This is a genomic window from Levilactobacillus zymae DSM 19395, assembly GCF_001434115.1.
Classification (GTDB): Bacteria; Bacillota; Bacilli; order Lactobacillales; family Lactobacillaceae; genus Levilactobacillus; species Levilactobacillus zymae.
The window spans coordinates 66,679-124,349 of sequence record NZ_AZDW01000050.1; the positions used below are offsets into that span (position 1 = coordinate 66,679).

At 53.6% G+C, this 57,671-nt stretch carries 45 protein-coding genes; 25 read left to right on the plus strand and 20 right to left on the minus strand.

Annotated features, from left to right (window positions below):
- The coding region (locus FD38_RS12880; RefSeq protein ID WP_225430773.1) for a DUF5776 domain-containing protein at window positions 1-1,441 on the plus strand (1,441 nt) is incomplete at its 5' end.
- Between the two features lie 269 nt (window positions 1,442-1,710).
- Here the strand turns inward: FD38_RS12880 and FD38_RS10620 are convergent.
- The 7 genes from FD38_RS10620 to secA2 are packed head-to-tail and all read right to left on the minus strand — an operon-like array spanning window position 1,711 to window position 11,528.
- The gene (locus FD38_RS10620) at window positions 1,711-2,577 is read right to left on the minus strand and encodes a hypothetical protein (RefSeq protein WP_057734029.1); all 867 of its coding nucleotides are present in this window, start codon (window positions 2,575-2,577) and stop codon (window positions 1,711-1,713) included.
- Entirely contained in the window at window positions 2,567-4,015 is a 1,449-nt protein-coding gene (locus tag FD38_RS10625; RefSeq protein WP_057734031.1) for a glycosyltransferase, read from the minus strand. Before FD38_RS10625 ends, FD38_RS10620 begins: the two co-directional genes overlap by 11 nt.
- Window positions 4,012-4,764 (minus strand): accessory Sec system protein Asp3, encoded by a 753-nt coding sequence (gene asp3 / locus FD38_RS10630; RefSeq protein WP_057734033.1) that lies wholly within the window; start codon window positions 4,762-4,764, stop codon window positions 4,012-4,014. Before asp3 ends, FD38_RS10625 begins: the two co-directional genes overlap by 4 nt.
- Window positions 4,761-6,344 carry an accessory Sec system protein Asp2 gene (asp2, locus tag FD38_RS10635; protein WP_057734035.1) on the minus strand — a complete coding sequence of 528 codons (1,584 nt, stop codon included), beginning with the start codon at window positions 6,342-6,344 and terminating at the stop codon, window positions 4,761-4,763. Before asp2 ends, asp3 begins: the two co-directional genes overlap by 4 nt.
- Window positions 6,328-7,869, minus strand: a complete 1,542-nt coding sequence (gene asp1, locus FD38_RS10640) for an accessory Sec system protein Asp1 (protein ID WP_057734037.1) — start codon at window positions 7,867-7,869, stop codon at window positions 6,328-6,330. The genes asp2 and asp1 overlap by 17 nt, the downstream gene beginning before the upstream one ends.
- 12 nt (window positions 7,870-7,881) lie before the next feature.
- Entirely contained in the window at window positions 7,882-9,117 is a 1,236-nt protein-coding gene (locus FD38_RS10645; RefSeq protein ID WP_057734038.1) for a hypothetical protein, read from the minus strand.
- A 14-nt stretch (window positions 9,118-9,131) separates the two neighbouring features.
- Window positions 9,132-11,528 (minus strand): accessory Sec system translocase SecA2, encoded by a 2,397-nt coding sequence (gene secA2, locus FD38_RS10650; RefSeq protein ID WP_147007822.1) that lies wholly within the window; start codon window positions 11,526-11,528, stop codon window positions 9,132-9,134.
- A gap of 73 nt (window positions 11,529-11,601) precedes the next feature.
- On the opposite strand from secA2, the gene FD38_RS12825 reads away from it, so the two are divergent.
- The 3 genes from FD38_RS12825 (at window position 11,602) to FD38_RS10660 (ending at window position 13,890) form a co-directional block, all read left to right on the plus strand.
- The gene (locus FD38_RS12825) at window positions 11,602-11,793 is read left to right on the plus strand and encodes a hypothetical protein (RefSeq protein WP_147007821.1); all 192 of its coding nucleotides are present in this window, start codon (window positions 11,602-11,604) and stop codon (window positions 11,791-11,793) included.
- Window positions 11,794-12,156: 363 nt separating this feature from the next.
- Window positions 12,157-13,215 (plus strand): glycosyltransferase, encoded by a 1,059-nt coding sequence (locus tag FD38_RS10655; RefSeq protein ID WP_057734040.1) that lies wholly within the window; start codon window positions 12,157-12,159, stop codon window positions 13,213-13,215.
- Window positions 13,216-13,461: 246 nt separating this feature from the next.
- Complete coding sequence (locus FD38_RS10660) at window positions 13,462-13,890, plus strand: Hsp20/alpha crystallin family protein (RefSeq protein ID WP_057734042.1); 429 nt, start codon at window positions 13,462-13,464, stop codon at window positions 13,888-13,890.
- A gap of 74 nt (window positions 13,891-13,964) precedes the next feature.
- Here FD38_RS10660 and FD38_RS10665 read toward each other — a convergent pair whose 3' ends face one another.
- Both FD38_RS10665 and FD38_RS12950 read right to left on the minus strand, forming a co-directional pair.
- Window positions 13,965-14,813, minus strand: a complete 849-nt coding sequence (locus FD38_RS10665; RefSeq protein ID WP_057734044.1) for an aldo/keto reductase — start codon at window positions 14,811-14,813, stop codon at window positions 13,965-13,967.
- A 112-nt stretch (window positions 14,814-14,925) separates the two neighbouring features.
- Entirely contained in the window at window positions 14,926-15,084 is a 159-nt protein-coding gene (locus tag FD38_RS12950; RefSeq protein WP_170218393.1) for a hypothetical protein, read from the minus strand.
- A 176-nt stretch (window positions 15,085-15,260) separates the two neighbouring features.
- On the opposite strand from FD38_RS12950, the gene FD38_RS10670 reads away from it, so the two are divergent.
- The 5 genes from FD38_RS10670 (at window position 15,261) to FD38_RS10690 (ending at window position 20,482) form a co-directional block, all read left to right on the plus strand.
- Complete coding sequence (locus tag FD38_RS10670; RefSeq protein ID WP_057734045.1) at window positions 15,261-17,615, plus strand: cation-translocating P-type ATPase; 2,355 nt, start codon at window positions 15,261-15,263, stop codon at window positions 17,613-17,615.
- Window positions 17,616-17,705: 90 nt separating this feature from the next.
- Window positions 17,706-18,233: a DUF1836 domain-containing protein gene (locus FD38_RS10675; protein WP_057734047.1), complete on the plus strand. Its 528-nt coding sequence runs from the start codon at window positions 17,706-17,708 to the stop codon at window positions 18,231-18,233.
- A gap of 122 nt (window positions 18,234-18,355) precedes the next feature.
- Complete coding sequence (locus FD38_RS10680) at window positions 18,356-18,781, plus strand: MarR family winged helix-turn-helix transcriptional regulator (RefSeq protein ID WP_057734049.1); 426 nt, start codon at window positions 18,356-18,358, stop codon at window positions 18,779-18,781.
- Window positions 18,782-18,925: 144 nt separating this feature from the next.
- The gene (locus FD38_RS10685) at window positions 18,926-19,819 is read left to right on the plus strand and encodes an SDR family NAD(P)-dependent oxidoreductase (RefSeq protein ID WP_057734051.1); all 894 of its coding nucleotides are present in this window, start codon (window positions 18,926-18,928) and stop codon (window positions 19,817-19,819) included.
- A gap of 15 nt (window positions 19,820-19,834) precedes the next feature.
- Window positions 19,835-20,482, plus strand: a complete 648-nt coding sequence (locus FD38_RS10690) for a nitroreductase family protein (protein WP_371862765.1) — start codon at window positions 19,835-19,837, stop codon at window positions 20,480-20,482.
- A 123-nt stretch (window positions 20,483-20,605) separates the two neighbouring features.
- Here FD38_RS10690 and FD38_RS10695 read toward each other — a convergent pair whose 3' ends face one another.
- Window positions 20,606-22,399, minus strand: a complete 1,794-nt coding sequence (locus FD38_RS10695) for a glycerophosphoryl diester phosphodiesterase membrane domain-containing protein (RefSeq protein ID WP_057734056.1) — start codon at window positions 22,397-22,399, stop codon at window positions 20,606-20,608.
- A 406-nt stretch (window positions 22,400-22,805) separates the two neighbouring features.
- On the opposite strand from FD38_RS10695, the gene adhE reads away from it, so the two are divergent.
- The 7 genes from adhE (at window position 22,806) to FD38_RS10730 (ending at window position 30,738) form a co-directional block, all read left to right on the plus strand.
- Entirely contained in the window at window positions 22,806-25,421 is a 2,616-nt protein-coding gene (gene adhE / locus FD38_RS10700; protein ID WP_057734058.1) for a bifunctional acetaldehyde-CoA/alcohol dehydrogenase, read from the plus strand.
- A gap of 574 nt (window positions 25,422-25,995) precedes the next feature.
- Window positions 25,996-26,616 carry an aggregation-promoting factor gene (apf, locus tag FD38_RS10705; protein ID WP_057734060.1) on the plus strand — a complete coding sequence of 207 codons (621 nt, stop codon included), beginning with the start codon at window positions 25,996-25,998 and terminating at the stop codon, window positions 26,614-26,616.
- 217 nt (window positions 26,617-26,833) lie between these two features.
- Entirely contained in the window at window positions 26,834-27,076 is a 243-nt protein-coding gene (locus FD38_RS10710; RefSeq protein ID WP_057734063.1) for a hypothetical protein, read from the plus strand.
- A 326-nt stretch (window positions 27,077-27,402) separates the two neighbouring features.
- Window positions 27,403-28,086 carry an aggregation-promoting factor gene (gene apf, locus FD38_RS10715; RefSeq protein ID WP_057734065.1) on the plus strand — a complete coding sequence of 228 codons (684 nt, stop codon included), beginning with the start codon at window positions 27,403-27,405 and terminating at the stop codon, window positions 28,084-28,086.
- A 262-nt stretch (window positions 28,087-28,348) separates the two neighbouring features.
- Window positions 28,349-28,684, plus strand: a complete 336-nt coding sequence (locus FD38_RS10720; protein WP_371862764.1) for an aggregation-promoting factor C-terminal-like domain-containing protein — start codon at window positions 28,349-28,351, stop codon at window positions 28,682-28,684.
- A 182-nt stretch (window positions 28,685-28,866) separates the two neighbouring features.
- Complete coding sequence (locus FD38_RS10725; protein ID WP_057734070.1) at window positions 28,867-30,057, plus strand: acetate/propionate family kinase; 1,191 nt, start codon at window positions 28,867-28,869, stop codon at window positions 30,055-30,057.
- 162 nt (window positions 30,058-30,219) lie between these two features.
- Window positions 30,220-30,738: a hypothetical protein gene (locus FD38_RS10730; protein ID WP_057734071.1), complete on the plus strand. Its 519-nt coding sequence runs from the start codon at window positions 30,220-30,222 to the stop codon at window positions 30,736-30,738.
- 84 nt (window positions 30,739-30,822) lie between these two features.
- On the opposite strand, the gene FD38_RS10735 is transcribed toward FD38_RS10730, so the two are convergent.
- Together FD38_RS10735 and FD38_RS10740 are read right to left on the minus strand one after the other, a co-directional pair.
- Window positions 30,823-32,055: an MFS transporter gene (locus tag FD38_RS10735; RefSeq protein ID WP_057734073.1), complete on the minus strand. Its 1,233-nt coding sequence runs from the start codon at window positions 32,053-32,055 to the stop codon at window positions 30,823-30,825.
- Window position 32,056: 1 nt separating this feature from the next.
- Window positions 32,057-33,739: a glycoside hydrolase family 43 protein gene (locus FD38_RS10740; protein WP_057734075.1), complete on the minus strand. Its 1,683-nt coding sequence runs from the start codon at window positions 33,737-33,739 to the stop codon at window positions 32,057-32,059.
- Window positions 33,740-33,920: 181 nt separating this feature from the next.
- On the opposite strand from FD38_RS10740, the gene FD38_RS10745 reads away from it, so the two are divergent.
- Window positions 33,921-34,751, plus strand: coding sequence for a helix-turn-helix domain-containing protein (locus FD38_RS10745; RefSeq protein WP_057734077.1), 831 nt, complete (start codon window positions 33,921-33,923; stop codon window positions 34,749-34,751).
- 146 nt (window positions 34,752-34,897) lie between these two features.
- Here FD38_RS10745 and FD38_RS12830 read toward each other — a convergent pair whose 3' ends face one another.
- The 3 genes from FD38_RS12830 to FD38_RS10760 form a co-directional block, all read right to left on the minus strand.
- A complete protein-coding gene (locus FD38_RS12830) occupies window positions 34,898-35,698 on the minus strand; it encodes a hypothetical protein (RefSeq protein WP_057734079.1) in 801 nt (266 codons plus the stop codon).
- A gap of 182 nt (window positions 35,699-35,880) precedes the next feature.
- Window positions 35,881-37,509, minus strand: coding sequence for an ABC transporter permease (locus tag FD38_RS10755; protein ID WP_057734133.1), 1,629 nt, complete (start codon window positions 37,507-37,509; stop codon window positions 35,881-35,883).
- Window positions 37,510-37,514: 5 nt separating this feature from the next.
- Window positions 37,515-38,405 carry an ABC transporter ATP-binding protein gene (locus FD38_RS10760; protein ID WP_057734081.1) on the minus strand — a complete coding sequence of 297 codons (891 nt, stop codon included), beginning with the start codon at window positions 38,403-38,405 and terminating at the stop codon, window positions 37,515-37,517.
- 227 nt (window positions 38,406-38,632) lie between these two features.
- Between FD38_RS10760 and FD38_RS10765 the strand changes: the two genes are divergently transcribed.
- The 3 genes from FD38_RS10765 (at window position 38,633) to FD38_RS10775 (ending at window position 41,494) form a co-directional block, all read left to right on the plus strand.
- Window positions 38,633-39,283 (plus strand): TetR/AcrR family transcriptional regulator, encoded by a 651-nt coding sequence (locus tag FD38_RS10765; RefSeq protein ID WP_057734083.1) that lies wholly within the window; start codon window positions 38,633-38,635, stop codon window positions 39,281-39,283.
- Complete coding sequence (locus FD38_RS10770) at window positions 39,276-39,932, plus strand: HD domain-containing protein (RefSeq protein WP_057734085.1); 657 nt, start codon at window positions 39,276-39,278, stop codon at window positions 39,930-39,932. The genes FD38_RS10765 and FD38_RS10770 overlap by 8 nt, the downstream gene beginning before the upstream one ends.
- Before the next feature lie 158 nt (window positions 39,933-40,090).
- Window positions 40,091-41,494 (plus strand): MFS transporter, encoded by a 1,404-nt coding sequence (locus FD38_RS10775; protein WP_057734087.1) that lies wholly within the window; start codon window positions 40,091-40,093, stop codon window positions 41,492-41,494.
- A 342-nt stretch (window positions 41,495-41,836) separates the two neighbouring features.
- Here the strand turns inward: FD38_RS10775 and FD38_RS10780 are convergent, their stop codons facing one another.
- The 5 genes from FD38_RS10780 to FD38_RS10800 all read right to left on the minus strand — a co-directional run bounded on the left by FD38_RS10780 (window position 41,837) and on the right by FD38_RS10800 (window position 48,426).
- Window positions 41,837-42,685, minus strand: a complete 849-nt coding sequence (locus tag FD38_RS10780; RefSeq protein WP_057734089.1) for a GRP family sugar transporter — start codon at window positions 42,683-42,685, stop codon at window positions 41,837-41,839.
- Between the two features lie 15 nt (window positions 42,686-42,700).
- Window positions 42,701-43,930 (minus strand): glycoside hydrolase family 28 protein, encoded by a 1,230-nt coding sequence (locus FD38_RS10785; RefSeq protein WP_057734091.1) that lies wholly within the window; start codon window positions 43,928-43,930, stop codon window positions 42,701-42,703.
- 171 nt (window positions 43,931-44,101) lie between these two features.
- Window positions 44,102-45,298, minus strand: a complete 1,197-nt coding sequence (locus FD38_RS10790; protein WP_057734094.1) for an MFS transporter — start codon at window positions 45,296-45,298, stop codon at window positions 44,102-44,104.
- Window positions 45,299-45,496: 198 nt separating this feature from the next.
- A complete protein-coding gene (gene uxaC / locus FD38_RS10795) occupies window positions 45,497-46,918 on the minus strand; it encodes a glucuronate isomerase (RefSeq protein ID WP_057734096.1) in 1,422 nt (473 codons plus the stop codon).
- Window positions 46,919-46,992: 74 nt separating this feature from the next.
- A complete protein-coding gene (locus FD38_RS10800; protein WP_057734098.1) occupies window positions 46,993-48,426 on the minus strand; it encodes an MFS transporter in 1,434 nt (477 codons plus the stop codon).
- A 535-nt stretch (window positions 48,427-48,961) separates the two neighbouring features.
- Here FD38_RS10800 and FD38_RS10805 point away from each other — a divergent pair.
- The 5 genes from FD38_RS10805 to FD38_RS10825 all read left to right on the plus strand — a co-directional run bounded on the left by FD38_RS10805 (window position 48,962) and on the right by FD38_RS10825 (window position 57,519).
- Entirely contained in the window at window positions 48,962-51,457 is a 2,496-nt protein-coding gene (locus tag FD38_RS10805) for a glycoside hydrolase family 31 protein (protein ID WP_057734100.1), read from the plus strand.
- A gap of 410 nt (window positions 51,458-51,867) precedes the next feature.
- Window positions 51,868-53,220: an MATE family efflux transporter gene (locus FD38_RS10810; RefSeq protein ID WP_057734102.1), complete on the plus strand. Its 1,353-nt coding sequence runs from the start codon at window positions 51,868-51,870 to the stop codon at window positions 53,218-53,220.
- Between the two features lie 504 nt (window positions 53,221-53,724).
- Window positions 53,725-55,362, plus strand: a complete 1,638-nt coding sequence (locus FD38_RS10815) for a mannitol dehydrogenase family protein (protein WP_057734104.1) — start codon at window positions 53,725-53,727, stop codon at window positions 55,360-55,362.
- Between the two features lie 31 nt (window positions 55,363-55,393).
- A complete protein-coding gene (locus FD38_RS10820) occupies window positions 55,394-56,272 on the plus strand; it encodes an aldose 1-epimerase family protein (protein ID WP_057734106.1) in 879 nt (292 codons plus the stop codon).
- Window positions 56,273-56,526: 254 nt separating this feature from the next.
- The gene (locus tag FD38_RS10825; protein WP_057734108.1) at window positions 56,527-57,519 is read left to right on the plus strand and encodes a D-isomer specific 2-hydroxyacid dehydrogenase family protein; all 993 of its coding nucleotides are present in this window, start codon (window positions 56,527-56,529) and stop codon (window positions 57,517-57,519) included.
- Window positions 57,520-57,671: the final 152 nt, after the last annotated feature.

Here is a 57,671-nt window from a genome sequence, read left to right on the forward strand (position 1 = left end):
TGAATCGGCAGATACGTCAATGAGTGTCGCCAGTCAGGAAGCTTCCGAATCTGCGGACGCCTCAATGAGTGTTGCGAGTCAGGAAGCTTCTGAATCAGCGGACACTTCCATGAGTGTTGCGAGTCAGGAGGCTTCTGAATCGGCCGACACCTCCATGAGTTTAGCTAGTCAGAGTGCTTCTGCTAGTGAAGCAAGTCAGAATACGCAAACCGGTGGCACCGGTGATAACGGGAATTCGTCCACTGGGACGTCAACCGGGACCACTACGACTACCACGACGCCAACCACCAGTCCTTCCGATGTCGTTTCGAATGGTAACGGTGGCCTGCAAACGGGTGAAGCGGGTGCAACGGTTAAGAAGACCAGCACCAAGATCAAGAGTGTTTCGGCTATCAAGAAGATTGGCCTGTACAAGTCACCAACCTTCTCCACCAAGGGTCGGATCACCTGGTACGCTAAGGAACCACGGACCAAGCAACCACAATTTGTTGTGATTGGTGAAGCCCGGTCCAAGAATGGCACGTTACGGTACAAGGTTCGCGACGTTAACCATGGGTCTAAGACTTATGGGTTGGTTGGGTACATTACCGCCAACAAGAAGTACGTCCGGAACACGTACTACCAGACGTTGACCACAGCAACCAAGAAGAAGACCAAGACGATTACGATCATCAATCCGAAGGGCGTGAATGCTTACAAGACGGCTTCACGGTCCGGTAAGGTGGCCCATTACCGTCAAGGTCAACAACTGAAGGTTAAGCGCATCGTGCACTACCACCTGACGACGCGGATCGAATTGACCAACGGCCGGTACATCACGGCTAACCGTCAATGGGTCAAGACCGGGAAGGTAACGTTGAAGCACACCAGTACTCAACGGCACATCAAGTCGGTCAAGCACGTTCAGGTCAGAGTAGCCGTTAAGGGCCGGTACACGCCAGTCGTTCACCGGTTGTCGCCAAGTCTGAGTTACTTGTCAGTAAGTCGGCAAACGTTGCGGCCACAAAATGGGCCAGCGGTTATCGCTCAGATCATGAGTCGGCCGGTAACACCAACGGCTCTGCGGACGGGTTACGTTCAGTTGTACAGCGTGCCCGTACAAAAGATGGGGCTGTACACGACGCCAAACTTCTCAGCAAAGACGCGGATTACTTGGTACGAGAATTTGCCACAGGCTCAGCAGCCAGTGTTCCTAATTCTGGGAACGGCCGTCTCAGCTAATGGGACGTTGCGGTTCAAGGTGCTCGACATTAATCCGGCATCCCCAACGTACGGTCAGGAAGGGTACATCACCGCTGACCAGAAGTACATGCGGATTATTCCAAGTGCTAGCACCCAACTAATAACTTACCGGATTCCGGCAAGAACGTTGGCTAGTCTAGGCTGGATGTACGACAGCAACCAAGTTCTTCGGTACGTGGTCACACCGGTTGACCGGTAACCACGAGTCATCGTTAGTCTGACGGTCACGCGTTAATGACCACAGGCTACGTCAAAAACACGGTCATTCGTTCCTCAACAGGAGCGGATGACCGTGTTTTTTGGTTCTATATAAGAAGGGGACGCTGCCGGCGACTGAGACGATACGCTTAATCGGCAAAAATACCAACCCTCAGCGAACTTGTGACGTCCAGGAATAACTTCATGTAACTCAAAAAGAGACCCGTTAGAGCGCAATTCTCAGCGTTCTAACGGGTCTCTGCGTTTTACTTAAGCTTCGTCTGGAATAATTTGAGCCTTATCTAGTTTGATGTTGCGTAAAGCCAGCGCGTTGTACGCGGCCTGCGTCATCTGAACTTCTTGGATGTAGGTAATATCGTTGTTGAGAATTCCCAATAAGTTCCCTCGAACTTCGCCTTGTTCGTCAATCGGGTCTTCGGAGAGGCGCAGAATATTGTGGGATTTGGCGTAGCGTAGCGCCATCATTTCCATCCCCATGTAGCAGACGATGACTTGATCTTGGACCGTCAAGAGCTTAGCGACCTGCCGGCAAATGAACTCGTTTAGGTTATCGTAGTGCTCCAGGACCTCCTGGGTCTCGGGGTTTTCGATGGTAATGTAGTTCAGCACGTCTTCGTAGTAATAATACCGAATGACCGGTTGTCCCTTCAGGTTTAAAAAGTCGAATTCCTGGGGATGCCCTTCGTCGTAGAAGAGTTGGGTGTATTGCCGACCGTCCGTGGCGTATTCTTCGATGAGGTCGTTACTGCCATCCGGGTTGAAGTAGTCGATTTCCTTTACGGCCCGGTTGGTGTTGGGGTACAGCTTCAATTGACCAATGGGGGCACCATCGTATTCCAACGCACAGAAACCGTCGGCGTTCATCAGGATATTCGTCCCTGTCGGCACCGGGGCGCGGTTGAAGAAAAGGTAATCGTCCGGATTGTAAGTGGTCCGCTTGGTGATGAAGTCGTAAAGGTTCACGCTGTGCTTGATGCCTTGTTGGCGCATGGTCCCGGCAAAGTTTGGCGCGGAGCCAATCGACAATAGGTGCAGTTTATCCGTTTCAAGCACCCGTTTTTCCTGTTTCCAGATTTCAAAATTGGTATGAACACCATTAACTAATTCATAGCGCATCGACTAACTTCCTCCAATCTTCTGCAATCACGTGGTCCTGGTACCGTTGAACCAACTTGACGGTGTTGGCGCGCAACTGACCGTAATCCGCGGCCATCAACCGTTGGAGAGCTTGGTACAGTTGGTCAACACTGTAATCGGCGTCTTCGCGGTTGAAATCGGCTAAGAAGCCGTTTTGACCATCCGTCACGAGTTCCTGAGCCCCGAAACGAGCGTTGAACGTCACGATAGGGAGTCCGGCGTTGAGTGCTTCGATGTAGGTCAGGCCGAAACCTTCGGAATAGGACCCGGAGAGGTAGGCATCGTACTTAGGATATTCTTGATCCAGGTTCGCCGACTGGCCCTTAAGGGTGATGTAGTCGCTGGCGTGACCGTCTTCGATGGCCTGCTTGATTCGCTTCTGTTCTTCTCCGGCCCCGAAGATGTCGAGGGTCAGGTTAACGCCGTCTTCATCGTGTAATTTAACGACGGCCTTGACGATGAAGTCCACGTGCTTTTCAACGGCTAACCGGGAAGCGGTAACGAATTTGATGGGATCACCCGGCCGCTTGTTGAGGTCGATGGTGGGGTTGTCCCGCACACCCCCGACAGGGATGGTGACGATTTGGTCGTCGTGACCCGGGAAATCGATCAGCATGTCCTGCCGTTGCCGTTCGGTGGCGACGATGACCTTGTCGACCTGGTCCATGTGGGTCAGGAGATACTCGTTGTAGTTGTTAAAGAGTGGGTAACGGGGGTCCTTCCGGTTGTTCAACTGGTCGGCGTGAATCACGTCGATCACCTTGGTGGTTGTGGAATGCATGTTGAAGAGGGCCACCTCGGGGTCGATACCCCGGTCGATCATGTAGATGTTCTTTTCGTTATAGGCCAGGTTCAACCGTTCGAAGAAGTAACGAATCAATTGCATCCCGTTTGAGAAGAAAAGGTGTTCGCCACCGGCTTGGTGGTATAAGTGAATGTTACGGATGATGACCTTCCGGTGCTGATCATCATAAAACTGGAAGTCAGCCATTTTAAGACCGGTATTCATATTAAAGAGTTCCACGTGGTTGGAACCAACTAGTAGGATATTGGTCTTCTTATGCTTGTCCGGGTGCTTGACCATGTGATCGACGACGTGCAGACCGCTGGTCGTGTAGGTGTCACGCTTACGGTGGGTGTTGGTCGAATCAATCACCAGTTTGGTGTCTTGGGGGTAAAAGGTCTGGACGCCGTGCTTTAGGTAGTCCTCACCCAAAACGAAGTACTCCCACATGTTGATGACTTGGTCGTTCGCCAGGCCCCAGCGCTTCATGGGTGCTTGGAGGTCCCGGTTCAAGCGATAAAAGAGATAGCGGAAAGGTAGGCCGGCTTGGGTCAGGACCTTTCCTCGGTAGAATTCGGCGTGTTCGACCCCGGAATTGCCCATCCCGATGGTTCCGTTAACAAAAAATATCATTTTGGTTCCTCCCGAAGCATAAGTGTTTGCCAGTGCGCCAGCTTGGCTTGCCAGGCGGCCAGTCCCGAGTCTTCCCGGGACGTGGCGGGGTAGTTGGCCAAGAAGGTCATTAGCTCTTGGTTGATTTTATCGATCCAGTGGATGTTGCCCAACTGGTAGGGGGTGACATAGACCACTAAATTATCCCGGTTGGGCATTAGTAGCAGGGGCTTGGTCGCCCCCTGACGGACCACTAACGCGACGTGGGGTTGGGTGGCCCCCTTAGCCGTCGCGGTGACGCTCCCAGCGAATGAATCGACGGTGAATTGATAGGCCGCTTCCGTGGCGGCATCCATCAGCAGGAGATTGTGGAAGATGACCTGTTCGTGATGGGTGTTGACCAGTTCAATCGCGTAATCGATTGCCTCCGGGGGCATGGTAAAGTGGCCCTCGGTCCCGTCGAGAATCGTGTTACCGATGGTGTGGCCGTCCTCGTCCAGAAATTGGATACGCAGGTAGACCCCGCCGCCGGTGACGCTGATATGGCCGTGCAGAAAGTAGGTCGTATCCGGCCGAATCACCGGTAAATCGTTGGTCAGATGTTGGGCGGCAAAGTTCCGCTTGGAGCGCCACTGGTGAATCACCTCGCCGGGTGGCATTAACGGTGCCCGGTAGGTGACCACGCGCTCAGGCGAGACCGTGACCTGACAACCGTATTCGTAGGTATTGCGCAGGTGGGTCGGCCAGAGCAGTAAGTAAGCGAGACTCATGAAGACACCTCCTCAGTGACGAACTTGCGGTCGAATTCGGACGCCAGAATCATCTGGTATTGCTTGAAGAACCAGGCGTTCACGGCCGGCGTATCGTCGTTGTGCCGTCCCAGAATTCCCTTATGGAGGAAACGCATGTGGGGGAAGTGGGTGGTGGTCCACTCGAACAGCTGGTCAAAGGACGTATTGTCGAAGTCGTCCTGGTACATGTGCGCGATGGCGAAGGTGGTGTGGCTGAAGTCAGCCTGCCGGATTTTCTCCCAGACGCGGTCGTTTAGCTGCTGGGCGGTGGCTGGTGTGTCGTCACCGGTGTGGTAGAGCAGAAAGTCGAACGACGGTTGGAAGTCCTGGGTCCGCTTGATGCGCCCGTTGGTGGCGGTGGTCCCCAGGTTGATGAGGGGTTTACCGGCCACGATGGCTCGGGGACTTAGCTGGGCACCGTAGTACAGGCACGCGGTGGTTCCTTCGGAGATCCCCGAAAGAATCAGGTCGTCGGGGGCGAACCCCAGTTGCTTGAGCGTCGAATCGATGATCTGACGCATACCGGTCTCAAACTCGGGGGATCCCAGGTAGAAGCCACCCCCGTTGAGCCGCGGGTCGCTGACCAGTAGGAAGGGTGCCCCCAGCCGTTCCATCATGAAGTTTCCTTCAAAGTGGTCGGCCATGTTGAACCCACTGAAGTAGACGTTCAGGGGTGGTTTCATATCGCCAGCGTCGAAATAATAGTAAAAGTTGTCGTTAAAACTTTCCGGCGCGTGAAACAGGTGACCGCCCGGGAAAAGTTTGCCGAAATCTTCCCGGGAACGAGCGATGTGGACCAGGCCGATGTCGAGGTCGCCCTGCCCCTTTGCCAGAACGCTCAGGGTGTAGTAGAAGTCGGTGTCCCCTAAGTGCAGAGTCTTTCCCTCCGGATAGTCCGTTGGGTCGAAAACGATGGTGTGCAGGGGCTGGGGCGATTGCTGATTGATCAGGGTCAACTGGTAACGGACAGAAACGTCAGCCGAAGTCGCGCATTCGGCTTGAAAAGTCAGGTCGCGGTTACGCCCGGCGTATCCCTGAGTCTCCCAGATGGCGACGGGTTGAAAATCAAGGCCGAAGTTACCGGACAGATGCATCCGGTAACGGCCGTATCGTTTCAGTTGACCGTCAAAGCTGGAAAGAATCCGAAGACTTCCGTGGTCGAGCTTAAAGGCGTCTTGGCCGGGGAACCAGTCCCGGTTGATGGTGGTGGTCAGTTCCGTAGCGTCCGTCATGTCGATGGGAAAGGCCCCCTTGAGCGCGAACAGCTTTTGGGTGTCGGCGTCGAGGTCGACTTGGCGGTCATAGAGAATGTGATTGGCTGGTAAGGCGGCCAGGGTGGCGTAGTCGTTCCAGGTCGGGTCGTCAGTCGGCAACAGGAACAGGGCGTTGCGCCATTCCGGCGTGATGGCCCCGGTCTGGGTCAGCGCCAGTTGGGGCGCTTGATCGTCTTGCTGGTGGTCCGGATGGTAGACCCACTGATAGACGTCATCGAGCGTGTTGGGGTCGATGACCGGCCGACCGCCGAGTTGCACGACCGGCATTTTACGCATGTTCGCCATGGGTGATCACCCCTTTCCAATAAGCCAAAAGTTTCGGTTCCGCGAGGTTTTCGAGGTAGTTGATGCTCTTGACCAGGCTTTCGTTCCAGTGAATCAGGGTCGCCAGGTAGAAGTCGAGGGCGGCCGGTAGATCGGTTAAATGACTGACGATGAGGCCGTTCTCGTGGTCCGCAACGTACCCGGTCGCGACCCGGTTGATCTGGGGAATCCCGGCACTGATGGCCGCAATTTGGAGCTGTAAGTTGGGAATCTCGCCCAAGTCGATCAGCAGGCGGGCCCCACCAAGAATCTCCTGCCGATCGCTCTCAACCAAACGGTGACGCACGTGAATCCGCTGCAGATTATTGAGCGTGGTTTGAATGACCGCGGGAAGCTGATCGATTTGCGTCAGGGATTGGTGGTTCGCCAATTGAATCAAGAGGCTTTGGAGCAAGAGATACTCGGGCGAGCCCTCCGCAATGCCAGTGGCGGCGATGATGTGCTGCTGGAATTGTTGCGTGAGTCGGTCGGCGGAAACTTTGGAGGTGGCAATCACGGTGACAGCGTGGCGTTCGTCCTTGACCAACCAATCGGTCAGTTGTTGGGTCACAATCGCCTGCTCATAGATGGGCTGGTAATTGACGGCCCAGACGATAGTGGTTTCCGGTAATTCGGTACTGTTTCCCAGGGACAACGTGGTGGCGTAGGGCGAGACCACGTCGACAGGCACGTCCAAATTGGCGTTGACCTGGCGGAATTTTTTAGCCATTTGTTGCGTCGGGGCGATGACCCGTTCTAGTGCGGCGAAGAGGTTGTCGGGCAATGTCGGGGCGACCCGGGTGGCCAGGAGATAGGCGACCCGGTGTTTCTGGGCGATGGCCGTCAAGATGGAAGCAGTGACCGGGTCAGCGGCACTGATGATCAAGTCGTCGCGGTCCGCCAGATGAGCCTGGACCCGTTCAATGATTAGCTCTTCTAGCGACGCATAGGTCCGGGTGACCCGCCCATCGGCCGCGAGGAGGTCGACGTGATTGTCGGTGGTTCGGCGCATGACCGGCTGAGTGGCGGGGTTGAACCAGAGGGTCTCCAGGCGAGTATTGCGGTGATCGTAGGTCGTTTGCGTGGAGCAGAAGCCCCGGTCGTCATAGGTCCGAATGATTCGGGTCCGGTCGGGGTTGGTCAGGGTGACCTGGCTAACGAAACCGGCCGCGTGGAAGGTGACCTCACCTTGGATACGTTGATTGCGCACCAGCAGAACTTTGTCGGCCAGATAGACGAACTGGGTGCCCCGCGGTAAGTCGAGATCTTCGAGTCCCAGGGGTAACCCCTCAGCTTGATGGACCTGTTGCAGGTCGTCGAAGACGTTCCACCAGGGCAACGTGGTCAGATGATTGGCCTGCAACTGGTAGCGGAGCCAGGGCAGGGGTTGGAGTAAGAGCAGTTCGGTGCCCAATTGGTTGTGCATGAACAGCTGGGCTAACTTCACGATGGGATTATCGGTCAGTCGTAGCGCACTGCGGGACCATGCTGGAATAATGACGGTCATTGGGACACCTCCTTAGTCAAAAATCTGATACCGGTTTTTCGTAATCAGGCCGTGAATCTGGTCGGCGACCCCGATCGTCATCCCCGCCAAAATCATCAAGGACCCTAAGTATAGGGAGTAGTTCGCGGCGACGGGCCAGAAAAGTCCCACCAATAGGGGACCGACCCCGATGATCAGGGTGATGATACTGGAAATAAAGGTCAGCCGGTTGAAGTGTTGCATGATGGCGGCTTCCGTGGCGTCACCGGGATAGGTGCCTAGCAGGTAGTCATCACTTTCCTTGAGCGACTTGGCCTGGCGGGTCGGTTGTAGGTTGATGTAGCCGAACGCGTAGTTCAGAAGTAACAGAACGATGGTGTACATCAGCACCCCCTGAGGCGTCCGGTAGGAAAACCAGGTGGTAATGAAATGCTGTGCGGGGGTCGTCGGACCGACCGTCTGGTTGACGAAATACCGCGGTAGCATGAACAGCGAACTGGAGAACATGAACGGCATCCCCGCCGAGGTCAGAACTTTGATGGGCAGGTAGGAATTCGAGTGTTCCCGGTCGAGCATCGGTCGTTCGATGGGTAGCCGAAGTTCGGCGGCGTTGGTGATGACACTAAATAGAAGGAAGATGGCCCCGACGACGATAGCGACGGTCAGGGTGGTGGCGTTGATCTTGAGGGTCACGGTCTCGGCGTCCCCGAACCCGTGGATCAGGTTGTTGGGGATGCCCCGAACGATACCGGGGATGATCAGCGCGACACTACTCCCAATCCCAATGGCGGCGTTCATGTTGGCCAGCCAGGCCACGAACAGCGCCCCGGCAATCAGAATCAGCATGGTGCCGACGAAGGTGATGTCGATATCGGTCCCGGCCAGGTAAAACGTTTGCAATGAGCCGCGGGTCAGATAGACCAGCTGAAAGGACTGGGCGATGGCCAGCAACAGCGTGATGCCGTACTTACCGAAGCTGACCTGGCGGGGACTCAGGTTACTGATGGCCTCATCGCCAATCGCCTGGACGGCCTGCCAGATGATCATGGCACTCATGAAGGGCCCCATCCCGACCGAGAAGAGCGTTTGGTTGGAGAAGTCACTCCCGGTCACCTTGCCGAAGAGTCGCAAAAAAGTCACGTGTTTAAGGGCGGCCTCGGCAGTCGTTAGATCCACGTTCGGGAGGGGAATCGTTTGGCCAGTGACGAAGACCGCTAAAATCAGGGCGGTCCAGCCCAGGCTGGTTAGAAATTCACGATAACGATGCACAACAAATCACCTTTCTAAGGATAGGTCACATCAATGCTCCCGTCCGCTTTAAATTGAAATTCCGATAAGAGGAGATTTTTGACGGCCTGGTGGGCAAAGGATTGTTTCATCTCGGCAAAGGCCTTGCGACCGTCCTTCAAGTATTCCAACAGGGGGTCGTGTTGGGCCGTACTCCGGCTGGTGGCAATTTGACGCAACTGTTGGAGCATGTCGACCTGGTCGATCCAGGCGTTGTCGAGCGACTTCAAAAGGCACATCCGCTCGAAGTATACCTGTTGGTCTTGGTTAATATTTTCGAATTTTTTCTGGAGTTGGTCAACCATTAGTTTCTGTAAAAATGGGACCGTTTGTTTTGGCCGGTCGGGTTGCCAATCGTGGTCGATCACGTTGGCGACGACCAGGTGGTTATCGATGGTGTTCAACACGTAGTCGGCCATGTCGCTACGGGTCGGTTGGGGATGCTGCTGCATGAACGACCGGGCGGCCATTTTAAAGATGCTGGCCAGCTGGTCGTCGAGGGTCGGCACCGTCATGATCTGTTGGCGCGTGGCGTAAATGGTGTCTCGCTGGACCCGCATGATTTCGGCGTACTGGAGGGTCTGCGTCCGCGATTGTCGGTCGCTCTTTTCGGCGTTGTGCTGCGCTTGCGTGATGAGGTGATGGAACCGGTGCTTACCCCAGAAGGGCATTCGAATGCGGGGATTCCCCGCGCCCGGATGATCGCGCTTGTAGGCGGCTGCTCGGCGGCGGTACCGCCGCAGCCAGTTAGGCCCGTGTTCCAACAGAATCGAGTCCTCGATGGAGACCAGAAAGACGGCCTCGCCGGGGGCCCCTTGGCGGCCACTACGGCCCCGCAGCTGGTTGTCGACCCGCGCACTGTTCATCCGCTCGGTCCCGATGACCAGCAGACCACCCAATTCCTTGACGCCCTTTCCCAGCTTGATGTCGGTTCCCCGACCAGCCATGGAGGTGGCGACGGTCACGGCACCGAGTTGTCCGGCTTCCTTGACGATGAGGGCTTCCTTGGCGGCACTCCGTGCGTTTAGGAGGTTATGCGGAATCTCTTCACGCAGTAAGATCCGGGAGAAGAGGTTCGACAGGGAAACGGATCCGGTTTCGATTAGCACCGGACGTCCCTGATGATACGCTTGTTTGACCAGGTCCACGGCGTGCTCGAGTTTTTCCGACGTCGAATTGTAGAGCCGGTCGGGCAGGTCGATCCGCTGGGAGGGTTTGTTGGTCGGGATGGAGATGACTGACAGACGGTAGGTTTCCTGAAGCTCAGCTGCGTCGGTCATGGCCGTCCCGGTCATCCCACTCAGGTGACTGAACATGCGGAAGAGGTTCTGGAAAGTGATCGACGCCATGGTCCGGGTCTGGTTGCTGACCGGAACGGCTTCTTTGGCCTCCAGGGCCTGATGCAGACCGGCTTCCAGCTTCATGCCGGCCAGCTTCCGACCGTTGGAGAGGTCCAATAACGACACGCCATCTTCATCGACCACGTAATCGCGATCGCGGGTCAGCGTCTGGTGGGCTTTGAGGGCCAAAACCAGGTGCCGGTAAAGGGTCCGGTGGTGTTCGCCCAAGAGGTTTTCGAGCCCCAGGTACTCTTCCATGTGGTCGATTCCGCGGGGAGTGAACCAGACCTTTTTGTGGTCGTTGCTGCGTTCGAAGTCGATGTCTTCACGCAACAGGCAGATGACCTGGTCGGCGATTTCAAAGAGGTTGGACCGCACCCGCGGCGCCCCGGATATGACCAAGGGCATTTGGGCCGAGTCGAGGAGGACGGCGTCAATCTCGTCGAGAAGGGCAAAGTGGAACCCTTGCAAGAAGCGTTCGTCGGCACTTCCCGAGAGGTTGTCCATCAGGTAATCGAAGCCCAGGGTGGAGTTGGTGGTGTAGACGATGTCGGCCTGGTAGATCTTATGTAGGTTCCGGTCGTGCGGGTCTTCGCCGGTCGCGGGAACCCCCGCCACGGCGGTCAGGCCCAACCAACGGTAGACTTTCCCCATTTCCTGGGCGTCCCGGTAGGCCAGATATTCGTTGGCGGTGACCAGAAAGTTACCACTCCCGGTTAGGCCGTTAAGGTACATTGGCAGGGTGGCCGTCAGCGTCTTCCCTTCCCCGGTCTGCATCTCGGCGACGTTGCCGTCTTGCATGACCAAGGCCCCCAGAACCTGGACGTCGAAGGGAAACATCCCTAGGACCCGTCGATCGGCTTCCCGGGCGACCGCAAAGGCCTGGATTTTCAGTGAATCCAGGGATTTACCGGCAGCGAGCTGCTCGCGGAAGAGTTCAGTTTGTGATTTTAACTCCTTATCGGACATGTCCCGATACTTGGAAGCTAAGGCGGCTACGGCGCGCATTTGGCGGACGTATCTCTCAGGAGTGCGGTGATGTGTGAACGGCATCCTCATCATTTCTTTCCTTAAAAGTTGACCCAATTCATTGCTTTCAATTCTGTTTGATGGTTATAATTATAGCATGACCAGTAAAACAAATAAGGAAATGTTGAAAAGCGACATCTCCTCAAGAATGAAGCAGGAAGAGCACTACGTCAAGGTTCCGCCGGCCGAGAAGAAGTCGTCCGGGAAGACCTTGAACATCGTAATTTCGGTGGCCATTGCCATTATCGTGTTAGCGGGGATCTTGTACCCGTTGGTAAATCTGTTTTAGGGGGAAAACGGCGTCAAATGGGCCATCTTACAAGGCCCCTGTGAACTGGTTCTTGAGGGGTAGCGACGGACGCTAGCAAAACTAGTCGTCTATACCGATTATACTTGTTCTAAATGGTAAAGTGAAAGAAACCAGCAATTAAATGTTAAATATTATCGACTGTTTTAATCAGGAATCGAATCGGCGGTGTGAACACGCGGTCGGGGCGGTTCCTTTTGCTTGAGTTGATGATTGCTTTTCGGGGGTCAAAGTCGCTATAATTAAGCTATTAATGTGGTAAGTTCACGAGAAAAACCAGTCGTTTTGGGAACGGTTCCGCGCGGGCAGGTTCTGCGGCGCGAAACGGGATGGGAGATTGTGTTTATGCAAAAATGGATTACGGATATTGTGCAGGGGCGCACGTTTGATGCGACCCGCCAGGCCAAGCAGGATATTGCCAACATTGGGGCGTCCATGGGCTATCGAGTGGCCAACATTTTTCGCTACAATGACGTCGGCGAAGACGACGACGCCATGATGGCCCGCATTGACGGTATCACGGCCGCGGTGGGCCGAGGTGACATGCTGGTCTACCAGTTTCCTTCTTTAAATAGTGGACGGTTTGACAACCTGTTCGTCGACCAGATGCATCGGCGGGGCGTGCGGGTAGTCTGCTTGGTTCATGACGTGGGGACCCTGCGTGACCAACAGGCACCGACCTGGATCGACGAGATCGGTTACTTCAATAAATGTGACGTGCTGATCGTCCATAATCGGTTGATGGCCGACCGCTTGCGCGAACTCGGTGTGACGGCACCGATGGTCAACCAATATTTGCTGGACTATCTCGACGATAACCACGACGAGGACCGCTACGAGACCAAGCCGGAAGACTTCCAGCGCGGTGTGGTCTTAGCCGGAAACATCCTTAAATCCCGTTACCTGGCCGACTGGAACAATGAGACCCCGATTACCGTGTTCGGAGTGACCGACGACGACTTGGATAAGAAACTCGACGCTAATCCAAAGATCGATTTTCGGGGTCAACGGTGGCGTTGGGACCTGATTCAGGAGATGCCACGTGAATTTGGCTTGGCCTGGGACAGCGATACGTCGAGTTACAAGTACAACGACTACACGCGGTATAACCATCCGCACAAGGTGTCGATGTATCTGGGCCACGGGTTGCCGGTGATCATCTGGCGGCAGGCCGCGGTGGCCGACATCATCGTGAACAACGGTCTGGGTATCGCCATCGACAGCCTGGATCAAGTCGATGATGCCATCCATAGCATCTCGGATCAAGACCTGGCACAGATGCTCCATAACGTTGGGGAGTTCGGCAAACTAATTCGGGATGGTTGGTTCACCCGGCAGGCACTCCAGGAAGCAGAAATGAAGCTACTGTCGCCGCAATTTGAGATTCCAGCAAAATTAAAATAATAATGGTGGGGAGTCACGGCATTCGCCGTGACTCCTTTTTTGATATAGTTTGACCTTTTTGACGGAATAGTTGCTTTTCCCCCGACCGGTGTTAAGATGATGGACAATTGTTGCTTATACAGCAGGGTAATCAGCACAAAATTAGCACTCTATAAAACGAGTGCTAATTATTTGCTTTTCTGACCAATGCTGACTATTATAGAAAATGTAAAGAGAAACAAAGAACTTTGAAAGGGGTTATTGAGTATGACCAACGAAATGATGAACCGGAACGATGATTTGTTTAATCCAATGAATTTCTTTAATGAAGTGGGTAATTTGGGCCGCGATTTGTTTAACGGAACCGATAACCCAATGAAGACTGACGTGGTCGAACACGATAAGGACTACCAAGTTACGGCGGAAATGCCGGGCTTCAAGAAGGACGATATCCACGTCGATTATCGGGACGACACGTTACGGATTTCCGGGACGTCTAACGTCGATGAATCAACCAAGGATGACAAGGGCCGCGTTTTACGGCAAGAACGTTCTAGTCAAAACGTTTCCCGGGCCTTCTACCTGCCAAACATTGACCTGAAGCACGTTAACGCCAAGTACGATAATGGTATCTTAACGTTGACCTTGCCGAAGGAAACCGAAGCGGAAGATCACCACAAGATTAGCATCGATTAATCGAATGACGACTAAAAAAATGGCGTTGCCGCCCAGTCTGTGAGCTGGGGGCAACGCCATTTTTGGGTTTAACTTTAATATTGTTTCCCGGTTTCGTACACGATTTCCGGTTCGTTTCCGGTCCGTTGGTTCTTGTTCAACAGGTCGATCATCGACAGTTCGTCGTCGCTCAACTCGAAGTCAAAGACCTGGGCGTTTTCCACGATGCGTTCGGCGTGCTGGGACTTCGGAATCGGTAAGATACCGTGTTGGAGTTCCCAGCGTAAGATGACCTGGGCCACGGACTTGTGGTGGTGGTCACCGATCTTCTTGATCATCGGGTCGCCTAAAACGGCACGGCGCCCCAGGGGACTCCACGCCTCGGTGACGATGTGGTTTTCGGTGTCGTAGTCTAATAAGGCTTGTTGATTCAGGTAGGGGTGGTATTCGACTTGGTTGACCACCGGCATTTCCTTGGCCTGGGTGGCTAAGAGTTCGAGGTGGGCAACGGTGTAGTTGGACACCCCAATCGACCGCACTTTACCGTCGGCCTTGAGCTGTTCCATGGCCTGCCAGGTGTCGAAGAAGTGTTCGCGCACCGGCCAGTGGATCAGCAAAAGGTCCAGGTAGTCGGTTTGGAGACGTTTGAGGGACCCTTCCACGGCCTTGAGGGTCTCGTCGTAACCCTGGACGGCTTCGGCGACCTTACTGGTCAAGTACAGGTCGGGCCGCGGTAGGGCCAACGTTTTGAGGGTGTTTCCCAGGATGTCTTCGTTGCGGTAGAGCATCGCGGTGTCAAATAAACGGTAGCCGGCGTCCCACGCGGTCTGAATGGTGGTATCCATGGTGGCTTGATCACTGAGTAGGTAGGTCCCGAAGCCGAACTTGGGAATCTGGTGACCGTCGGCGAGGGGCCGGGTTTCGGTAATGCTGGATAATGTCATAAATGTGTCCTCCTTAGCGGGCAAGCCCGTTGTTTCTGTTGGGCGTCGAGGCGCCTAATAAACTAATTTTAGGTGATAATCGTTTAAATGACAACGCTTACTTTTACGCAACTCAGTGGCGACGAAACTGGTCGTAGAGGTTCACACTGGCCTCGAAGAGCATACCCGCGGTCATCAGCCACATGGCCAGCATGTTTTGGTGCGCCAACATACAGCCCAACAAGATCAGATACAAGACAAACAAAATCAGGGACGTTGATTTATGTGCCATGAAAAATTCCTCCTTCGTTAATTGTTTCCGCCTTCATTTAACCACTCTCCAGCCGGTCTGTTAAACTGCTAGCGATTCGTTTAAGAAGCGAAAAAATTAAACAGATAACGGGTGAGTGGTCAAATAATCTTGTACAATATGGGTAAAAGCGGTACCAATTTAAGGAGGTCTGGGCCATGGCGACAGTTGAACAAGATGCACAAACGCCACCGTTGACGCGCGGGTTAACGGCTGCCGAGGTGACCACGCGGATCGAGCAGGGCCTAAAGAATGACCCGGTCCCGCCGCTCACGCGGAGTGTCAAACAGATTTTTCGGGATAACTTACTCACGCTCTTTAACTTAATTAATTTAGTTTTGGCCGGCCTGGTCCTCATGACCGGCAGCTATAAAAACCTCCTGTTCATCGGGGTGGTGGTGGTCAACACCGGAATCGGCATCTTTCAAGAAATCCGGTCCAAACGCCAGGTCGACCACTTGGCGTTGCTGTCGGAAGGTCTGATTCGGGTTCGCCGCGACGGAGAAACCACGGCGCGGCACCAAGACGAAATCGTCCAGGACGACTTGCTAGAGGTCGGTCGGGGGGACCAGCTACCGGTCGACGGTCTGATCCGTGAAACCACGGGCCTGGAGGTCGACGAGTCCCAGATCACCGGGGAGTCGACGCCGATTACCAAGCGCACCGGCGATACCCTGATTTCCGGCAGTGTTTTACTGGGCGGTAAGGCGGTGGTGCAGGCCACGCAGGTCGGGCAAAGCAGCTTCGTCGAACAGTTGGCCCACTCGGTCAAGCAACAGCATCGCACCGCCAGTCAATTACTGGATACCATTAATCGAATTATTAAAATCTTGACCATCGTCATTATTCCGTTGGGCATCCTGTTGTTCATCGCGTCGCTGGTCAAGGGCCAAGACACCAACCGGGCCATTCTGGGCACGGTCGCCGCGATGGGTGGGATGATCCCGCAGGGGCTGGTCCTGTTAACGTCGGTAGCCTTAGCGGCGGGGGCCTTTACCCTGGGCCGTAAAAACGTGTTGGTTCGTGAATTACCCGCTATCGAGGCACTGGCCCGAGCGGATGTTTTATGTCTGGATAAGACCGGGACCATTACCAGTGGCAAGCTGAAACTAGAACGATTGGATCCGGTGGGGGCCACGGAGCTGACGACCGTTCAGACAATCCTGGCGCAACTGGTCGCGGCCACCGGCGACGATAATGAGACCGCCCAGGCCGTGCAAACCGCGCTGGGGACCCCAACGGTCACCACCGCGGGGGAAGTTCTCCCGTTCTCCTCGGGACGGAAATGGAGCGGGGCCCAGTTGGCCGGCCAAGTCTACGTGATGGGCGCACCCGAGTTTATTTATGACCAGGTGCCCACCGCCGTGCAGAAGCGGATTCAGGCCTTGGCCGCCCAGGGGTACCGGGTCCTGTTACTGGCGCAAGTCGACCAACTGACCACGCCCCGGCCGGTAAATCCCCAGGCGCTAGCGTTAATTTTGATCACCGACGAATTGCGGCCCCACGCCGCGGACACCTTTGATTTCTTCGTGACCCAGGACGTGGCCCTAAAGGTCATCTCGGGGGATAATCCCGTGACCGTGGCCAGCATTGCCCAACGTGCCGGGATTCCGGGCGCCCAGGCACTAGTGGATATGAGTCAGGTGGGCGAACAGCCCGACTACGACCGACTGGTGGCGACCTATAACGTCTTTGGTCGGGTCACGCCCCAGCAAAAGGAGGGCTTGATCAAGGCCTACCAGGCGGCCGGCCATACGGTGGCCATGACCGGGGACGGGGTCAACGACCTGTTGGCCTTGCGGCAGGCCGACTGTAGTATCGCCATGGCGTCGGGAAGTGAGGCCACCAAGAGTCTGGCCGATTTCGTTTTGATCAATTCGAACTTCGACGCCATGATCAACGTGTTAAACGAAGGCCGTCGGGTCATCAACAACATCGAGCGGGTGGCCTCGCTCTTCCTGATCAAGACCATGTATTCGGTGGTCCTGACGCTGATTTTCATCTTCATGAGTCGCAGCTACCCGTTCGAGCCAATCCAATTGACGCCCATCTCGTCACTAATGGTCGGGATTCCCACGTTCTTCTTGGCCTTACAGCCGAACTACACGCGCATTGCCGACCGGTTCATGAAGCAGGTCATGGAGATTGCGGCTCCGGCTGCGGTCTGTGTGGTGGGCTACATCCTGGTGATCATGGCCATCGGCACCCAGTTCCACCTGAGCTTCGCGACGACCTCGACGTTAAGCGTCCTAATGACCGGGCTGGTCAGCTTAAACGCGTTACTGATGGTTGCCCGGCCGTTGAACCGGTTCAAGATTGCGTTGGTGCTGGTGATGGCGGCGCTGTTTGCGGTCATCTTCCTCTTCTTCGGCAAGCTGTTCTCGCTGGTCGACCTCTTGAATTGGCAGTTGGCGTTGTTGTACCTCCCGTTGATGATCAGTGTGCAACCCGTCTTTTTACTGGTTCAGGCGGTGCTGGGCAAACGCATCCTAAGCCGAATTCGGTGGCGTTAGCTGAAAATGATAAAGTTAGTGATTAGCTAGTCACAAAGACTAGGTAACGTGTTATAATGACACCAAACAACCGAAGGGCAGGGAACGACGATGGCAGATTTTAATCAATACACCCGCTGGGAAACGCAGATGCACGGGGTTAAGCTCCCCCGGTGGGACGACTTACCCAAGTTTGATTTGTACATGGATCAGGTCACCGCGCTAGTCAACGAGGTGTTGGGACCGTTGGGCGTGGATACCATCACACCGGCGATGATCAACAACTACGTGAAGCACAAGGTGATTTTAGCGCCGGTCAAGAAGAAGTATCAGACCATGCAACTGACGGATATTTTGATGATTAGTCTGCTCAAGCCGATGTTCCAGACGGACACGGTCCGCACGGGGATCGACCAGATCACGGCGGGCGATTACCCGAAGCAGGCCTACGACAACTTTATTGGGAGCCTGGAGGACCGGTTACACCACTTGGGTGAAGACCAGGTTCAACCGGCTGCCAAAAACTTAAACGAAAAGCTGATGCAGGTTGCGGTGGACGCCGTGGTCGCACGCTTGCAATCGGAGAAGCTGTTGACCATGATCAAGCGGCCGTTACGTAAGGTTGAAAAAACGAAATAATGACTAAACGGGCGACCAGGGGGTGGCCCGTTTTTAGTGGCTAGTGGGTGTGACTTTACTTTGAAAAATGGTGAGCGTATTCTTAAGAAGACGACTCACCGTCGAGCGAGGAGGGGCGACCCATGACCATTACCGAATTAGTGGATTTGTTGTATCAATTGAAACTGGCCGATTTGAACGTGACCAGTCTCTTTAAAAATCAGACGGGCTTTAACCTGACCCGCTACGTCATCCTCCTGTTCTTAAAGAAAAATGGACGGACCACGCAAGGGAGTCTGCAACGGAAACTCCAGATTGATAATGCCGCGGTAACCCGACATTTGAAAGAACTTGAAGAGCAGGGACACGTGACGCGTGAGCGAAATCCACAAAACAACCGTGAAGTGTTGGTGACCTTGACGGCTGCCGCTCAACAGGAATTGAAACATTGTGGAGAGACGCCGGCGGATAAGATTTTATTGGCATTCTTTGGGGAACAGTTCACCCCGGCGGAAATCGCCCAACTGGCCGGACTATTACAGCGTTTAAGCAACTTGAATTTATCGTAGATCACGGTAACGGGGTCTATTTTTTTAGATTTATTTTGTGAATACGTTTACATAAAAACGCTTTCATGTTATATTTGACTTGTCAATAGTTGACGTGTCAATCGTACGATTTCAACTTAATTTGAATGAAGAGGCGAACTGGACATGAAAGATTTTAAAGACAAAGTGATGTTTATTACCGGCGCCGCTCACGGCTTTGGCGAGGTTTTAGCCAAAGAAGGGGCACGACGGGGCATGAAAATTGCCATGGCCGATATTGATGAGCCAGCGTTAACTAAGGTCTATCAGGATATCCAAACGGTCACTCCGGACGTGTTGATGGTTGTAACCGATGTCACAAAGGAGAATGAGGTCGACGCTGCCATTGCGCAGACCATGACTAAGTTTGGACGCATCGATTTGTTGATCAACGATGCCGGCGTTGCGGTGCCCGGAATGGTCTGGGACCTTCCGAGTCGCGATTGGGAATGGATTATCCATACCAACCTGATGAGTCAGGTCTACACCATGCAAAAAGTGATTCCGATTATGCGGCAACAACAAACGCATGGGGCCATCATTAACGTTTCATCGTATGCCGGACTGGTCTCAACACCGCTGATGCCAGCCTATTACGCCACGAAATTTGCTAGTGTCGGAATGACCGAAGGTATTGCTTACGACCTGCAACAACATCAGATTGATATTGAGATGCACGTCTTTTGCCCGGCCTTTGTTCAAACTGATTTATACCACTGCGAACAGCACCGCCCGGCCCAATATACCGATGCCACGGACCCTTACTATCAAAGTCAAGCTTACCGCGATGGTCAGAAGTTTGCGAAGCACGATATTACGACGGGGATGCCCATCGATAACATTGCAAACATCGTCTTTACGGCCCTGGAAAAGAACCAATTTTACATTCTCAGCCACCCGTCCTTGAATCCGATGATTACCAAGCGGACGGAACGGATCGTTGAAGGGCAGGGCCCGGACATTAACTTTGTCGGCCAGTTCATGCAATCATTAAGTCAAGCCAACCAAACGGATCAATAAAAGGAGATCATGATGATGGATACCACTAAATCGATGACTAACGATAGTTATACTGAAGTGATGTTGAAACGCCAGTCAGTTCGGAAGTTTCAGCCCGACGTTAAAATTCCACGGACTGAATTAACGGAATTGCTCAAGGAAGCCACCACGGCCCCTTCAGCCTGCAACCTGCAGTCCTGGCACTTTGTGGTTTGTGACGACGAAGCGGGGAAGCAAAAGGCCCATTCACTGGTCATGCCGTTTAACTTTCCCCAGACGGATACCTGCTCGGCCATCGTCTTTGTCTTAGGGGATACCCAATCTCACGAAAAATACCGGGACGTGTGGAACAAGATGTGTGACGAAGGCCGGATTACGCCGGAAAAGCGTGATGAGGTCTTCCAGACGTTCTTGCCGCTGTACGAACACGCCGACCGTGATTTCTTGGTGAAGGATAGTACGATCGATGCCAGCATGGTTTCGATGCAACTTTTGTTGGCTGCTCGGGCGCACGGCTACGAGGCCAATCCGTTGGCCGGGTACAATGCCGCTAAGATTGCCCCGACTTTTGGCTTAGACGCGGAACGTTACGTGCCCGTCATGGCGATTGCGATTGGTAAGCCAGCGGAAAAGCCGATTGAATCCATCCGCTATGACGTGACGGATTTAACGGATTTTGCTTAAGCCTAAACACAATTAACGAATCTGAAAAAACGGTGAACTTACGTCGCGACGTGAGTTCACCGTTTTTAGATTGGTTCATGATGTTTGATAGGATAAACGTGGTCAGTGAACGGGGTTAAACGCTTATTGCGTCTGAGTTTCTAGGCTCAACTCGTTCATGAAGGCCAGTAACAGGTTGGCGTAACTCGGGTGGTCCGTGTTGTTGCGGATTTCGCCCTGCATCTCGTGGAGGTTATCCGTGATGATGCCGTTGACGCCCAGAAACATCATCTGGTCCAACTGGGTGATGTCGTCAATATCCCAGGCGTAGACCTTCTGGTGGTGCTTGGCCGCCTGGTCGATGAAGTTATCGTTTAACGTCGTGGCTTCCATGGTGTAGGCGTTCGCATCGGTGTACGGGAAGGTCAGGTTGTACGGCAGGATATAGCTGACGAACAACTTCGGGTCTTCGCGCCGCAGCGCCGTCATGATCCGGTAACTTAACGTGTGGACCTGGTCGTGGTTTGCCAGGAGGGTGGCCCCGTAGCGGTCAACGAAGCGTTGGGCCACGTCCGGCGTGGTGGCCGAATTGGTCTTGATCTCCACCAGTAACTTCTGGTGGTGGGCAATCGCGGCCTTGAGGTAGGCGTCGAAGCTCGGAATCTTGGCCTGGTAGCCGTTTTCGGAGACCGTGATGTTGGTCAGTTGTTTGAGGGTTAGCTTCGCGACCCGGCGGTTAACGTTGGCCAGCGCCTTCAGGTTGGTGTCGTGCATCACCACGAATTGGTGGTCCTTGGTCTGCTGGATATCCATTTCCACGTAGTCCGGTCGTTCCTTGCTGGTCTTGACCAGCGCCGGAATCGTGTTTTGGACGCCGTTACCGTTGTCGACACCGCGGTGGGCGATCGTTAACGGCTTACTGATGGCAAGGCCGTTGAGGTAAACCAGGTTGAACGTGACCAACATGGCGGAGATGATGACTAACCCGGTGATGATCAGCACGCGGGTCCGCCGTTTGGTCCGGGCCGGTTCGTGGAAACTTAGCAGCATCATCGGCGTGGGTTCGTGGTCGGCGTGACTGCTGAGGATGATGGACATGAACAGGATGGTCGCGTAGCAGACGATAAATTCCGTCAGGACTTCCATCAAGAAGAGGTTGGTCGTGGCGGCGAATAGCGCGACTTTAGTGGTATCGAAGTAGAGTTGCCCCAGGTAGATCAGGGCGTAGGCCACGGCCACGAACAGGCTGACCATGGCCAGGGTGACCAGCATCCGGCTGACGTAGCGCCAGAAGTTAAAGCGGGTGGCCCGCCAGCTTTCGCGGATGGCCGCACGGCTATGGTACTGGTCCAACATCATTAAGGGTAAGACCGCAATCAAGCGAATCCCCAGATAAATGGCGGCGGCGTAGAACAGGATTAGCGCCGTGGCCCAAACGGGGTTGGCCATTAAGTAAGTAGTAATGAAACTCGGAATTTTAGCCTTGTTCAACAGGGGCGTGGAGAACAGGATGCTGCCAAACGGCATGATGATCAGGAAGTAACCGATGAAGAACAGGAAGGTGCTGGGGGAGGCGTCCGTCAGGCTGGTCACGGTCGTCCGCAATAACTCGCGGGTGGTTCGTGGTCGGCCTAAACGAATGTTGCGAATCCCTAACAGTAGAAAGGCAAATTGCCAGTAGACCAGTAACATGATAGCTAACAGAATCGCTAACAGGCCAATCACGGCGATCGGATGCTTCAAGATGATACTTCCCAGGTTGGTATACGACACGTAAGGAATCCGTTGCCAACGTAAGAGCGTGGCGGTCAGCCAACTAAAAACGGGGATGGCACAGTAACTGATGATGACGTTGGTCAGAAACACTAACGACACGTAGCTTCCCCAGTGTTGCCAGAAATGGCGGGTACTTTGGCGCCAAAAGGCCCAAGCTTGCATGATTGATCCAACTCCTCTTTCCCATAGCCCCCGATTAGGACGACGAGGGGGCCGAGGTAATCGGGAAAAGTGGCTTTATCCCCTAAATTTACCACACTTCGGGTTAAGGCAGGGCCCCTTTCCGTTCTCAATAACGACTGGTTACGGATGAAAGCCATGAAAAAACGGGTCGATGTGAGTGAATTCACACGGGGGATGCCGCAAATTTTTAAATTTATTTTGAAACATTATTGTATGCGCTTACAACTCAATCAATTAAAGAACTTGTCATGGCGCGAGTTAAACCGTTTGCACAGAATTTTGTGATGTTTTGAACACAAAGCAGTTGACGTTTGAAAAAATGATGGTAAACTAAGACTCGTGAATAAGTTAACAAGATGTTTTCAAGCATAATGGAGGCATAGAGATGTTAAAAGACGTAAACGTAAAACCAACCAAGAAAGACGCCAACACTGAAACCGTCGACCAAATGATCGACCGGTTAGTCACCAAAGCGCACACCGCATTGTGTGCCATGGACGACTTCACTCAAGAAAAAGTGGACCACATTGTGCACCAAATGGCAATCGCCGGTCTGGACCACCATATGGAACTGGCCAAGGCCGCGTATGAAGAAACCGGACGGGGGAATGTCGAAGACAAGGCCGTGAAGAACATGTTTGCGACCGAAGAGATTTGGCACTCCATCAAAAACGATAAAACGGTCGGCATCATCAAAGACGACCACGAACGCCAATTAATCACCGTGGCCGAACCCCTGGGAATCATCGCCGGGGTCACGCCGGTTACCAACCCCACGTCCACGGCCCTGTTCAAATCCTTGATCGCCGTGAAGACGCGGAACCCAATCATCTTCGCCTTCCATCCGCAGGCGCAGAAGTCATCCGTGATGGCTGCTAAGGTCGTCCGCGACGCCGCGGTGGCCGCTGGCGCTCCCGAGGGTGTGATTCAATGGATCGACAAGCCGAGTCTGGAAGCCACGACCGCACTGATGAACCACCCGAAGGTCGCCAGTGTGCTGGCCACCGGGGGTCCCGGCATGGTCAAGGCCGCTTACTCCACCGGGAAGCCTGCCTTAGGGGTGGGACCTGGTAATGGCCCGGCCTATATCGAAAAGACCGCCAACATCAAGCGCGCGGTGTACGATATCGTGTTATCCAAGACGTTTGATAACGGGATGGTTTGTGCGTCCGAAAACAGCGCCATCATCGACACTGAGATTTACAGCGACGTTAAAAAGGAAATGCAAGCCCGCGGCGTTTACTTCATTAAGAAGGCCGACCATAAGGCCTTAGCCGATGCGATGTTCCGGCCAGAAGGCGGAGTCAAGGGACCTATCGCGGGGATGTCCGCCATCAAGATTGCCGATTTAGCCGGCATCAAGGTTCCCGACAACACCAAGGTCTTAGCCGCCGAAGTCACCGGGATCGGCCCGAAGGAACCATTGTCCGCTGAGAAGCTGTCACCAGTTCTGTCCGTTTACAAGGCCACGAGTCACGAAGACGCCTTTAAGAAGGCCGACGCGTTACTGCACTTCGGTGGGTTGGGTCATACCGCGTCCATCCACACCCAAGACGACGACTTGGCCACGGACTATGGCATCAAGATGAAGGCCAGCCGGGTGCTGGTCAACACGCCATCCGCGGTCGGGGGCATTGGGAACCTGTACAACGAAATGATTCCTTCCTTAACCTTAGGGACCGGGTCATGGGGCAAAAACTCCGTTTCCCACAACGTCTCGTCCTTCGACCTTCTGAACATTAAAACAATTGCAAAGCGGCGAAATAACATGCAATGGATCAAATTACCTCGGGTTTACTTTGAAAAGACGTCCGTGCGGTACCTTGACGACATGCCCGGCATCAAGCGGGTCTTCCTGGTGACCTCACCATCGATGGTCCAACTGGGTTACGTTGACACGGTCTTGAACGAACTGAAGCGCCGGCCGGACGGGATCGAATACTCTCTGTTCTCCGACGTGGAACCCGATCCAACGACGGATACGGTCAACCGGGGGGTCGCACAGATGCGGACCTTTAAGCCCGACACCATCATTGCTTTAGGTGGGGGTTCACCGATCGATGCCGCCAAGAATATGTGGCTGTTTTACGAAGACCCAGCCGCTAGTTTCTTCGGCGCAAAGCAGAAGTTCCTGGACATCCGGAAGCGGACTTACCGGTTCAAGAAGCCAAGCAAGGCCCAATTCGTGGCCATCCCAACGACTTCGGGGACCGGGTCCGAAGTGACGCCGTTCTCCGTCATTACGGATTCCAAGACCCACGTCAAGTACCCACTGGCCGACTACGCGTTGACGCCGGACGTGGCCATCGTGGACTCGCAATTTATCGAAACGGTCCCGAAGAAGACGGTCGCTTACTCCGGCTTGGACGTGTTGACCCACGCCATCGAATCCTACGTGTCGAACATGGCGTCGGATTACACCCGGCCATGGTCCCTGCAGGCCATTAAGCTGGTCATGAACAACCTGACCGATTCCTATAACGGTGACGTTCACGCCAGAGCCGAAATGCACAACGCCTCGACCTTAGCCGGGATGGCCTTTGCCAACGCCTTCCTGGGAATCACCCACTCGGTCGCCCACAAATTGGGTGGCGAGTTCGGCTTGACCCACGGGTTGGCGATTGCCATCACCTTGCCACACGTCATCCGGTACAACTTTAAGGAACCGACTAAGTTGTCCATGTGGCCGAAGTACGAATACTTCCGCGCCGACGAAGACTACGCCGAAATCGCGCGCTTCCTAGGTCTGCCAGGCACGACCAAGGAAGAACTGAAGGAAGCCTTAGTCAAGAAGATCATCGACTTGGCCCACTCGGTCAACGTCACGTTGAGTTTGAAGGCCAACGGGGTCGACAAGGCACACTTCGATAAAGTGGTCGACCACCTGTCCGAACTGGCCTTCGAAGACCAATGCACCACGGCTAACCCGAAGGAACCATTGATTGCCGATCTGAAGCAGATCATGATCGACGAATACGATGGCAAGGGCGTCGAAAAATAATTCCTGTCTCCTAATAAATTTAACATCAAACCAGAAGGAGCACTGATCACGAATTGTGGTCGATGCTTTTTCTGTGGTTTAAGGGGGAATTGCTGATTAAAGCGGGCGGTTGTGCTTAAAATGCGATTTTTAAAGAAAATGCGGATTAGCTTAGAACATTATATAGGAAGAAACTAACGATTTAATTTTCAAACGTTATCGTAAAAATGGGAACGATTGTCGGCAGTTTTCATTGGAAACGGCATAAAATTTGCGGATGGTCAGCGTGAAAAATTGGTAAAATCACGGGAATTTCCGGCTAAAACGGCTAAATTATCATTGTTTTTTCATTTTAGATGACAAATTTTACAAGTTTTTCTGGAAAATTGAGAAGGCAAATTCCGGCCAAATTGCGCTAAAAAGGCTAAAAAAGGGAAAAATAAAGCGTTTTATATAACAGGCAGGTTACAAATATGACAAAATGTCATAGTTAGTTGTTTTTCTTAACGCCGCCGTAATCAAACATCAATTTGCGTGTAATACCCATCAGTTATTCTAATAGCCGTTAAGCAATCAAAGGAGGACATTTACTTTTATGAGTATTAAGAAAGCTTTAGTAATGACGTTAGGGACAGTTGCAGTGATGGGCGCCGGGCTCTTCGCTTCCAACGAAACGGCTAACGCCGACACGCGGGTAACGGTCAAGCAGGGGGATTCTGTTTGGGCCTTAGCCAACAACCACCAAACGTCTGTGAGTGCCATCGAAAAGGCCAACAACTTACAAAACAGCGCCATGATCTACGTGGGTCAATCTTTGGTGATCCCATCAAACACGACCACGACGACGTCTGCTAACGTGGCCAGCCAAGGCTACACCGCCCCAGCAACGTCGACGACTACCACGACGCCATCAACGCAAAACCAAGCGACGACGGCAACGACTAGCCAAAACACGACTTCGAACACGACGAGCGCCTCTACTGGTGTTTCCGGTTCCGAAGCTAGTGCTAAGGCCTGGATTGCCAACAAGGAATCCGGTGGCTCATACTCTGCTACCAACGGTCAATACGTTGGGAAGTACCAATTAAGCTCGTCTTACTTAAACGGGGACTACTCCGCTGCTAACCAAGAAAAGGTTGCCAACCAATACGTGGCTTCCCGTTACGGTTCTTGGTCCGCTGCTCAGTCCTTCTGGCAAGCAAACGGCTGGTACTAAAACCAGATTAATTTAATTCGTTTAAACTCAAGTAAGCCGTTCGGATGCAGGTCCGAACGGCTTTTTGGTATCCTGAATTTTTAACTGGCGGGGGTAATGACTGGCGCGGTAGATTTCTTCGCCGCCCAGAAAATGGTAAACTAAAAGACAAACGGGGCTAATGACCGGTCAACGATTCAGCGTCAGGGCCATGTGGTTCGGTGAGGGGGCAACGCAGATGTCAAAACAAACGTGGTTTAAGGTGGGCGCCGGCGGTTACGGGGCGGCGACCTGGCTGGTGATCTGGCTGGTATTGGGCTGGTTACGCGCTTGGCCGCACTGGCTCAACGTGATCCTAGCGTTTCTGATCATTCTGGGCAGTAATTGGGTCCTGCGGTGGGTCCCGCAACATAGTCTAGCTCACGATTACTGGGCGGTCGGTTTCATCGGGTGTACGGGCCTGTTCATCCTACTGACCTAGACGTTAACTACATATTATAGAAGAAAAGGGGAAATTCCGGCAGCTCTGACTGATTGGATTTCCCGGTTGATGGCGGTCGTCCCCGGTGGGCGGCCGCCTTTTTTGACGTTGCGGCCCCGCATTTTACGCAAAATCACGCCCGAAAGCGATTACTCACCGCCTGTATGTTTCAGGGGGATTAACCAGATTGCGAAATGTCACATTTCCCCGTTTTTCTTAATTCGTTCGTCATCTAACTTCAATTCGGGTGTAACCTCCAGCGGTTATGATAGTAACCGTTAAGTAATCACGACAGATTCACCAAATTCAAGGAGGACATTCATTTTATGAATTTCAAAAAAGCTTTAGTATCGACTCTTGGGACCGCCGCTATTTTAGGCGCAGGTTTCTTCGCCAGCACCACTTCCGCTAACGCCGACGTCCGGGTAACGGTGAAATCGGGAGACACGGTCGCTAAGATTGCCAACCAATACAACTCAAGCGTTTCGGCCATTGAATCGGCCAACAGTTTAAAGAACGTTAACATGATTTACGTGGGCGAATCCCTGGTCATCCCAAGTTCCGCATCCACGACCACGACGACCAAAACTACGACGCCAAGCACCAGTCAAACTACTAGTGCTAACACGGCCGCCGCAACCACAACGCGCGCAGCCACGACGGGGACCACGAACTACAGTTCCCAACAAAACACCAACGCCAACACGGCCTCCACGACGGCTAACACGGCCAACGCGTCAAGTACGTCGAGTGCCTCGACTAGCACTTCCACGAGCTCTTCGTCTAGCTCCGAAGCCGCAGCTAAGGCCTGGATTGCCAACAAGGAATCCGGTGGCTCATACTCCGCGACGAACGGGCAATACATTGGGAAGTACCAATTAAGTTCTTCCTACTTGAACGGGGACTACTCCGCGGCCAACCAAGAAAAGGTCGCCAACCAATACGTGGCTTCCCGTTACGGCTCTTGGGCTAAGGCTCAAGCCTTCTGGCAAGCTAACGGTTGGTACTAAACCAAGGGATCTAAAAAAACTAACCAGTCTGAAAGCCGCCATCATCCGCGATGGCGGCTTTTGGCGTGGAAAGTTCCCGGTGAAAGGCACCAGAACGGCAGAAAATGGGATAATTCGTTGAAAAATGACCCCACTTTATGGTAAATGGGGCGGACTGTTACGATTTTGTAACATAGCAACAACGGCTCTGTAACTTGAACAAGTTAAGATGGGGTTAAGAATTCACTAGGGGGTTATTTCCATTAAAGTTAAACATTTATTCATGGTTATGTTAACCGTTCTGGCACTAGCCTTACCTAGTGTAGCGGGTGTAGCTGATAATACGATCACGGCTCAGGCCAAGACCAAGGTAACTTACGTTTCGAACCTTTCGAAGAAACAACAGGCCGCCAAAGACTGGATCGCCATGCGCGAATCCGGGGGCAATTACCGGGCCCGCAACGGGATCTACTACGGTAAGTACCAACTGACCATCTCGATGCTTCACGGTGATTACAGCAAGGCCAACCAAGAAAAAACGGCCGACCGTTACACCCGTAACCGGTACGGAACCTGGACGAAGGCAAAACGCCACTGGGTCTCCCATCACTGGTACTAAACTCGACATAGCTAAGGCGTTCAATCTGCAGATTGAACGCCTTTTTTCTTTGGTCACTTTGGCTAAACCCGTTACCGAATTTAGCCGGGGAATCTGGCGATTTAGATGATTCTTTCTTGAAAGCGGATACAATATTCTTTACACTAGGAAGTAATCAATGCAAGATTGGGAGGGGTCACTGTATGACCAAAGTATTAGCTATCAACGCCGGAAGTTCCACCTTGAAATGGAAACTGTTTTCCATGCCGGATGAAACCGTCATTGCATCGGGTTTGGTGGACCGGTTGAATTTACCCGGCTCAATCTTTAAGGTCAAGCTCGCCAACGGGCAGAAGTACACGGAAACCAAGGATAACATTACCAACAAGCTCGCGGCGGCCATGGTGCTGACGCGGCTGAAGACCTACGGCATCCTGGACCATTTGAGCGAAATTGCCGGGGTCGGACACCGCATCGTGGCCGGCGGGGAATTGTTCAAGGACTCGGCCGTGATCACGCCGTTGGTTTTGAAACAAATCAAGGCGTTAAAGGACTACGCGCCGCTACATAATCCCGTGCAGGCTTACTACATCGAGGTCTTCCAACAACTGTTGCCGGAAGCCCAAGAAGTCGCGGTCTTTGACACGTCGCTGTATGCGGACATGCCCGCGGTCAATTACCTCTATAGTATTCCGTACGAATACTACGAAAACTTTGGCGCCCGGAAATACGGCGCCCACGGGACCAGCCACCGGTACGTCTCGGCCCGGACCGCAGAGATCCTGGGCAAGCCGTTAAAGGACCTCAAGCTGGTGACCTTACACCTGGGCTCCGGCTCATCGGTTACCGCCTTCGACCACGGCAAGGCCCTCGACACCTCGATGGGCTTCACGCCGCTGGCCGGGGTGATGATGGGGACCCGTTCCGGGGACATTGACCCGTCGTTAGTGGGCTACCTGGCCGAAAAGTTGGACGTCACCATGCCGAAGATGATCGACATCTTGAACCACAAGTCCGGTCTACTGGGCGTTTCCGAACTGTCACCCGACCAACGAGACCTGGAAAAGACGCAGGCTGAGCGGCCGAAGTCGAAGCTAGCCCTCGACATGTTCGTCAACCGGGTGGTCCGGTACGTTGGGAGTTACGTGGCCGAACTGGGCGGTTTAGACGCCCTGGTCTTTACCGCGGGTTCCGGGGAGAACGGCATCGCCATGCGCCAGGCCATTGCGGATAAACTCGGTTACCTGGGCGTGGCAATCGACCCGGCCAAAAACGATTTCCGTGGCGAAGAGCACATCGTCAGTCCCGACGAGGCACCGGTCAAAGTGCTGGTCGTCCCGACGAACGAAGAGCTAATGATCGTGCGCGACGTGATGCGGTTAGGGAAACTTTAACCTGTCGTTAAGGTTCAACGGTTGAATATTTCAGTTCAATAACAACCATGACAATCTGTCATGGGAAACGATCTTCTTTAACCGAGCGGTAACCTGACGTTAACTCGGTTGTGATTTGGCGGCGGTAAGCTGTAGTCAATCAATAAGGAGGTCGTTTTTTTCATGACAATTCAGAAAACGTTAGTTACCGCATTAGGGTTGGCAACGGTGGTGGCCGGTTTAGGACTTTCCAGCGTGACCGCCAACGCGGCTACGACAGCGCCAGCGACCGCAACTCAACCAGCGGGACCAACGTCTACCGCACCTTACACGCAACACAACACCTATAATTTAACGCATTCTACGGGCACCACGAGCACCACGGGGACCAGTACAGAGACGACGACCAGCACCAGCACGACTAGCAGTAAAGCGTCCGGGGCCACCATCACCGAGGCGCAATTTGAAAGCCAAGGGGTGGTCTATCTCAACGGTAACAAGTGGACCTACTATTCTGGTAGCCAGACGGCCGACGGCACTAGTATTAGTGCGAACGGCCTGGATTCTAACGGCTACCGGGTCGTGGCGGCGCCCGCCAGCGTTCCGTTTGGCACCAAAATCATGACGCCACTGGGCATGGGGGTCGTGCATGACCGCGGGACGGCCATCACCGGCAACCATTACGATGTGGTGATTCAGTAACCCCAACCTTTCAACCCCTTAAATCCTAAAAAAGACCAGTTCACTTTGCGGTGAACTGGTCTTTTTAGGTCTATTCTGCGAAGTTTAGCGTTTGACGGACTTGATGGAGAGCATCAGAATTCCACCGATCAAGGAGAAGACAAAGGAAAACAGGAAGATTGCGGAGAAGCCGAAGAGGGAAATCACCGCGGCGGCAATCACGGGCGCAATGGCCTGCGTGACCGTGTTGCCCAGGTTGTAGACGCCCAGGAAGAAGGCGACCCGGTTTTGGTCGGGGATGACTTCGAGGTTCAGCAGGTTATCCAGGGAGTTCCACATTCCCATCCCGATTCCGGCGGCAAATGCGTAGATGATGATTCCGATGTTGTCGCGGAGGAAGAAGAGGGCTAGGGCCCCAAAGGCCAAGAAGATGGTGGAGAAACCCACGGGGTATTTCAGAATCTTGAACTTATCCGAGACCGGACCGGCCACGAAGCCCATGAAAATTCCGAAAATCAGCATAATCAGGTTAATCAATTGAATCGAGGATTGGGTTTGACTACCGCGGTGCAGGAAGTCGGTCATGATGTAGAGAATGTAACCGGTGATGGCGAAGTTCCCGACGCCTTGGAAGAGCTTTCCCATTAAGGCTAGGTAGTAGTCGCGACCCACGGACCACCCGGGGAAGATGGCCTTGGCGTCCTTTAACGTCAACTTAGGCTTGGGTTGTTTCGGCGCGTCGACGTCATCGACGTTGGAAGGTTCGTGAACGATCAATACAGCGATGAGTACCCCAACAAAGGCGATAATCCCAAAAATCACGAAGCCTAACCGGAACTGACTTAGGAACATGGCACCGATGACGTTAAACCCGTTGTTTCCTAGCGCCATCCCCAGGCCCCCGTAAGCGGAGGAGGCGGTTCCCCGTCCATCCTTCGGGGCGAAGTCAATCCAGGCGACCATTGGGGCTACGATGAAGTTCAGGGCGGCTTGGCCCACCATCCAGGCGGCTAACAGAACGGGAACGGTGGGAGAAACGGAGGCCGCCATCATGGCTAACATGAAGACGAACGCCCCACCCATGATCCACGGCGCCCGCTTACCGAACCGAGACTTGGTCTTGTCGGAAAGGGCTCCGGCAATCATGTTGGAAATGGCCGCAACGATCATCCCACAGGTGGAGAAGAGGGCGACCAGCTCGATTTTGTGCGGCGCGTCCAGATGTTGAATCAACGCGGGCAAAAATAGGCTGTTCATGACGATGTAGGGGCCTAGCCAGCTGGCCGGACCGATGATGAGGCCGGGAACCAGCCGTTTTAACGAAATAGTTGTTTTCATGTTAATTTTCCTTTCGGGTGAGGTGATGATTGTGCACTTGATAATGGCTAAAGTCTGCGGCCGAGGCGTGTTGGTAGGCGTCGACCGAACCGATGAAGTTGAAGAGACCGGTAAACCCACCGATTTCGCCGGGTTCGCCGTTGACCCCTTCGTCGGACAGGTAGCTGACGTCGCGAGTAGGACCTAAAACTTGCCACTCATCGTTAGCGGCGAACCGGTAGGCAAAGGTGGCTTGGCCGTCAGCGTAATCAATCTTGAGGTCGGCGTGGTTGGCCGGGACTGTGGCAAGGTCGAAACGGTGATCGATCCGGTCGCCCAATTTAGCTTGCAGGACCTTTAAGATGGTCCGGGTCCCATCCGCTGAGGGGCAAAGGCACAGGTAGATCCAGTTGTTTGAATCGTAGTAGAGGCCTAAGCCGGCCGTTTGCGAGTAGTGCACGGGCGCAAAGTCAACGGTGGTTTGGACCGTGTAGTTCAGTGAAGTCGCGCGGGTGGCCATGATGGCGGGATTAACTTGGGAGAAGAAGGAATTGCGACCATGAATTCGGAGATATCCCGGGCGTTCGGTGGTGTTGACCCAGTCGGTGGTTTGTGACTGGTAAGGGGTCATGAAATGCTGGTCGGGCGTGGCGGTATTGAACGTGACGTCGAGATCGTCGGCCGTCAAGTCTTGCGGTCCACTGGTGGCCCGGGGACCCTCGAAGGTGGACTTAGCAAGGTTCGACCCATCGGCCATCTGGAGCCAGCCGTCAGCCGTCCAGGTCATTTTTTGAAGTGACGTTTCGCGGCCTAACGGGTTCAACGTGGTGCCCTTTAACGGCCGTGACATCAGGTGAGCCACGTACCATTCGTCGTCTGGAGTCTGGACCAAAGACCCGTGGCCGGCCTTTTGCATCCGACTATGGGGGTTGACCATCTCAAAGTGCCCGGCGTCGGGATCGCCCAACGAGAAGAGGTGTTGGGGCGCGGAGGTGATGATGGGTTCGCCGGTTGGGTTAGGCTCGTAGGGACCGAAGATCTGCTTGGCCCGGCCAATTTCGACCCCGTGCGCGTAGCCGGTCCCCCCTGCGGCAATCAGTAAATAGTAGTAGCCATCGTGGTGGTACAACTGGGGAGCTTCGGCACAGCCCCGGGTGGTGAAACCGGTGGTGACGCGGTGCCAGTCGCCGATAATCCCCCCGTTAGCTAGGTCGACTTCGGCGATGACGATGTGGCCGGGTGCTTGGTAACCGGTCCGCGTCTCCCATTCGAGAATCGAGACGTAGTGTTTGCCGTCGGCGTCGTGGAAGAGGGCCGGGTCAAAGCCAATCGAGGTCAGATAAACGGGGGCCGACCAGGGACCGTAGATACTATCAGCACTCATGGCGTAGGAATCCGCGTTGAACTCGCGGCCGGCCATGTTCTGCATGTGCGAGTAAGCCAACCAGTATTTGTGGGTCTGGTGGTCGTAGGACAGGTGTGGGGCCCAAATGCCGGCCGGGGTGTTGGTCCCGCGCAGGTTCACTTCGTCGTGTTGTAGCACGTAGGTGATTAGCGACCAGTTGACCAGGTCGCGGGAGTGAAAGATTTGCACGCCGGGGTTCCAGTGGAACGTTGAGGTGGCGATGTAGTAGTCGTGGTCGACACGGATGATCGACGGGTCGGGGGCCATCCCCGGAATAATTGGATTATTAAAACTTGTCATGATTAAAGACCTCTTTAGTTTCAAACTTGGGTATAATTAGGAAGTAGTTCATAGGTTGTTTAAGACAAACTTGATGATAGCATGAAAGCGGATACACAGTTAGTTGTTTCGACCAACTAGTCAAAAGGGGCCGGTCAACAGGTAAAAATTGTGACCTTTTTCGGGTAAGGAGTGGGATATTTTGCCAAATAATCATCACGAAAACGTCGTGGCTAACGTCGACATCGGGGTACGCTTCTTCAAGTCGGCGGTGACCACCAGTGGGTACGTGCCGTTTCATTGGCACAACAGCATTGAACTGGTCTGTGTTTTTCAGGGGAAATTGGTGTTCAACCTCAACGGCCAGACTTACGAGATTGGGCCGCGGCAGTTCATGGTGGTCTCGTCGAGTGTGATCCATAGCGTGACCAACGACCCCAACGTGGCCCTGGTCCTCCAGGTGCCGTTACCGTACCTGGCCGCGTATTGCCGGCACCCGGAAGAGTTGGTCTTTACGGTGGAAGTAGACCAGCCGGCCGCCTATCAACAGATTGTGGCGGACTTTATCCAGTTGGATCGGCTTAATCACGACCAGCCGGAGGGGTACCTTTTCGACTTTGGGGCCACCGTTTTGGATCTCCTCAAGTTAGTGGTGACCCATTTCGCTCACCGGGGAGCCACCACCAACGAGTTGACCAGTAATCTAAAGGAACTGATGGTCTACATTAACGCCAATTACACGACCAGCTTGTCGACGCAAAGGTTAGCCGACCAATTTGGCTATAATCCCAGCTACCTTTCCCGGATGTTCAAGGAACAGGTGGGGTTAACGTTGACGGATTACGTCTATAAGGTCCGGCTCAATAACTTTTACCAGGACCTGTTAGTGACGACCATTCCGATTGGTACCCTGTTCAAGAAACACGGTTTGACCAACGTCAACATGGCCCGGACCTTATTTAGCCAGATGTATAATTGCTTACCTAAACAGGCGCGGCAAGCTTATCAACGTACACACCAAACAAGGCCGTGACCAGAGTCACGACCTTGTTTGGACTTCTTTGAATGAACGGTGCCGAAATGTGCGCTCAAGGGCTATTGATTTCGTTTGGTCCGTGAGCCGATCGAGCTAAGGTCATGCGAGTCGGCTAACCGCTTTTGGCACCCTTGCTTAGGCGGTTACATCAATTCCGAATTAGCGATTTCCGTGTACATCTTCTGACCACCCACTAAATAATTGCTGTAGTACACGCTGGGAATGTCATCGTCAGACTGGCCCGCGGTTAAGAAGGGCTTGTGCAGATTGATAACGTTGAGCCGGTATTGCGTCTTACCCTGGTACTTGACCTTTTTAAAGGACAAGCCACTAAACTTCTTGTTTAGGAATAGTTCGCGCGTGTTGCCGTGGACCTTAGTTCGCTGGATTTTCACCTGATGTTGGGGCTTGTCGTTGAACTGGTATTGGGTTCCGGCAGCGTACTTGCGGTATTCGACGTAGCCGTTGCTGGCGATGTGAAAAAAGGTCGTGTCGCGGCGTTGCGCATTTGCCAGCAGTTTTCCTTGGTATAAACGTCCCGAACTGTAGGCCGGCATATAGGCTGGCCGGGCGACTCTTTTGAAGTCCTGAGGATTCTTAGCGTACTGCATGCCAATGGATGACGCGTAAGGCTTGTTCCGCGGCCGTTTTTGATTAAATAAGGAATCATTCAATTGCTCTACCATGACGCCCATTTCATGATTGTCCTTACTCCCTTGGACGATGGTCCCTTTAGGAATTTTGATGAATTTAAAGGAATTATCGTCAAATTGAACTCGGGCCTTGGTGGTCCGTTTGGCTTGATAATACTTGAATTTGTAAAGTTGGCTGGCGGCTACCTGTTCGTTACCGATTTGGTAGGTTTTAGCCTGCGAGGGAGTTGGGAATAGTGCCATCGCACCGGCAACGACCAACGGCATGATCAATAATTTTTTTAAACGCATAATTTTCTCCTTCTCTAGTGAGGTGTCTGGCTTAATTCTACCGGCTTTAGGTTGCCGATGGGGCAGGACGCAGCCTTAATCTGCTGGCCGGTGGAACTTGAATTCAGGCGGAAGTCCACTCGATAGCGAGGACGTAGAAAAGGGGTTCGGCCACCATCACTGATTGCCGAACCCCTTTTTGATCAATGTTGTTGTAAATCGCGGTGCGTGTAACCCCACCAGCCGATGAGGCCTAGCAGAACGGCCAGACCCAGTTCCCAGCCAAAGGTCGCCCACGCCACGTGGTGCACGGGAACGCTGGGGGCCCACCCGAACGGGCTGAGTCGCTTGGCCCATTTGGGCAATTGTAAGAGGTTTCCCAGGTACTGACTGACGAAGCCGTAAGCCAGGTACAGCCAGGCCAAGGTACGTCCTTGGGGCCAGACGCCAACCAGCAGGATGCCGAGGGCTAAGAAGAGGCCAATCACCGGCAGTTGCCCCCAGAACCCTTGCCAGAATTCGAAAGCGGTAATTCCGTCACTGGCGTGCGTCAGACTCGCGTTGCCCGTCAGGACCATGCCGCCCCAGCCGCCCAGAAAGATCAGGGTACTGAGCAGGCTGGCGGGCCCCACGTAACTCAAAAACAGTCGTGTGCGACTCAGGGGCCGGGCGTACAGGGCTTCCAACCAGCCGTGGGTCTCGTCACCGTAGAGTTTGAAAATCAGCTGTAACCCGGGGATGACGGCCACGGCGGCCAGGATGATGGCCAGTAACGCACTAAAGTTGACCAGCAAGCTGTGGTTGGCCGAGTGGACCACGGCTTTGCCGAAGACCTGCTGCATGGTCGGATTGGTCTTCAAGATATCGCCGATGGTGTTGAAGACGGTCCCGTAGGCCGCGCCCAGCACCACGACGCCTAAGAACCAGCCCAGAAAAACGTTGTGTTGACGCCGCCAGAGTAAGGAGAGCGGTCCGCGTAACCAGGTCGAAGCGGTCCGCCGCCCCGGCCGCGTCGCGATGGCACCCGAGCCTAAGTCGCGGTGTTGAGCCACCCAAAGCGCTAAGGTGATGCAAATCAGTCCGGTCAGGCCACTCAATAGGACCGGCGTCCAGTTAGGCTGATGGTAGGGGGCCAGCTTTTCCACCCAGCCCAGGGGCGACCACCAGGTCAGGCGGGGCTGCTGGACGTCGGTGATCATGCGGGCCAGGTAACTCAGACCGAACAGGGTGTAGGCCATGCCGGTCGCACTGGCGGCGTGATCGGCTAGCTGGGCCAAAAGCAACGTCAACATCCCGAACAGCCAGCCAATCGTGGCCAATCCCAGACCAATTACCCAGTTACCCTGGGTGGTCGCTCCGGGCATGGTCGCGAAGTTGAGCCCCAGGGCGTACAAGACGCCGATGCCCAGGTTGACCAAGGTCAGTTCGCTGGCCGCCGCCAAGAGCGGGGTTTGCGGCCCAATCGCGTGGGCCCGTAAGAGTTCGGTCAACCCCTGGTCTTCTTCATAACGGGTCGCGTGAACGGCCAGCCCCAGGTTCATCACGACCTGGATCAGGGCCATGAAGAGTAACATTTCGTTGGCGAAAATTTGGGCGGTCGTCGCGTTTTTCCCCAGTTGAAACGGGCCGAACATGGCCACGATGGCCGGACTCTTTAACGTCGCCACGATACCGGCAATTTCGGCCTTAGTGCCGTAAATATCGACGAATTTGACGGCCACGGCGGCCATCAATCCGGCCAAGACCAGTACCCAGATCAAGAGACGGAAGCGGTCCCGGCGTAACCCTAACCGGGTGAGACGCCCAGTCCCGGTGCGTGTAGTGAGTGTCATTTTGGTCACGCCTTTCCGTAGTAGTGCATGAAGAGGTCTTCCAACGTCGGTGGGGTGCTTTGCAGCGCCACGACCTGGTGGGCGGTCAGCGCCGTCATCACCGCGGGTAACTGCTCGGCTTCTACCGAGAACTGCCAGCTGTTGGGCTGTTGGCCAGTTTGCACGGCGTGAACGCCGGGGAGGGCTGCCGGGTCCAACGGCGTTTTGGTGGTGACCGTGATGACCGTGCGGGTCAGGTGGCGCATCTCGGCCAGACTGCCGGTCTCGATGATGGTCCCCTCCCGGATGATGGCGATGCGGTCACACATCCGTTCGACTTCGGAAAGAATGTGACTGGACAAGAGGACGGCCTTGCCGCGGTGTTTCAGGTCTAAAACGGCCTCCTGGAAGATCTTTTCGTTGAGCGGGTCCAACCCGGACGTGGGTTCGTCGAAGATGTAGAAGTCGGCGTCCTGCGAAAAGGCGGCAATCAACGCGACCTTCTGCCGGTTCCCTTTGGAGTAGGTCCGGGCCTTCTTGGTGGGGTCCAGCCCGAATCGGTGAATCAACTCGTCGGTCCGGGCGGTATGGGCGTTACCGTTGAGTTTTAACAGCAGGTCGATGATCTCGCCGCCGGTCAGGTTGGGCCAGAGGTACACGTCGCCGGGGACGTAGGCCAGGCGTTGGTGAATGGCGACGCTGTCGTGCCAAACGTCGTGACCGAAGATGGTGGCCGAGCCACCGCTAGCGCGAATCAATCCGAGTAAAGTCCGAATGGTGGTCGACTTACCGGCACCATTGGGCCCGATGAAGCCGAAGACCTCGCCGGCGTTGACGCTAAAGGTGATGTCTTTGAGCGCGGTAAACTTACCGAAACGTTTTTGTAAGTGGTTAATTTCTAGAATGGGTTGGGTCATGGGTAATCCCTCCTTATCAACTCTTAAATCGCTATCATCGTAAGCCCGGGGGTGGGGAAAGTCAACGAAAAAGTGAACTATTTTTAAATAATAGTTCACTTATTTACGACGAGGGAAGCGCCTGACCTCATCGGCTTTAGAATTGGACGGTTGGTTTGGTCGGCGACCGGCTCAACCGTATGGTAAAATAATCAACGATAAGGGGAATTTCGAGAGGTGATCAGGTCATGGCAACCAATCAACAACGCAAACAACAGCAGCGCCAACATATCCTGCAAACGGCCCAGACGCTGTTCATGCGCGACGGCTTCAAGGCCATCAAGGTCAGTGCCATCGCGGCGGCGGCCGATGTTTCGCAGGTGACGCTGTACAAGTATTTTGACAGCAAGCTTAACCTGGGTCACCAGGTGGTTTTAGCGATGGTGAACGACGGGTACGCCGATAGTCGGGCCTATGCGACCGACCCGCAGCTGTCTTACCAGGAGATCGTTCAGAAGATGGTCACGTTGAGCACCCAGATGACGGATACCATGCACCCGGACTTTTACCGGTTCGTGGTCCGCGACATGCAGGGCCAACTGGGCAACGACGAGACCATGCAGGCCTATCAGGCGCAGAAACGCAACTTCTGGTCCGTCGTGATTCAGCGTGGTCGGGAAGCGGGGATGATCGACCCCGTCCTGACCGATGACGCGTTGATGCTGTATCTGGACATGTTTATCCAATACATCAGCAGTCCCGCCGGTCAAAAAATCGTGGCCGGTGGGGAACAGGACGCCCATTTCAAGGCCCTGACCCGGCAGATCGACCACCTCTTTTTCTACGGCTTCATCGGCGTTCCTCCCACAGAGACGAAAGAAGGACTTTCTCATGAGTAACGAGACTTTAACCGCCGTACACGATTTCGCCCGCAGCAAGATGCGCGACGACGAGACCGGCCACGGCTTCGACCACATTCAACGCGTCGTCGGTTTAGCCGACCGCATCTTAGCGGCGTATCCGGCTGCTGACCGGCTGTTGACGCTAACGGCGGCCTACCTGCACGACGTGATCGACGAGAAATTAGTCGCCGACACCCAGGCGGCTAGCGCCGAGGTCCGCGACTTTCTCAGTGCTCACGACTTCAGTTCGGCCCAGCAGGACACGATTTTTCTGATTATGGACAACATGTCGTTCCATAAGACGCTCGACGGGACGGCCAAACCTTTGCCGTTAGAGGGCCAAATTGTCCAGGATGCCGACCGCTTGGACGCCATTGGGGCCATCGGCATCGCCCGGGCCATCTACTTCGGCGGCCACTTCGGCGAAAAAATCTATGATCCGGCCGTGGCGCCGCGCACGCAGATGACCCACGCCGAGTACCGTAATCTGGGTGGTGAGACCATCATCAACCACTTCTATGAAAAACTATTGACGTTAAAGGACCTGATGAACACGACCGCCGCTAAGGAATTAGCGGCACATCGTCAGCAGGTCATGTTGGACTTTCTGGCTGAGTTCAAGGACGAGTGGCAAGCCAACCGTTAAAGCGCAACGAACGCCTTCCCGTTCCCGGGGTGAAGGCGTTTTTATTTTGTGCGTGCGCAATTTAATCCATGACATTGGCGCCAAAAGTGCGTATGATAGATGCAGTGTTTAAAAAATTGAGCCGTAATTAAATTTAACGATAAAGGAGTGTGGTTGAAATGGCTGCAAACGAAACGGAACCGCAGGAACTCACGGGGCAGCGCCTGGTCGCCATCGTGGCCGTGGCCCTGATGGCCTTCGTGGGCATCTTGGTCGAAACGTCGATGAACGTGACCTTTCCCACGTTGATGCGGACCATGCACGTGTCGTTAAGTACCGTGCAGTGGGTCACCACGGGGTACTTACTGACCGTGGCGTTACTAATGATTACCTCGGCGTTTCTGAAGCAACGCTTTACCAACCGGCAATTATTCGTGACCGGGGCGGGGCTGTTTATCCTGGGCGCGTTGATCTGTGCGCTGGCGCCCAACTTTCCCATCTTGTTGGTGGGCCGGTTGATTCAGGCCGGCTGTGCGGGGATCGCGATTCCGTTGATGGTCAACGTGGTGGTCGAAAGCGTGCCGCGGGCCAAGCTGGGGTTCTACATGGGGATGACCGGATTGATCCTGATGATTGCGCCGGCCAGTGGCCCGACCTTTGGTGGGATCATGGTGTCGCTAGCCGATTGGCGCATGATTTTCTGGTCGACGATTCCCGTGGAGGCCCTGGTCCTGATTTTCGGGGTCCGCGCCATTCAGCAGTATACGCCGACGCAGGCCGTCAAATTCGACTGGCGGCAATTCGCGTTGTTGGCGGTGGCCTTCGTGGCCGTGATGTTGGGCTTCAATAGCCTGACCACGGCGGGTTGGTTGAGCTGGCAGTTCCTGGGCGGCCTGGTTCTGGGTATCTTGGCCCTGCTCGGCTACGTCCGGGTGGCGAAAACCAGCGACCGGCCGCTCCTCAAGCTGGAAATCTTCCGGAATCCCATCTTCACCTACAGTTTCTTTGCCTACGTGATCCTACAATTCTGTAATATCGGGATCAACTTCGCCTTACCCAACTACGTGCAAATCGTGGTGGGGGCCAGTTCGCTGGCCGGTGGGTTGATGCTCCTGCCCGGGAGCCTGATCACCGCGATTCTGCAGCCCTGGTTCGGTCATTTGCTCGACGAACACGGCGCTAAACTCCCCATCTTGTTAGGGAGTAGCCTGTTTCTGGTGGCCGCTTTGGGCTTTACGGTGTTGGGGCAACACCTTTCGGTCGTGATTGTGGCCGTGCTGTACATCGTTTACAGCATTGGGCGGTCGATGGCCTTCAGTAACACCATGACCAACGGCTTAAAGGAAGTCACCATTGAACAACGGGCCGATGCCAACGCAATCTATAACACTGGTCAACAGTTTGCCGGGTCCTTGGGGACCACGATCCTGGCGGCGTTGATGTCGTCGGTCAAGGGTGGGGGCCTGTCTTACGCCCACGCCACGGCCCTGGGGAGTCAGTTAGCCTTTGGGCTGATCCTGGTGTTGAGCATCGTGAACTTTGGCTTCTACGCGATCGTATTTCGGTATCAAAAAAAGGATTAAACGTCAAAAACCAGTCCGTGATGGGCTGGTTTTTGTGAGTTATGGTGCGTAACTAGGTTCTTTCTTAAATCTCAACCACTGATTTAGATACCCATTTATGGCCTCTTAGTTAAAATAATCCAGTTTAATTACTGTTATAACTCATGTGAGCTGGAGGGCCAGTCAGAAATGGGCTCAGGGATGTCGTTTGTCTTGGCCAGTGTTTTTTACTGGCCTAGACAAAGGTCGGTCTTCAAGACCCGGGCTATGGGCTTGAAGCCGTACCCATCCCGTTCCAGCCCGTTTCTGACTGGCCCGGAAGCGCTGAATCCCTCCAGATTGGTCATCTAAGGTAAGTTCTAATCAAATCTGGACCATCAACACGGCCCCGGCAATCAAGATGCCGAGTCCCGCGGAGGTGGTGAGGGTGCGCCGCGGGTCCGCCTCCTTGAGGATGATGATTCCCAGAAGCGTAGCAACCACCACGTTTAACTGCGTTAGCACGAAGGCGTTGACCAGTCCGTTGAGTTGCAGCGAAATCAGGTAGACGGACGAGGAGACCGAGAAGATCAGGCCGGACGTGATGTTCTTGATGCCGGCCGGGTCGTTGCCCGGTAGCTTCCGGCGGCCAATCAAGTAGAGGAGTAGCGACGTGCTCAACATCCCCAGCGCTTGGGGCAAGAAGCCGTTGATGCCGCTGGTCGAGTTGGCGTAGTGCGGGAAGCCGGAGTACCCCCAGTACCCAAAGGTGGTCGCTAGCAGGACCAGGTAGCCGCGCAGGTTTTTGAGCGAAAAGCCGACAATACCGTTGGCGACCAGGACGCCGAGGATGATGATGACCAGGGCACCCAAGCCAATTAGGTTGTCGTGCCAGCCAGTCCATTCGCCGAACAGCCAACCGCCAATCAGCGAGTTGCCAATGATTTGAAAGGCCGTGGATAGCGGCATGGTCAGACTGACGCCCAGCTTGCCGTAGCCCCAGTACTGGCCGCATTGTCCGAAGCTCCAGAAGGCCCCGGAGATAAAGTATAGCCAGAAATCGTGACCACTGATGCTGAACCGAAAGATCAGTTGGAGCACCGTGGCGGTGATTACGATACCCATGCTGGTGCCCAAGAGCTGTTGTAAGAAACTACCGCCGGTGACCTTACGCATCCAGATCGGTAGGATGCCCCAGAAGAGGGCGGGAATGAGTCCAATTAAGATTGCCATGGCGAGACTCCTGTTCTAAGTGGCGGGGTGAACGACAAAGGCGTGGGTGGTGTACGAATTTTCGCCGTAGGTCTCGATACCGCGGAGGGGTGCGAAAATCTTCGGCGTGCCCTGCCAGGGACGCAGATCGTATTGGACGGGGCTGTCCAGGGGCCGGCGCAACGTGAGGGTCACGTGGTCGAACGTCAGATTTTGAATCATGTGGTCGGCCACCGACCCGATAAAGAGGCCGTTTTCGGCGTCACAGGTGATGTTGGTGAAGCTGACGTTGCGAATGACTTGACCAGTCAGGTCGGTCTGCGCGTCGCGGGGCAGAAGTGAGATGAAGATGGGTTCTCCGGCGCCCCACCATTCCTGACTGTAGTGTTTGGTGGCAATCGAGATGTCGTTGAAGCGGATGTTTTCGGCACTGCCCGGGTCGCGTAGCTGGAAGGTCAGGCCGCGGTTGGTGTTGGTGATGGTCAGGTGCTGGAAGTGGCAGTTGTAGAAGTTGCCGAAGCTACTACTGCCAAATTTGACCGCGGAACTTTGGGTTCGAATGGTACAGTTTTCGACCAGTAAATTGGTGCAGTCGCCGTACGCCGCGGTTTCTTCGGTGCACTTAGGGCAGATGGCATCGTCACCGGTCACGATGGCGCAGTCGTGGATGTAGGTGTTGTGACTGCGGTCGACGTCGATGCCGTCGGTGTTGGGCATCCGCGGCTCGTTGTGGATGGTGACGCGGGCAATTTCGGTATTGTGACAGCCGACCAGGTGGACCGTCCAGAACGGGGCGTTTTGCAGCGTCACGTCTTGCAACCGCACCTGGTGGCAGTCCTCGAAGTAGACCGTCATCGGGCGGGGGTATTTGTAGAACTTCAGATGGACCTCGTCGCCCTGATCCGGGTAGATGAACCGTTGGAAATTCCCGTCGATGGCCCCGGCACCGGTGATGGCGATGTCGGTCTGCCCCTTGGCGTAGATCAGCCCGCAGATGGGAGTATTGTGCCGGTTCAGTTCAAACGGGCCCGGTCGGTGGGTGTAGCGCGCTTCGTTGCCGGAGCCGACCAAAGTGGCGCCGGCCGCAATATGTAAGGTAACGTGACTCTTCAAGACCAGCCCGTCGATGACGTACGGCCCACTGCCGGGGACGAGGACCGTCCCCCCACCGACCTGAGCGCAAGCGTCGATGGCCGTCTGAATCGCGGCGGTCGCGTTGGCGTGAACCTCGGCGTAGGTCAGGTGCTCTAAGACGTTTAATTGCATGAAACCACCAGCTTTCTAGGAAGGTCCCGGATTCCATCGGTCGCAGAACCCGGAGGAGATACTCTTAGAGTAGCAGGCAAAGAAACCGCTTTCAAGGGGCAGCGAGGAGAAAGTTACCCCCAAATTAAAAAAACTGGTGAACCATCGGGATGGTTCGCCAGTTGACGAGGATTAATGAATTTTAGTGAGGCGTTGGATGCGCAGGGCACCGATAATGGCGACCACGATCAGGCCCACGTAGACGAAATTTTGCGGCAGGCCGGTCGGGTTGATCCGGTAAGCCCAGCCGTAGAGTGACGGACCCAGGGCGGCCATGAAGTACCCGCCGGCTTGCGCCATGCCGGAGAGCCGCGCGGTGGTCAGGGGGTCGTCGGTCTTTAAGCCGAACATGGTCGTGGTGTAGATGAAGAAAAAACTGATGGCGATGCCGACCAGGATGTTTTCGGTCAACCAGAAGCCAAACGAGGCGGTGTCCTGGAAGAACAGCATCAGCCCGGCAATGATCCCGCAGGCGCCGGGGATGGCTACCAGGATCTTTAACCCGGTCGGCCCCAGTTCCGTGAGCAGGTGCGGCGTCAGGATGTACACGGGGATACCGACCAGCGAGTAGACCGCCATGATGATGCCGATGTGCCCGGCACTCAGCTGATGGTAGCCCATCAGCACGGGAAACCAGGCGGCCATGGTGTAGTTCAGGAGCGATTGGCAACCGAAAGTAATCAGAAATAGCCAGGCGTGCGGGTTAGCCCAGATGCTGCGGTGCGGCGCACGGACGGCTTGGTGGGCGGGCAAAGCCTTCATTTTTTCCGGGAGATGATGACTCATCAGACCCCAGAAAATGACCACCAGAAGGGGCACCACGGTCAGAATCAGCAGAATCGCCTGCCAGCCCCAGTGGGTCACGACCGGCGCGGTCACCAGGTTAAAGCCGGCACTCCCCAGGTTCATCGAAAACGAGTACAGGGTGGTGTACAGCGCGATTCTTAAGGGAAAATAGGCCTTGATGAACGCGGGCATGAAGACGTTTAGGTGGGCGATGCTGATCCCAATCAGGACGGTCCCCAATAGCATGGTCGGCAGGGTGATCACCAGCCGCAGGGCCGATCCCGCCAACAGCAGAATGAGCGCCACGGTCATTGCCGGTTTGATGCCCCACTTGGCTAGCGGGAGGGCGGCAAAGTTGGAAAAGAGCAGAAACATGACCAGGGGTAGGGTGGTCAGAATCCCCAGGCTCCCGGTCGAAACGGCCAGGTGGTGGGCCAGCTGGGTGAGCACTAGGGGTAAGGTGGTGATGGGGGAGCGCATGAGAATCCCGATAGCTAGGACCACCAGCAGAATCTCGGTCGTGTGTTCAATTTTTTTCGCCATGGTTGGCCTCCTATTCGTACAGAAAATGACTAGCCCAACGACTAGTCATTTTTTAGTCTATGAACCTATTCTATAACGAAACATCAACGGAAAACAACCAGCCACCGGTAAATCAGCCGGGGGGGGTTCGGCAGCGCAGGGGGTCATTCTTACCAAAAAGGATCAGCCCGTTGCGGACTGATCCTTTTCATCAACGACTTACTTGAAGAAGCCGAAGTAGTTTTTCGCGTTGTTGTAGGAAATATCTTGAACGATCTGACCCAGGTAAGCGTAGTCGTCAGGAACTTGTCCCCGCACGACCCATTCACCGATCAGGTCACACAATACCCGGCGGAAGTATTCGTGCCGTGGGTAGGAGAGGAAGCTCCGTGAGTCGGTCAACATCCCGACGAAGTTTGGCAACAAGCTTTGTTGGGCCATGATGCGCAGTTGGTCGTGCATCCCTTCGCGAGTATCGTTGAACCACCAAGCACAGCCGAGTTGTAGCTTCTGCTTGACTTCACCCTGGAAGCTTTGCATCCCAGTGGCCAGTTCCAGCCAATCGTTCGGGTTGGTGGAGAAGAGGATGGTCTTAGGAATGTTGTTTTCTTCGGCCATGTCGCTGAGCAGGGCCATGATTTCACCGGCGATTCCGGGTTCGGACCCCATGGAGTCAAATCCAGCGTCGGCGCCTAACTTCCGGAACATTGGGCCGTTAGCGTTCCGCAACACGTTCATATGGTATTGCATGGTGAAGTCGTATTGCTTGTTCAGCCGCATGAGTTCTTCTAACAGCAGGGTGGTGTAACCGTCGACTTCGGCAGCGGTCAACTGGGTGTTGTCCTTAGCGGCCTTAGCCAGAATCTGGTTAAATTCATCCTTGGAGATCTTGCGGAAGTGATACGAGTTCAACCCGTGGTCGGACAGACGGCCGCCCATTTCGGTGAAGAACTTGAAGCGGTTGTCTAAGGCCTTGACCAGGCTGTCGTAGTCGGTGATTTCAACCCCAGCCACGTCGCCCAACTTCTTCAGGTAAGCCCCGAAGTCGCCTTGGTTGATCCGGACCAGGTTATCTGGCCGCATCGCTGGGAGGACCTTGAAGCCGTTTTCCGCTTCGTCTTCTCTGATCAGCTTGTGGTAGTGCAGGTCGGAAGCCGGGTCGTCGGTGGTGCAGGCCACCTTGACGTTCATGTTCTTAATCAGGTTGCGGGGCTTGAAGGCTTCGCTTTGAACCAGTTCGTTGGCTTTCTTCCAGATAGCGGGAGCGGACTTGGTGTTGAGCGGTTCGTCGATACCGAAGAAGCGCTTTAATTCCAGGTGGGTCCATTCGTAGAGTGGGTTCCCAATCGACTTTTCGATGGTCCCGGCCCAGGCCAGGAACTTCTGGTATTCGTCGCCGTCACCGGTGATGAGGTCTTCGGGAACCCCGTTGGCCCGTTCGAGGCGCCACTTGTAGTGGTCACCTAAGCTCCCGTCATTCAACCACAGACGGGTGATGTTCGGGTAGTTCTTGTTTTCATAAATGTCTTTTGGTTCCAAGTGACAATGGTAGTCGATGATCGGCATGTTTTCGGCGTAATCGTGGTACAACGTCTTGGCCGGGTCATTGGTTAACAGAAAATCTTCGTTTAATAAAGTCATGAGAAAACTCCTTCATAGAATATGATTTCGTTTATCCGAAACTTAACTGACGAGTCAGTCGGCAGCTAAAGGGATTAGCCTTCAGCTTGTTCCTTCTTTTCTTCTTCGGCGTTCGCATTGTGAATCTTAGCTAATTGAGCGGCGTTAGAGTTGACGCGCTTCTTGCTCAGTGGGTAGAAGAAGAGTAACAGTAAGGCAGCGACTAACAGGCAGACCGTTGGCACACCGGTTGCCAAGTTGTAGATCTTGTCAATAACGGCTTGCGATTGAACGGCACCACCACCAGTGGAGGACTTGTAACCGATGAAGGTCAACATGAACCCACCGAAACCACCAGCGATCGCTTGGGCAACCTTCCGGGCGAAGGAGTTAACCCCGTACACGATCCCGTCTTCACGGACACCCGTCAAGACTTCGTGGTTATCGATAACGTCGGTGATGAAGGCCCAAACCATCAGGTTGAAGACCCCGGCACCCAAGGAACCAAAGAACATCATAGTCAAGTAGAAGTACATGTTGCTAGTGTGAGAAACCATCAAAGTTCCGTAGATAGCAGCACCGATTAACAGTGCGACGATAGAACATTCCTTACGACCAAACGTCCGCGTCATCCAGTTACTGAATGGGGCCAACAGAATAACGGTCGCAAAGTTGAAAATCAAGGCAATCCCCATGGCAGAGGTGTTCTTGAAGTAGTCGTTAAACAGGTAGGAAATCAAAGTCCCAGACAGGTTTTGGTTGATAACGATCATGATGTCGACTAAAACCAAGACAATCAAGGCCTTGTTTTCGAACATTCCTTTAACCACGCGGCCCAGGGGAACCTTTTCAGACTTTTCAGTCCGAACACGTTCCGTGGTCAGCTTCGTGGTCAATTCGTAGCAGACGTAACCTAAAATGGCACAAGCGACAACCACCCAGAAGAACCGGCTCCCGGAAATCTTTTGGGAAGCGCCGATGTAGATGAACATTGGGATGATGTAACTGGTGATGGCGGAACCAACGGCAGACCCAATGGAACGGAACGTCGATAGGGACGTCTTGTCGTTCGGGTCACTACTGATGGCAGAAGCCATAGAACCGTAAGGGATGTTAACTGAGGAGTAGAAGATCCCCCAAGCGATGTAGGTGATGAAGACCCAACCTAACCGCATTGGTAAAGCCCAGTCCTTAACGATTGGGACGAATAACAGAACCAAAGCAATCAGTAATGGGTAACGCATCCGGTTGATCCAAGGTTTGAACCGACCAATCTTATGTAACTTACTGTTATCGACTAATCGTCCCACGGTGATGTCGGCAAAGGCATCGACGAACCGCGCGATTAAGAAGATAATCCCAACTTGTGACCCGGTCAAACCAAGCACGTTGGTATAGAAAATCATTAAGAACGAGTTAACCACGTTAAACGAGAAGTTATTCCCGATATCACCGAACATATACCCAATCTTATCTTTAATGTTGAACGGTGCCGCGGAAACTGTAATAGTCTTTTGTGTCTTATCCAACGAAATTCACTTCCTAAATAAATTTTTGTGATAAAAGACGGTTACCAAGCGTTGAAACTGAACAATAGCAAAAGCTAATCATCGGTGGCCACGGAATTTTAGCTGTGACCAAATTATCTGCCTCCAAACTGGTATAGAAGTTACCTAGAGAATAGCACGGAAGGAAACCGCTTTCAACATAAAATCGTTAAATCACAATCTGAAAATTAAAATGATAATGGCGGTAAACCGCTATACTCCGGGATTATCGCTGGAATTTAAGAATTTAAAGAAAATTCGTTGACAGCGCTTACAGAGTCAATTAAAGTAAACCTGTCACGATATTCTGATATATCACTTGAAACTAATTAGGGGGTCTAGCGCCGACTTATGGCTAAAAAGCCCAAGACTCAGGCGGATTTCCTCGTGAGGTTACCGCCTTAGCTCGGCTGAGCGACCGTCAAAGTTCGTGAAAGCGCCCTCAAAAAGTTTAACTGGTGTGTTAGACTATGACCAATTGAATAGCAACAATCACTAGATTTCGGAGGTGCATCACATGAAAGTTAGTTCTAAACTGCTGAACGTTACTGACCATCACGATTATCTGGATGTGGCAACGGACGGCGCCCAGTTCCGGGTCTACCTCTTGGATGAAAACATCATCCGGATTCGCGGAACCTTTGATCAGGAGTTTGCGCCGGAGGAATCCTACGCCTTAGTCAAGACCGCGTGGGACGATGCGGCCGACGACCTGTTAGCCGATGAACGGCAACGGGTCACACCAATTGCCATCGATTTGAAGACCACCGATGATGGGTACACGGTCAACAACGGCAAGTACACGCTACATATCCACGCCGACCCGTTTTACTTTGAAATCATCGACGAAAACGGTCACGTGGTCCACAAGGACTTGGCCAAGCGCTCGTTCGTGCAGGACAATCTGGGACGCAGCTTCCACTACAGTAGTATGGGCGACCACGATAAGTTCTACGGATTTGGTGAAAAGTCCGGCAAGCTGAACAAGTTCAAGCGCCGGATGCGGATGCACAACACCGACTCGCTGGGCTGGAACGCTAAAAAGTCCGACCCGTTGTATAAGATGATTCCGTTTTACATCGACTTCGACACCCAAGCTAACCTGGCCAGCGGGTTGTTCTACAACAACATGTACGATTCCGTCTTCGACATGGACTGCGAACACAGTAACTACTGGTTACGCTACAGTTACTTCCAGTGTGACGGCGGCGACCTTGACGTCTTCTTCATCGGGGGTCCCACCATCAAAAAGGTCGTGGAACACTACACCGACCTGACCGGGAAGACGGCCATGATGCCGTTACCGTCGCTGGGGTACATGGGCTCGACCATGTTCTACACCGAACTGGACGAACATTCCGACGACGCCATCCTGGATTTCGTGGATACCTGCAAGAAAAACGGCATTCCCTGTGACGGCTTCTTCTTATCTTCCGGCTACACGTCGGGTGAGGACGGCAAGCGCTACGTGTTCAACTGGAACAAGAAGCGTTTTCCGGACCCGGCCAAATTCGTGGCCGAGCTCAAGAAACGGGGCGTTCTTCTGGCGCCAAACATCAAACCCGGTATCCTGACCACCAATCCAATCACGCCCGAGTTCCAACAAAAGAACGCTTACGTGAAGACGGCGGACGGGACTGCCGACGAGATCGATCAGTACTGGGGCGGCCCGGCACACTTCGTGGACTTTACCAGTCCCAACGGTCGGGATGCCTGGGGCCAAAAGATTATCGACGCTCTGGCGTCCATCGGCATCACCTCGTTATGGAACGACAACAACGAATTTGAAATCAACGATGACAGTGCCACGGTCGACGCCGACGGGGTACATCAAACCATCGGGGCCGTTAAACCGATCATGTCGACGTTGATGGCCAAGACCGGGATCAATGCGTTGAAGCAGTATGACCCGAACGTCCGGCCGTACTCAATCAACCGGGCCGGCTTCGCGGGGATTCAACGGTACGCGCAGACCTGGGCCGGCGACAACTACACCAGCTGGACCAACGTGAAATACAACATCCCGACGATTCTGGGGATGGGCCTTTCCGGGGTTGCCAACCAAGGCTGTGACATCGGTGGGTTCGACGGGCCGTTGCCGGAACCGGAACTGTTCGTCCGGTGGGTCCAAAACGGGATTTTCCAACCGCGGTTCTCGATTCACTCCTGCAACAACGACAACACGGTCACCGAACCTTGGACCTACCCGGCGTACACCAAGTACATCCGGGCGGCCATCAAGTTACGGTACACCTTAGTGCCGTACTTCTACTCCCTGCTGTACGAAGCATCGACCAAGGGGTCACCGATCATGCGGCCGCTGGTTTACGAATTCCAAGACGACCCCAAGGTGGCCGAAGAAAGTTTCGAATTCATGCTGGGGTCCTCGCTACTGGTCGCCAACGTGGTGGACAAGGGACAAACGGAAAAGGACGTTTACCTGCCAGCCGGTTGTCGGTGGTTAGATTTGAAGACCGCGCAATACTACGATGGCGGTCAGACCATCACGGTACCGGTCGACTTAGGCAGTATCCCGATGTTCTTACGGACGGGCAGTATCGTGCCACGGAGCTTTGGCATCGACAACCTGCATAACGACGTGATCGATCACCTCAACGTACTGGTCGAAGCTAGTCAAGACGTTGACTTCACCCTGTACGAAGACGACGGGGTCACCAACGATTACAAGCAAGGGCAATCGTTACGGACCAAGTTGAGCGCCCAGGCTACGGCCGATGGCGTCACGATCGACGTGGCACGTGAGGGTGATTACCCAACTCAGGTGAAGACCATGGAATTCGAAGTTTGCTGCCCAACCATGGCGCCACTCAGCGTCAACCTGGCAGGACGCGACTTACCGCGGTTCCTGAACGCGGCGAAGTTTGCCGACGCGGAAGAGGGCTGGTACTTCGACGGCGAGAAGCGGCAAGTGATCATCCGTTACGCCAACCTGGATGCGCAAAGTTACCAATTAGGCATCAACTTCAGCATCAAGGATTTAATTTCAATCTAGAAATTAAACCGCTTTTCGCGGTATCATGAGGGTAATCGAGTGACTGCCACGGAATAGTGGTGAGGGGAAATCAATTCGATAAAAATTGGTTTCCCCTTTTGCTTGGGCTGGATTCGAAATAGGTTACCGCTCATCGGGGGACAAACCTGATTGGGAAACCTAACCGAGAAATGGTTCCTCGGTAAATAGTAAATTAATCGGCGTTGGGGAAATGGAAAAAAGTCCCCCAGCGGAACAGAGTCGACTTGATTTGCTATGGTGAAATTAACCTTAGTCGACGTCTTTTGTCGGCTTAGGTTAAGGTCGTGTTTCGAAGACTCGGGTTGGGAGGCTTCGAAACCGTGCCCACCATAGCTAATCTTGCTCGACGGCGTGAAGCGACAACGCGACAACGTGTAAGGAGGTCCGTTTTGGACGCAATTGATTTGACCCATGGGAGTCCCCTGAAAAAGATTCTGCTCTTTTCCCTGCCGCTGGTGGGCGGCTCCATCTTCCAGCAACTCTATAACTTTATTGATACTCTCATCGTCGGTCGCCTGTTAGGCATCGACGCCGTGGCGGCCGTCGGGGTCTATTACCCGTTGAATTTCTTGATCCTGGGCTTTATCCAGGGAAGTTGTATCGGCTTTAGCATTCCGTTGTCCCACAGTGTGGGGAAACAAGCCGACCAGGAAAGCCGCGAGTTTTTGACCAACGCGGTCTGGCTGTGCCTGATCATGGCGTTGATTTTTACGCCGGTGATGATGCTCTCGGCCCATAGCCTGTTAGTCGCCCTGAACACGCCCAAGAGTATTTTGGGAATGGCGTTGACCTTTACTACGATTTCGTTCTTCGGGATTCCGGCCAATATTTTATACAACTACTCGGCCGACGCGTTGCGGGCGTTCGGCGATTCGATCCATCCGCTGTACTTCCTGATGGCCTCGTTGGTCTTAAACATCATCCTGGACCTGGTGTTTGTCTTAGTCTTTCATCTAGGCATCGCCGGGATTGCCTGGGCCACGGTCATTAGCGAATTTGTCGGCGGCTTGTTGAACCTGATGCTCTTCCGGGGCAGTCGTCAGCCCATCACGGTGCGCCGCGCGGACTGGCGCTGGCGCGGGCCGCGGATTAAACGCATGTGCGTGATCGGGTTACCGATGGGCCTGGAATACTCCGTGTCGGCCATCGGGGCCATCATCATGCAGGACGCCATTAACCTGCTGGGACCGACCATCGTGGCGGCCCAGTCGGCGGCCGAAAAGGTGCGCCAGCTGTTCACCTTACCCATGGAAAGTGTCGGGGCGGCCATCGCGACCTACCAAGCGCAAAACGATGGTGCGCAAGCTCGTCAGCGCATGAAGGCCGGCATCTTTAGTGGTATCTGGATTCAGGTGATTTATTCGGCGGTGGCCTTCGTGGTCATCAACTTGTTTAAGACCACGTTTGTCACCATGATCCTGGGGCACCACGCGGCTAGTGCCGTGCAAAGTGCGAACCAGTACATCTTCATCATCAGCTTCTTCTTCCCGGTTCACGGATTATTGATGATTTTCCGGAACACTTTACAAGGGTGGGGGCATAGCCTCTACGCCATCGTGTCCGGGATCGGCGAACTTCTGGGGCGGTCGTTGGCAAGTATCTTGGCCATTACCTCACTGGGCTTCGTGGGTATCTGCTACGCCAACCCGGTGGCCTGGGGCTTCTCACTAATCTACTGTGTCGTGATGGTGGTGTGGGTTTTCCGCCGCGGGCATCAAGCCGCTACCGCACCTAAACTCTAAGCAAGTACCGCATCCACTAATTAGGGGTGCGGTTTTGTTTTGACTTGAAAAAATGGTCAAAATGAAAACGTGTGAAATTTTAAGACGAAATAAAAACAATCGAAATTAAATTAGTCTATATAATAGGAAGAGTTTAGATATTTTTAAGTGATATATCAGCTGATGGGATTGAAGATTTTGGGGGACGTGTTATACTATGAGTATATAAATGTTCACGTTAACATTTGAAAATTGCACCAAAATGTTACCTAATTTGCGGTCTAAAAGCCAACTGATGTATTAGATTAATAAATAAATTGATTTTATTGGATTACGGATAATCGCTGATATATCAACGATAAGTGTGCCAAATTTCCTCATTTCCTCAAAAATGCGACTTGACATTTTAGCCGTATATTGTAAGATGAAATCGGTTACAAGCCATTACTGATATATAAGTTCACCTGAACCGCATGACATTCAGACTTAACGCAATGGATACGACAGAAGAAAGGATGTTTCTAAATGGTTAAATTAAACGACGATTACTTAAATAACAAGGCCGCCTTTGAACAGGCGGGCATCAAAGTTCCTACTTATGATCAAGCGAAGATCAAGCAAGCAACTGCTGACCATCCTCGTTGGGTCCACTTCGGTGGTGGGAACCTGTTCCGGGCATTCCACGCCGCTATCGCGAACACATTAATTGAAAAGGGCGAACTGGACTCCGGTGTCGTCGTTGCTGAAACCTACGATGATGGTGTTGTGAAGGACATCTACAACGCCTACAACAACCGGATCTTACGGGTCGTTACCAAGGCCGATGGGAATTTCGATAAGGAACTCATCGCGTCCGTTGGTGAAGCCCACTTCTTCAGCCCAACTGACCAGGCTGGTTGGGACCGGATGTTTGAAATCTTCAAGAACCCATCCTTACAAGTGGTTACTTTCTCCATTACTGAAAAGGGTTACAACTTACGGACCGTTGATGGCGCCTTAAACGACCTGACCAAGGCCGACATCGCCAACGGCCCAGAAAAACCTAAGGGCAACATGGCCGGCTTAGTTTCCTTACTGTTAGCTCGTTACCAAAACGGCAAGACACCATTAGCCTTACTCAGTACCGATAACTTCTCCCAAAACGGGGACCGGTTAAAGGACAGCGTCTTGACGATTGCCAAGGGCTGGAAGGACAACGGTTTCGTAGACGACGCCTTCTTAGCTTACTTACAAGATCCTAAGCAAATCAGCTTCCCAATCTCCATGATTGACCGGATTACGCCTAACCCAGCCGAAGCTGTTAGCGACAAATTAAAGGATAGCGGTTTCGAAGATTACCAAATCGTGCACACCGCTCGTCACACCAACATCGCGCCATTCACCAACACCGAAGAAGTTCACTACTTAGTCATTCAAGACGAATTTCCAAATGGTCGGCCGAAGTTTGAAGACGCCGGCGTGATCGTTACTGACCGCGACACGGTTAACGATGCCGACCAAATGAAGGTTACTACCTGCTTGAACCCATTACACACGGCCTTAGCTATCTTTGGGAGTGTCCTGGGCTTCACGGCGATTTCCAAGGAATTACAAGACAAAGACTTAGTCGCTTTGATTAAGCAAATCGGTTACGTTGAAGGCTTACCAGTGGTTACGGATCCTAAGGTCATCAACCCGAAGGACTTCATCGACCAATTGGTCAACAAGCGCCTGCCTAACCCATACATTCCAGATACGCCACAACGGATCGCTACGGATACTTCCCAGAAGATTCCAGTTCGTTACGGCGAAACCATCAAGCAATACGTCGCGCGTGACGGCTTTGACCCATCGACGTTGGAATTCATCCCGTTGACGATCGCCGCATGGTTCCGTTACTTAATGGCCGTTAACGACGAAGGTCAAGCCTTCGAACCAAGTCCAGATCCAATGATGGATGACTTGAAGAAGTACGTGGGCGACATCAAGTTGGGTGAAGACACCGACGTTCACGCTCACTTGAAGGACATCTTGACCAACACGTCCATCTTCGGCCAAGACCTCTACGCGGTTGGCTTGGGCACTAAGGTTGAAGGTTACTTCAAGCAAATGATCGCGGGCAAGGGTGCTATCGTGGCCACGCTCGAAAAGGCTTTAAAAGATCACGCGAAGACCGTTGCCTAACGCCACCCAATTACTGGAGGAATGAGCCATTATGATTACGATTCAAAATGATAAGTTCCAAGCCATTATCAACGAAGTCGGTGCCGAATTAACGCACCTGGTTGACTTGAAGACCCAACGCGACCTGATCTGGAACAACGACCTGTGGCCAAAACACGCCCCGGTCTTATTCCCCGCCATTGGTCGGTCGAACGACGACGCTTACTTGATTGACGGCCAGAAGCACGAGATGCCCCAACACGGGTTTGTCAGTGGTTTACGGTTTGACGTCAAGGACCAAGCAGTCGACCACGTCACGTTAAGCACTAAGGGTAACGCGGAAACGCAACAATATTACCCCTTCAAGTACGAACTAGACATTACCTTTACGGTCGTGGCAGACGGTTTGCACCTGAGCTTCACGGTCGACAACCAAGACACCCAAGACTTGTCGTACTCCCTAGGGTCACATCCAGCCTTCAACGTGCCATTTGAAGACGGTGAAACCTTCGACGACTACGAATTGGTCTTAGATCCCAAGCCAGCGAAGTTGGAACAATTTGAAATTGTGAAGACGCCGAACCCTTACCGTTCTGGTAAGAAATTAGAAGTTGCGCAAACGGACGGGGTCATCGCGTTGAACTACCAGATGTTTGACGCCGGCTTGATCATCTTGGACGACTCAGCTTTGAAGAGTATCACGTTACGCTCGAAGAAGAACGCCCACACCATCAAATTGGATTTGACGGATTTCGATTACGTCACGTTATGGACCAAGGAAGGCGCCAAGGCACCGTTCCTCTGCCTTGAACCCTTCAACGGGTTGCCTGACGTGAGTGGCGACTTGCGGGAATTGGCGACTAAGGAAGCTAACCACCACTTAGCTGCTGGCCAACAAGAAACCATGCAATACACGATTCACATTAATTAATAGAGTGCGACGACGGGCGTTTAGCCGGTGAGCATGAACGTCAAGTCAGTGATTATCCTGAACTTTGGATAATGACTGACTTGGGGTTAAGCGGAACCGGTTGCCCATCAGGAGCACGTTTCAACGAGGATGAAACTGGTCGCCTTGCCGGTCGGCCCCACTGGGGCTGGAACGTGGTGGACACCACCTTAAACAGATAATCCACTATTAATATCTTACGTCTCACCAAGAGAATATGGAGGTCAATTAGAAAAATGTCAGAATATAAGATTGCGGTTGTTAACTCAAGTAGTTTTGGTCAAGTCTTCACGGAACACTGGAAGGAACTCGAAGAAATCGGTGAAGTCAAGCGCTTCATGCTCCCAACCGACATCGACGGTAAGTCCTTAGCCGCTAAGCTGAAGGGTTACAACATCATCATTGCGTCCGTAACGCCAATGTTTGACAAAGAATTCTTCGACAACACGGAAGGCTTGTTACTGATCTCCCGTCACGGTATCGGCTTTAACAACGTTGATATCAAGGCTGCTAAGGAACACGGCGTTAAGGTTACCATCGTGCCCCAATTGGTTGAACGGGACTCCGTTGCCGAAAACGAACTGGTTAACTTGTTGACCTTGGTTCGTCGGACGGTGGCTGCTGCTGAACGTGAACGTGACGACCGGTACGAAGACCGGGCCGAATTCATGGGTAACGAACTCAGCGGGAAGACCTTTGGGGTTATCGGTTGTGGGAACATTGGTAGCCGGGTCGCTGAATTGTTCAGTGTCTTTGGTGGCCAAGTGTTCATCACCGACCCAGATCCAAAGGCTCCAGAAGGCTGGTTGAAGAGCCACAACGTTCAACGCGTGGACCTCGACACCTTGCTGAAGAACAGTGACTACGTTTCCTTAAACGCCTCACTGAACGATGGTAACTACCACTTGATCAACGCTGAAAAGGTTGCTGAAATGAAGAAGGGCGCTTACCTTTGCAATAACGCCCGGGGTGCTTTGATTGACGAAACGGCCGTCTTAGATGGTATCAAGTCTGGTCAATTATCCGGTTACGCTGCGGATGCGGTTGAAGTTGAACCCGTTCGTGCTAGCCACCCATTCTTACACAACGACCGCGTCTTACTGACGCCCCACACCTCCGCATACACTTACGAATGCTTACACGGCATGGGCGAAAAGTGTGTCAGCGATGTGAAGAACTTAATTGCAAACAAGCCATTAGTTCGGGAATTAACGAGCACGTTGGCCTAGTGAGGTAACCGAATGGGACCATGTGCGCTCAAGGCGGCATGGTCCCGTTCTTTACCCTCAATGCGCTAAATGGTTCAGCGGTTGGTCGTTTTTGAACGGCAATCGCTACTTATAGGAAGAGATTCGACTGGTGGTATCCCTGGTTAGCGAGT

What these genes read in the sequence shown, in the direction of transcription:
- FD38_RS10665 (WP_057734044.1), bottom strand. Translation starts at nt 14,813, where the DNA reads ATGACATTATCCAGCATTACCGAAACCCGGCCCCTCGCCGACGGTCAC.
- FD38_RS10775 (WP_057734087.1), top strand. Translation starts at nt 40,091, where the DNA reads ATGGCTGCAAACGAAACGGAACCGCAGGAACTCACGGGGCAGCGCCTG.
- FD38_RS10785 (WP_057734091.1), bottom strand. Translation starts at nt 43,930, where the DNA reads ATGCAATTAAACGTCTTAGAGCACCTGACCTACGCCGAGGTTCACGCC.
- FD38_RS10690 (WP_371862765.1), top strand. Translation starts at nt 19,835, where the DNA reads ATGGATACCACTAAATCGATGACTAACGATAGTTATACTGAAGTGATG.
- FD38_RS10660 (WP_057734042.1), top strand. Translation starts at nt 13,462, where the DNA reads ATGACCAACGAAATGATGAACCGGAACGATGATTTGTTTAATCCAATG.
- FD38_RS10725 (WP_057734070.1), top strand. Translation starts at nt 28,867, where the DNA reads ATGACCAAAGTATTAGCTATCAACGCCGGAAGTTCCACCTTGAAATGG.
- FD38_RS12830 (WP_057734079.1), bottom strand. Translation starts at nt 35,698, where the DNA reads ATGCGTTTAAAAAAATTATTGATCATGCCGTTGGTCGTTGCCGGTGCG.
- FD38_RS10695 (WP_057734056.1), bottom strand. Translation starts at nt 22,399, where the DNA reads ATGCAAGCTTGGGCCTTTTGGCGCCAAAGTACCCGCCATTTCTGGCAA.
- apf (WP_057734065.1), top strand. Translation starts at nt 27,403, where the DNA reads ATGAATTTCAAAAAAGCTTTAGTATCGACTCTTGGGACCGCCGCTATT.
- FD38_RS10765 (WP_057734083.1), top strand. Translation starts at nt 38,633, where the DNA reads ATGGCAACCAATCAACAACGCAAACAACAGCAGCGCCAACATATCCTG.
- FD38_RS10655 (WP_057734040.1), top strand. Translation starts at nt 12,157, where the DNA reads ATGCAAAAATGGATTACGGATATTGTGCAGGGGCGCACGTTTGATGCG.
- FD38_RS10735 (WP_057734073.1), bottom strand. Translation starts at nt 32,055, where the DNA reads ATGAAAACAACTATTTCGTTAAAACGGCTGGTTCCCGGCCTCATCATC.
- FD38_RS10730 (WP_057734071.1), top strand. Translation starts at nt 30,220, where the DNA reads ATGACAATTCAGAAAACGTTAGTTACCGCATTAGGGTTGGCAACGGTG.
- FD38_RS10825 (WP_057734108.1), top strand. Translation starts at nt 56,527, where the DNA reads ATGTCAGAATATAAGATTGCGGTTGTTAACTCAAGTAGTTTTGGTCAA.
- FD38_RS10760 (WP_057734081.1), bottom strand. Translation starts at nt 38,405, where the DNA reads ATGACCCAACCCATTCTAGAAATTAACCACTTACAAAAACGTTTCGGT.
- uxaC (WP_057734096.1), bottom strand. Translation starts at nt 46,918, where the DNA reads ATGACTTTATTAAACGAAGATTTTCTGTTAACCAATGACCCGGCCAAG.
- asp2 (WP_057734035.1), bottom strand. Translation starts at nt 6,344, where the DNA reads ATGGCGAACATGCGTAAAATGCCGGTCGTGCAACTCGGCGGTCGGCCG.
- FD38_RS10755 (WP_057734133.1), bottom strand. Translation starts at nt 37,509, where the DNA reads ATGACACTCACTACACGCACCGGGACTGGGCGTCTCACCCGGTTAGGG.
- FD38_RS10710 (WP_057734063.1), top strand. Translation starts at nt 26,834, where the DNA reads ATGTCAAAACAAACGTGGTTTAAGGTGGGCGCCGGCGGTTACGGGGCG.
- FD38_RS10820 (WP_057734106.1), top strand. Translation starts at nt 55,394, where the DNA reads ATGATTACGATTCAAAATGATAAGTTCCAAGCCATTATCAACGAAGTC.
- FD38_RS12950 (WP_170218393.1), bottom strand. Translation starts at nt 15,084, where the DNA reads ATGGCACATAAATCAACGTCCCTGATTTTGTTTGTCTTGTATCTGATC.
- FD38_RS10670 (WP_057734045.1), top strand. Translation starts at nt 15,261, where the DNA reads ATGGCGACAGTTGAACAAGATGCACAAACGCCACCGTTGACGCGCGGG.
- FD38_RS10805 (WP_057734100.1), top strand. Translation starts at nt 48,962, where the DNA reads ATGAAAGTTAGTTCTAAACTGCTGAACGTTACTGACCATCACGATTAT.
- FD38_RS10675 (WP_057734047.1), top strand. Translation starts at nt 17,706, where the DNA reads ATGGCAGATTTTAATCAATACACCCGCTGGGAAACGCAGATGCACGGG.
- FD38_RS10780 (WP_057734089.1), bottom strand. Translation starts at nt 42,685, where the DNA reads ATGGCAATCTTAATTGGACTCATTCCCGCCCTCTTCTGGGGCATCCTA.
- FD38_RS10790 (WP_057734094.1), bottom strand. Translation starts at nt 45,298, where the DNA reads ATGGCGAAAAAAATTGAACACACGACCGAGATTCTGCTGGTGGTCCTA.
- adhE (WP_057734058.1), top strand. Translation starts at nt 22,806, where the DNA reads ATGTTAAAAGACGTAAACGTAAAACCAACCAAGAAAGACGCCAACACT.
- FD38_RS10685 (WP_057734051.1), top strand. Translation starts at nt 18,926, where the DNA reads ATGAAAGATTTTAAAGACAAAGTGATGTTTATTACCGGCGCCGCTCAC.
- FD38_RS12825 (WP_147007821.1), top strand. Translation starts at nt 11,602, where the DNA reads ATGACCAGTAAAACAAATAAGGAAATGTTGAAAAGCGACATCTCCTCA.
- FD38_RS10620 (WP_057734029.1), bottom strand. Translation starts at nt 2,577, where the DNA reads ATGCGCTATGAATTAGTTAATGGTGTTCATACCAATTTTGAAATCTGG.
- FD38_RS10720 (WP_371862764.1), top strand. Translation starts at nt 28,349, where the DNA reads ATGGTTATGTTAACCGTTCTGGCACTAGCCTTACCTAGTGTAGCGGGT.
- asp1 (WP_057734037.1), bottom strand. Translation starts at nt 7,869, where the DNA reads ATGACCGTCATTATTCCAGCATGGTCCCGCAGTGCGCTACGACTGACC.
- apf (WP_057734060.1), top strand. Translation starts at nt 25,996, where the DNA reads ATGAGTATTAAGAAAGCTTTAGTAATGACGTTAGGGACAGTTGCAGTG.
- FD38_RS10815 (WP_057734104.1), top strand. Translation starts at nt 53,725, where the DNA reads ATGGTTAAATTAAACGACGATTACTTAAATAACAAGGCCGCCTTTGAA.
- asp3 (WP_057734033.1), bottom strand. Translation starts at nt 4,764, where the DNA reads ATGAGTCTCGCTTACTTACTGCTCTGGCCGACCCACCTGCGCAATACC.
- secA2 (WP_147007822.1), bottom strand. Translation starts at nt 11,528, where the DNA reads ATGCCGTTCACACATCACCGCACTCCTGAGAGATACGTCCGCCAAATG.
- FD38_RS10625 (WP_057734031.1), bottom strand. Translation starts at nt 4,015, where the DNA reads ATGATATTTTTTGTTAACGGAACCATCGGGATGGGCAATTCCGGGGTC.
- FD38_RS10680 (WP_057734049.1), top strand. Translation starts at nt 18,356, where the DNA reads ATGACCATTACCGAATTAGTGGATTTGTTGTATCAATTGAAACTGGCC.
- FD38_RS10770 (WP_057734085.1), top strand. Translation starts at nt 39,276, where the DNA reads ATGAGTAACGAGACTTTAACCGCCGTACACGATTTCGCCCGCAGCAAG.
- FD38_RS10740 (WP_057734075.1), bottom strand. Translation starts at nt 33,739, where the DNA reads ATGACAAGTTTTAATAATCCAATTATTCCGGGGATGGCCCCCGACCCG.